This is a genomic window from Haladaptatus rarus, assembly GCF_054177585.1.
The window spans coordinates 169,172-226,842 of the sequence record NZ_JBPEHG010000006.1 but is presented as its reverse complement, the minus strand read 5'-3'; the positions used below and the strand labels follow the sequence as shown (position 1 = coordinate 226,842).

Annotated in this window: 46 protein-coding genes and 5 pseudogenes (1 of these 51 cut by a window edge); 36 read left to right on the top strand and 15 right to left on the bottom strand. The window is 58.6% G+C overall.

The window, feature by feature from the left end:
- Positions 1–112: the 5' portion of a hypothetical protein gene (locus ACR3FE_RS15570; RefSeq protein WP_458208150.1), read on the bottom strand. Its footprint begins 38 nt before the window's first position; 112 of the gene's 150 nt are visible here — the first part of the coding sequence; its start codon is at positions 110–112; the stop codon falls past the left edge of the window.
- A 146-nt stretch (positions 113–258) separates the two neighbouring features.
- On the opposite strand from ACR3FE_RS15570, the gene ACR3FE_RS15565 reads away from it, so the two are divergent.
- From ACR3FE_RS15565 to ACR3FE_RS15555, 3 genes are all read left to right on the top strand, one after another.
- A complete protein-coding gene (locus ACR3FE_RS15565) occupies positions 259–627 on the top strand; it encodes a hypothetical protein (RefSeq protein ID WP_458208148.1) in 369 nt (122 codons plus the stop codon).
- Between the two features lie 81 nt (positions 628–708).
- On the top strand, positions 709–1,683 hold the full coding sequence (locus tag ACR3FE_RS15560) for an ABC transporter ATP-binding protein (protein ID WP_458208146.1): 975 nt from the start codon (positions 709–711) through the stop codon (positions 1,681–1,683).
- A gap of 1 nt (position 1,684) precedes the next feature.
- The gene (locus ACR3FE_RS15555) at positions 1,685–2,479 is read left to right on the top strand and encodes an ABC transporter permease subunit (RefSeq protein ID WP_458208144.1); all 795 of its coding nucleotides are present in this window, start codon (positions 1,685–1,687) and stop codon (positions 2,477–2,479) included.
- Here the strand turns inward: ACR3FE_RS15555 and ACR3FE_RS15550 are convergent, their stop codons facing one another.
- Positions 2,480–4,063 (bottom strand): COG1361 S-layer family protein, encoded by a 1,584-nt coding sequence (locus tag ACR3FE_RS15550; RefSeq protein ID WP_458208142.1) that lies wholly within the window; start codon positions 4,061–4,063, stop codon positions 2,480–2,482.
- 645 nt (positions 4,064–4,708) lie between these two features.
- Between ACR3FE_RS15550 and ACR3FE_RS15545 the strand changes: the two genes are divergently transcribed.
- The 6 genes from ACR3FE_RS15545 to ACR3FE_RS15520 are packed head-to-tail and all read left to right on the top strand — an operon-like array spanning position 4,709 to position 12,221.
- A complete protein-coding gene (locus tag ACR3FE_RS15545) occupies positions 4,709–7,876 on the top strand; it encodes a molybdopterin-dependent oxidoreductase (RefSeq protein WP_458208140.1) in 3,168 nt (1,055 codons plus the stop codon).
- Positions 7,876–9,060, top strand: a complete 1,185-nt coding sequence (locus ACR3FE_RS15540) for a 4Fe-4S dicluster domain-containing protein (protein ID WP_458208138.1) — start codon at positions 7,876–7,878, stop codon at positions 9,058–9,060. The genes ACR3FE_RS15545 and ACR3FE_RS15540 overlap by 1 nt, the downstream gene beginning before the upstream one ends.
- Positions 9,061–9,069: 9 nt before the next feature.
- Positions 9,070–9,786 carry a TorD/DmsD family molecular chaperone gene (locus tag ACR3FE_RS15535; protein ID WP_458208136.1) on the top strand — a complete coding sequence of 239 codons (717 nt, stop codon included), beginning with the start codon at positions 9,070–9,072 and terminating at the stop codon, positions 9,784–9,786.
- The gene (locus ACR3FE_RS15530; RefSeq protein WP_458208134.1) at positions 9,779–10,765 is read left to right on the top strand and encodes an ethylbenzene dehydrogenase-related protein; all 987 of its coding nucleotides are present in this window, start codon (positions 9,779–9,781) and stop codon (positions 10,763–10,765) included. Before ACR3FE_RS15535 ends, ACR3FE_RS15530 begins: the two co-directional genes overlap by 8 nt.
- Positions 10,762–11,640, top strand: a complete 879-nt coding sequence (locus tag ACR3FE_RS15525; protein ID WP_458208132.1) for a HEAT repeat domain-containing protein — start codon at positions 10,762–10,764, stop codon at positions 11,638–11,640. Before ACR3FE_RS15530 ends, ACR3FE_RS15525 begins: the two co-directional genes overlap by 4 nt.
- Positions 11,641–11,645: 5 nt before the next feature.
- Entirely contained in the window at positions 11,646–12,221 is a 576-nt protein-coding gene (locus ACR3FE_RS15520) for a hypothetical protein (protein WP_458208130.1), read from the top strand.
- A gap of 216 nt (positions 12,222–12,437) precedes the next feature.
- On the opposite strand, the gene ACR3FE_RS15515 is transcribed toward ACR3FE_RS15520, so the two are convergent.
- From ACR3FE_RS15515 to ACR3FE_RS15505, 3 genes are all read right to left on the bottom strand, one after another.
- Positions 12,438–13,823, bottom strand: coding sequence for a phenylacetate--CoA ligase family protein (locus ACR3FE_RS15515; RefSeq protein WP_458208128.1), 1,386 nt, complete (start codon positions 13,821–13,823; stop codon positions 12,438–12,440).
- Positions 13,824–13,926: 103 nt separating this feature from the next.
- A complete protein-coding gene (locus ACR3FE_RS15510) occupies positions 13,927–14,649 on the bottom strand; it encodes an MBL fold metallo-hydrolase (protein ID WP_458208126.1) in 723 nt (240 codons plus the stop codon).
- 109 nt (positions 14,650–14,758) lie between these two features.
- Entirely contained in the window at positions 14,759–15,889 is a 1,131-nt protein-coding gene (locus tag ACR3FE_RS15505; protein ID WP_458208124.1) for a VIT1/CCC1 transporter family protein, read from the bottom strand.
- Positions 15,890–16,387: 498 nt separating this feature from the next.
- Between ACR3FE_RS15505 and ACR3FE_RS15500 the strand changes: the two genes are divergently transcribed.
- From ACR3FE_RS15500 to ACR3FE_RS15440, 13 genes and pseudogenes are all read left to right on the top strand, one after another.
- Positions 16,388–16,903: a hypothetical protein gene (locus ACR3FE_RS15500; protein ID WP_458208122.1), complete on the top strand. Its 516-nt coding sequence runs from the start codon at positions 16,388–16,390 to the stop codon at positions 16,901–16,903.
- Between the two features lie 171 nt (positions 16,904–17,074).
- On the top strand, positions 17,075–17,908 hold the full coding sequence (locus ACR3FE_RS15495; protein ID WP_458208120.1) for a helix-turn-helix transcriptional regulator: 834 nt from the start codon (positions 17,075–17,077) through the stop codon (positions 17,906–17,908).
- 155 nt (positions 17,909–18,063) lie between these two features.
- Positions 18,064–18,591, top strand: coding sequence for a DUF4188 domain-containing protein (locus ACR3FE_RS15490; RefSeq protein ID WP_458208118.1), 528 nt, complete (start codon positions 18,064–18,066; stop codon positions 18,589–18,591).
- A 255-nt stretch (positions 18,592–18,846) separates the two neighbouring features.
- Positions 18,847–19,647: a helix-turn-helix transcriptional regulator gene (locus ACR3FE_RS15485; protein WP_458208116.1), complete on the top strand. Its 801-nt coding sequence runs from the start codon at positions 18,847–18,849 to the stop codon at positions 19,645–19,647.
- A 213-nt stretch (positions 19,648–19,860) separates the two neighbouring features.
- Positions 19,861–20,748, top strand: coding sequence for an alpha/beta fold hydrolase (locus ACR3FE_RS15480; protein WP_458208114.1), 888 nt, complete (start codon positions 19,861–19,863; stop codon positions 20,746–20,748).
- 194 nt (positions 20,749–20,942) lie between these two features.
- A complete protein-coding gene (locus tag ACR3FE_RS15475; protein ID WP_458208112.1) occupies positions 20,943–21,173 on the top strand; it encodes a hypothetical protein in 231 nt (76 codons plus the stop codon).
- 146 nt (positions 21,174–21,319) lie between these two features.
- Complete coding sequence (locus tag ACR3FE_RS15470; RefSeq protein ID WP_458208110.1) at positions 21,320–22,129, top strand: helix-turn-helix transcriptional regulator; 810 nt, start codon at positions 21,320–21,322, stop codon at positions 22,127–22,129.
- A gap of 38 nt (positions 22,130–22,167) precedes the next feature.
- Entirely contained in the window at positions 22,168–22,977 is an 810-nt protein-coding gene (locus tag ACR3FE_RS15465) for a helix-turn-helix transcriptional regulator (protein ID WP_458208108.1), read from the top strand.
- A 238-nt stretch (positions 22,978–23,215) separates the two neighbouring features.
- The gene (locus tag ACR3FE_RS15460) at positions 23,216–24,079 is read left to right on the top strand and encodes a hypothetical protein (RefSeq protein WP_458208106.1); all 864 of its coding nucleotides are present in this window, start codon (positions 23,216–23,218) and stop codon (positions 24,077–24,079) included.
- Between the two features lie 88 nt (positions 24,080–24,167).
- On the top strand, positions 24,168–25,157 hold the full coding sequence (locus tag ACR3FE_RS15455) for a methyltransferase (RefSeq protein WP_458208104.1): 990 nt from the start codon (positions 24,168–24,170) through the stop codon (positions 25,155–25,157).
- A 3-nt stretch (positions 25,158–25,160) separates the two neighbouring features.
- The gene (locus ACR3FE_RS15450; RefSeq protein ID WP_458208102.1) at positions 25,161–26,399 is read left to right on the top strand and encodes a serine hydrolase domain-containing protein; all 1,239 of its coding nucleotides are present in this window, start codon (positions 25,161–25,163) and stop codon (positions 26,397–26,399) included.
- Positions 26,400–26,462: 63 nt separating this feature from the next.
- Complete coding sequence (locus ACR3FE_RS15445) at positions 26,463–27,359, top strand: glycosyltransferase family 2 protein (RefSeq protein WP_458208100.1); 897 nt, start codon at positions 26,463–26,465, stop codon at positions 27,357–27,359.
- A gap of 305 nt (positions 27,360–27,664) precedes the next feature.
- A pseudogene (locus ACR3FE_RS15440) lies at positions 27,665–28,955 on the top strand (transposase).
- A gap of 693 nt (positions 28,956–29,648) precedes the next feature.
- Here the strand turns inward: ACR3FE_RS15440 and ACR3FE_RS15435 are convergent.
- The 3 genes from ACR3FE_RS15435 to ACR3FE_RS15425 all read right to left on the bottom strand — a co-directional run bounded on the left by ACR3FE_RS15435 (position 29,649) and on the right by ACR3FE_RS15425 (position 32,841).
- Complete coding sequence (locus ACR3FE_RS15435) at positions 29,649–30,302, bottom strand: ribonuclease HI family protein (RefSeq protein WP_458208098.1); 654 nt, start codon at positions 30,300–30,302, stop codon at positions 29,649–29,651.
- Between the two features lie 289 nt (positions 30,303–30,591).
- On the bottom strand, positions 30,592–31,434 hold the full coding sequence (locus ACR3FE_RS15430) for a hypothetical protein (RefSeq protein ID WP_458208096.1): 843 nt from the start codon (positions 31,432–31,434) through the stop codon (positions 30,592–30,594).
- A 342-nt stretch (positions 31,435–31,776) separates the two neighbouring features.
- Positions 31,777–32,841 carry a hypothetical protein gene (locus ACR3FE_RS15425; protein ID WP_458208095.1) on the bottom strand — a complete coding sequence of 355 codons (1,065 nt, stop codon included), beginning with the start codon at positions 32,839–32,841 and terminating at the stop codon, positions 31,777–31,779.
- Between the two features lie 492 nt (positions 32,842–33,333).
- Here ACR3FE_RS15425 and ACR3FE_RS15420 point away from each other — a divergent pair, with 492 nt between their 5' ends.
- From ACR3FE_RS15420 to ACR3FE_RS15405, 4 genes and pseudogenes are all read left to right on the top strand, one after another.
- Positions 33,334–34,476 carry an aminotransferase class V-fold PLP-dependent enzyme gene (locus ACR3FE_RS15420; RefSeq protein WP_458208093.1) on the top strand — a complete coding sequence of 381 codons (1,143 nt, stop codon included), beginning with the start codon at positions 33,334–33,336 and terminating at the stop codon, positions 34,474–34,476.
- A 51-nt stretch (positions 34,477–34,527) separates the two neighbouring features.
- Positions 34,528–35,904 (top strand): outer membrane protein assembly factor BamB family protein, encoded by a 1,377-nt coding sequence (locus ACR3FE_RS15415; RefSeq protein WP_458208091.1) that lies wholly within the window; start codon positions 34,528–34,530, stop codon positions 35,902–35,904.
- Between the two features lies 1 nt (position 35,905).
- Positions 35,906–36,058 (top strand): annotated as a pseudogene (locus ACR3FE_RS15410) (alpha/beta hydrolase); the annotation flags it as partial.
- Between the two features lie 309 nt (positions 36,059–36,367).
- Positions 36,368–37,261 carry a hypothetical protein gene (locus ACR3FE_RS15405; protein WP_458208089.1) on the top strand — a complete coding sequence of 298 codons (894 nt, stop codon included), beginning with the start codon at positions 36,368–36,370 and terminating at the stop codon, positions 37,259–37,261.
- 834 nt (positions 37,262–38,095) lie between these two features.
- Here ACR3FE_RS15405 and ACR3FE_RS15400 read toward each other — a convergent pair.
- Positions 38,096–38,362: a HalOD1 output domain-containing protein gene (locus tag ACR3FE_RS15400; protein WP_458208087.1), complete on the bottom strand. Its 267-nt coding sequence runs from the start codon at positions 38,360–38,362 to the stop codon at positions 38,096–38,098.
- Positions 38,363–38,849: 487 nt separating this feature from the next.
- On the opposite strand from ACR3FE_RS15400, the gene ACR3FE_RS15395 reads away from it, so the two are divergent.
- Together ACR3FE_RS15395 and ACR3FE_RS15390 are read left to right on the top strand one after the other, a co-directional pair.
- On the top strand, positions 38,850–42,533 hold the full coding sequence (locus ACR3FE_RS15395; protein WP_458208085.1) for a bacterio-opsin activator domain-containing protein: 3,684 nt from the start codon (positions 38,850–38,852) through the stop codon (positions 42,531–42,533).
- A gap of 56 nt (positions 42,534–42,589) precedes the next feature.
- Positions 42,590–42,889: pseudogene (locus ACR3FE_RS15390) on the top strand (zinc ribbon domain-containing protein); the annotation flags it as partial.
- A gap of 42 nt (positions 42,890–42,931) precedes the next feature.
- On the opposite strand, the gene ACR3FE_RS15385 reads toward ACR3FE_RS15390, so the two are convergent.
- The gene (locus ACR3FE_RS15385) at positions 42,932–43,354 is read right to left on the bottom strand and encodes a CBS domain-containing protein (RefSeq protein ID WP_458208083.1); all 423 of its coding nucleotides are present in this window, start codon (positions 43,352–43,354) and stop codon (positions 42,932–42,934) included.
- A gap of 618 nt (positions 43,355–43,972) precedes the next feature.
- Here ACR3FE_RS15385 and ACR3FE_RS15380 point away from each other — a divergent pair.
- Complete coding sequence (locus ACR3FE_RS15380; protein ID WP_458208081.1) at positions 43,973–45,547, top strand: MFS transporter; 1,575 nt, start codon at positions 43,973–43,975, stop codon at positions 45,545–45,547.
- Positions 45,548–45,586: 39 nt separating this feature from the next.
- On the opposite strand, the gene ACR3FE_RS15375 is transcribed toward ACR3FE_RS15380, so the two are convergent.
- The 5 genes and pseudogenes from ACR3FE_RS15375 to ACR3FE_RS15355 form a co-directional block, all read right to left on the bottom strand.
- Entirely contained in the window at positions 45,587–47,359 is a 1,773-nt protein-coding gene (locus ACR3FE_RS15375; RefSeq protein WP_458208079.1) for a SulP family inorganic anion transporter, read from the bottom strand.
- Positions 47,360–47,968: 609 nt separating this feature from the next.
- Positions 47,969–49,203 (bottom strand): annotated as a pseudogene (locus ACR3FE_RS15370) (RNA-guided endonuclease InsQ/TnpB family protein).
- A gap of 267 nt (positions 49,204–49,470) precedes the next feature.
- The gene (locus ACR3FE_RS15365) at positions 49,471–50,541 is read right to left on the bottom strand and encodes a helix-turn-helix transcriptional regulator (RefSeq protein WP_458208077.1); all 1,071 of its coding nucleotides are present in this window, start codon (positions 50,539–50,541) and stop codon (positions 49,471–49,473) included.
- A 365-nt stretch (positions 50,542–50,906) separates the two neighbouring features.
- Complete coding sequence (locus tag ACR3FE_RS15360; protein ID WP_458208076.1) at positions 50,907–51,593, bottom strand: helix-turn-helix domain-containing protein; 687 nt, start codon at positions 51,591–51,593, stop codon at positions 50,907–50,909.
- Between the two features lie 126 nt (positions 51,594–51,719).
- Positions 51,720–51,995, bottom strand: a complete 276-nt coding sequence (locus ACR3FE_RS15355) for a HalOD1 output domain-containing protein (protein ID WP_458208074.1) — start codon at positions 51,993–51,995, stop codon at positions 51,720–51,722.
- 332 nt (positions 51,996–52,327) lie between these two features.
- Between ACR3FE_RS15355 and ACR3FE_RS15350 the strand changes: the two genes are divergently transcribed.
- The 7 genes and pseudogenes from ACR3FE_RS15350 to ACR3FE_RS15320 all read left to right on the top strand — a co-directional run bounded on the left by ACR3FE_RS15350 (position 52,328) and on the right by ACR3FE_RS15320 (position 57,434).
- On the top strand, positions 52,328–52,585 hold the full coding sequence (locus tag ACR3FE_RS15350; RefSeq protein ID WP_458208073.1) for a hypothetical protein: 258 nt from the start codon (positions 52,328–52,330) through the stop codon (positions 52,583–52,585).
- A gap of 294 nt (positions 52,586–52,879) precedes the next feature.
- On the top strand, positions 52,880–53,359 hold the full coding sequence (locus ACR3FE_RS15345; RefSeq protein WP_458208071.1) for a DUF7344 domain-containing protein: 480 nt from the start codon (positions 52,880–52,882) through the stop codon (positions 53,357–53,359).
- Between the two features lie 74 nt (positions 53,360–53,433).
- Positions 53,434–53,805, top strand: a complete 372-nt coding sequence (locus tag ACR3FE_RS15340) for a HalOD1 output domain-containing protein (protein WP_458208070.1) — start codon at positions 53,434–53,436, stop codon at positions 53,803–53,805.
- Positions 53,806–53,885: 80 nt separating this feature from the next.
- Positions 53,886–54,542, top strand: a pseudogene (locus ACR3FE_RS15335) (alpha/beta hydrolase fold domain-containing protein); the annotation flags it as partial.
- A 151-nt stretch (positions 54,543–54,693) separates the two neighbouring features.
- Positions 54,694–55,533, top strand: coding sequence for an SDR family oxidoreductase (locus tag ACR3FE_RS15330; RefSeq protein WP_458208069.1), 840 nt, complete (start codon positions 54,694–54,696; stop codon positions 55,531–55,533).
- Positions 55,534–55,764: 231 nt separating this feature from the next.
- Positions 55,765–56,535 carry an enoyl-CoA hydratase/isomerase family protein gene (locus ACR3FE_RS15325; protein WP_458208067.1) on the top strand — a complete coding sequence of 257 codons (771 nt, stop codon included), beginning with the start codon at positions 55,765–55,767 and terminating at the stop codon, positions 56,533–56,535.
- 179 nt (positions 56,536–56,714) lie between these two features.
- On the top strand, positions 56,715–57,434 hold the full coding sequence (locus ACR3FE_RS15320) for a thermonuclease family protein (protein WP_458208065.1): 720 nt from the start codon (positions 56,715–56,717) through the stop codon (positions 57,432–57,434).
- Positions 57,435–57,671 lie beyond the last annotated feature (237 nt).

Genomic DNA, 57,671 nt, shown 5'->3' with positions numbered 1-57,671 from the left:
TGTAGCGACACCCCTCACAGAGAACTAGCTCTAGAACCTCGCCCGTGGAAAGATGGACGTGGTACCGTTGAACCGGGAGATCCTCCTCACAGTTGTAACACGTTACGGGCATATCCCGTTCCAGGTATGTATATTACAGAAAAGACGAATATAGCTATTTCCCCGATTTTCTGTCATCGGACTGTTTCAGATTATTTGCGGGCTGGGTTTCACTCTGGTTGGCGGAGATTTAGGTTACCGACCGTCGTCTGTTCGCCAATGATGCAAGGGACGCCGTTGTTCGACAAGCTGTTCACCGAACTCATGACCGTGCTCGACCGCCATCGCACCGTCGATAGCGTTCGCATCGTGACGACACTTCTCGAACACGAGACGGGGACGCAGCTGATCGGACTTCTCGAAGGTGGGGAGGCAGTGCTCAGTTACGACAGTACGACGGGGACGGTGACACGGACACCAATTCTCACGGACAGTCTCGACGGAGCGAATAGCGAGGTCGTAGATCGACCCAGAACTGAAGAACAGCTGTGGCGCACTATTAGCGGATTTGGCGAGGATGCGTTCGTCTGGGTTCATCCACGATTTCGCTGGCTCTTCGATGCACCGTATGCCGAGTTGCTTTCCTGAGCAGTTCGCGTAAAAAGGTCGAACCTCCCCTGCATCCCGCCGAGGAACCGTTAAGTTCGTCCAGACCATCTCATACCCAGTGTGACGACGGATTCGAAAACCGTCGAGAACGCGATCGCCGTCGAGGGTCTGACGAAGTATTACGGCGACGTTCGGGGGGTGGAAGACCTGACGTTCGCGGTCGAGACGGGAGAGATATTCGGGTTCCTCGGGCCGAACGGCGCGGGGAAGTCGACGGCTATCCGGGTGTTGCTCGGACTCTTGAAGCCGACACGTGGAACCGCGAGGATACTGGGAAGTGACGTGACCGACCGTGATGCTGCCATCGCGGCACGGACGAACGTCGGGTACGTCCCCGGCGATGCAGCGTTCTACGGTGACGCGACTGGCGAACGACTGCTCGATTACTTCGGGTCGCTGGCGGGTGACGAACGCCGCGAGGAACTCCTCGAAAGGTTTCCAATCCCCCGCAACCGAAAGGTGAAAGCCTACTCTCGCGGGAACAGACAGAAGCTCGCGCTGGTGCAGGCGTTCATGCACGATCCCGACCTCGTCGTGATGGACGAACCCACTGCCGGACTCGATCCGCTGGCACAGAACGCGGTCTATGAATTCCTCGAAGCAGAACAGCAACGAGGCGTTACCGTCTTCTTTTCGACACACATCCTGAGCGAGGTTCGGAAGCTCTGTGACAGGGTCTGTATCATCCGTAACGGTCGACTCGTCGCACTGGAGCAGATCGACGCCCTGTTAGAGAAGAGCGGGAAGGTCGTCCGCCTCGATCTGGCCGAGTCCCCTGCGCCCGACGACCTCCGCTTCGAGGGCGTCGCGAGTGTGAGCCACGACGAAGACGACTACCGGCTGGTCGTGACCGGCGACGATTTCGAGGGGTTCGCAGACGTTCTCGACCGGTACACGATAGAAGATATGGAGATACGGGAGACGTCACTTGAGGACGTCTTCATCGAGTTCTACGCCGATGACGTAGAAATCGAGACGGAACCGGTCGAACCGTCGCCGGAGGCGGACGTCGTAGCGAAGGGAGAGAGAGAGTGATATGTTCGAGATAACGCGGTTCGAGATCGGCAAGCGCGTCCGTGGGACGATGGTGCTGACAGCTGCGTTGGTCGTGCTCATCGCACTCCACATCGCCTTATTCCCCTCGATACAGGACGCTGGTATCGACCTGGACGCCTACGTCGAGAGTCTCCCCGAGGAGACTCAGCGCGCCTTCGTCGGGAACGTGACGACCATCACCACCATCGACGGCTTTCTCGCCTCGCAGTTCTACCAGTTGGCGTGGCTGCTCGTCCTCGGCGTCTACTACGCCTACGCTGCGGCGTCGAGCGTCGCGAGAGAGGTGGAAAACGGTACGCTGGAACTGGTGCTCGCCCACCCAGTCAGTCGGTCGCAGCTCGTCGTCGGGAAGTTCTTCGCGCTCGTTCCGAGCATGCTCGCCGTCAACGCGCTCAGTTATCTCGCTGTCTACGTCGGTGTCCGCTACATCGACGAATCGCTCGATCTCCTGGATCTGTTCACACTCCACGCCTACTCTATCGGGTATCTCCTCGCCTGCGCGGCCGTCGGGATGGTCGCCTCGGTCGTCTTCGACTCGGCACGGCGCGCCCAGACGGTCGCTATCGGGGGTATCTTCGGCATGTTCCTCGTCGATTCGCTCACCTTCGATACCGACTACGAGTGGGTCGGCGACTTCGCCTTCACTCGTTACTACGACGTCGGCGAGATTCTGACGGAGGGGACGGTCGCGTGGAGCGACCTCGCCCTGTTGGTCGTCGTCGCAACCTTCCTGCTCATCGTCAGTGCGGAGCTGTTCGAGCGCAAGGATGTCTGATCATCCCCCACGAAACCGCCACCAGCCAGCCGCCACGAGCAACGCGGCGACGACGGCGACCGTCGCGATGAGCGGGAACCCTGGCCCTTGTTGTCGTTCGACTCGCACTGCTACCTGGTAGGGACCGGCGACGCGGCGCTCGCCATTGGGTGTTTCGTAGGTTATCGTCACGGTCGCCGGGTGTCGCCCAGGTATGGCCTCGTCTTCGACCGTCAATTCGAACGCGGCGGTTCTGGATTCGTTGGGTGGAAGTTCACCGACGAACGAATTCTGGTCGTCGCTGGTCAACGGCTCATCTACCTGCAGTCTCGCCGTCACGTTCGACAGCATCTGGCTGGCGTCGTTCGTCACTTGAACACGTAATACTCCACTTTCGTCGGTCCCGAACGACGCCGTGATAGGGTCGACGTCGAACGGTTCGCGTTTGTCCCCAACTCGTACCGTCGCCTGGAGTGGATCACTGGTCGTTCGCCTTCCTTCTCTATTCTGGTAGACGACCCGAAACGTGAACTCGCGCGGCCCCGCGTTCGTGACGTTGAGCGCGTCCAAGTCGAATCGGAACGACCGCTGTTCACCCGCCGGAATCGTCCCAAGCGGGTAGCTCCGCTCCTCGGGGCGCAGCGTACCCGTACGCCTTTCGAGGACGAGTGTCGCATCCTTGGCATTCCTCGGCCCAGCGTTGAAGATCGTCCCTGTGACCGTTCCCTTGTCGCCGACACGCACTGTACTCGTCACGTTCTGGAGTGCGAACGTCTGCTTGGGGGCTGGAATCACCCCGAACGTTTCCAGTCTCGTCCGGTTGCGCGTCCCGTTCGCCCGATAGGAAATCGTGACGGTGAAGGGGTAACTCGTGACGACTGTGTCGTTGGTCGCCGTCGCTTCGAACTCGAACGTAACGTCCTCGTTCGTGGCCCATTCGCCGACGAACTGGGTGTCTTTTTGTGTTCGTCCGAGACGAAGGTTGCTGCTCTGCGACCGCAGGGTGACGATAGCGTCGCTGACATCCGGCCCCGTATTCTCGATCGTGACCGCGATCGTCCCTGTGCCCTCCACCTGAACGTTCGAGGAGATCGATGTGACCTCGAACCGATCTAGAACGATACGCTCTGAGGGTTGCACGCTGAAGAAGAACGGATTCGTGCGGACACGCGAACCGTTCGCTGCGGTGTAGGTGATGACCGCTCGGAACGGGTAGCTGCGTATCTCGGCGAACTCTTCGGCGACGATGTCGAACGTCACCGTTCGCCGCTCGCCGCTGGTCCACGGGCCGACCGACCGAGTGGCGTTCTGGTTCGGGCCGAATCGAACGCTCTCGTTCGGCGAGATGACGAGGACACTCGCGTTATTGACGGCGTCGCCAGTGTTGACGAATGTCAGTGCTAGCGTCCCTGTACCATCGACCGGGACGTTCGACGTGGTCGAGACCAGCCTGAACTGTCCATCCGACCCTGTTGTCGTCGGTGTCCCGGTCTCCTGAGCCGCGACGGATGCAGTCGATCCAGGAACCACTGCGACGGACGTACCCCCCGATACGAGCACGATTACGAGGAGCACCGAAATCCGACCGATCGTCATCTTCGACATTCGCCCTGGCTATCGTCGCCCGATCTCGTGGCTAATCTTCCTCGCGAGCGTCGTTGACCCGTCTTCCAACGTCCACCGCCAGATTCGACTACGTCACGTGTTGAGAGCCGTCCTCCCCCCTCGATAGGTGACATCTGTTTCTCCCCCGTCACGCCACACGACGACGAAGCCTATAGGTCTGCCTCTCGACTGTTCGGACGACGACAGTTGTGACTCCCGCTCCGATGCTAAGACGATGAGTGTCGACTGCGACGACGCCGATTTTCTCCCAGTCCGACCGTAATGGTTGATGGTGCGCCCGCAGTTGAGTTTCGTGGTGCACTTCCTCGTGCGCGGGGCGAGGGCATCGGTCTTCGGAATCTTTCCGAACATATCCGGTGGATGTCAAACGCGCACCACCTGGCACGGAGTTCGGAGAAAGAGAGAACATTCGTCGCTTTATAGTCGGGATTGGTAATCCTCTCGAAAAAATCAATCCAATAACCCGATCGTTGGTATCGGACATAACTGAGTGGACGAACCTGTTCGGGTGGCTTCCTATTCGTTGGGAATCTCCTTTGCTATTGATTAGCAAAGGTTCGTGATTCGTGCACGCATGAGACGAGTAACGATTTCAGAATTATCAGTTGAAGGGGGTGTATCGGCGTGAGCCTCACGCGGCGCGACTTCATCCACGGTGCTGGAACAGGCGCGGTCGGTGCACTGCTCACCAGTGGATGGGCGGCAACGCAAGGCGTCGATCCCGTCACTGACGTTCCCAACCCGCTCAAATCTTACCCGAATCGTGACTGGGAGGAGGTCTACAGGAACATCTACGCATACGATGAAGTAGATTGGTCGGTCTGTCACCCCAACTGCACGCAATCGTGTTCACTGAACTTCTACATGAAGAACGGAGTGCCGATTCGAGCCGAACAGATCTATCACAACGAAAAGCCGAGTGTCGGCCCTTCCGGCTACGAGGACGCAAACGTCAGCCAGAACTGGAACCCCCGTGGTTGCATGAAGGGGTTGACACTCCACCGTCGTACTTTCGAGCCCAGTCGGATCAAGTACCCGATGGTTCGGAAGGGATGGTCACCCGACGATCCCAATCCCAAAGGCCGGGGAGAAGACGAGTTCAAGCGGGTATCGTGGGACGAAGCCGTAGACCTCATCGCTGAAAAGATGGCAAGTCTCGACGATCGGAAGCGGTTCCACGTTTTCAACGCCATCAAAGCCGACGGACTCATCACTCGTCACGGTGCTGGGCGACGACTCGCATCCATCTTCGGTGGATGCGAGTGGACCGAGTACGACTGGTACGCCGACCTGCCGCCGGGCCACGTGATGACCACTGGCTATCAGACCAGCGATTCGGACGCCAACGCGTGGCGGAAGGGCGATTACACCATAATCCAGGGCAAGAACCTCATCCACAACAAGCTCGCAGACAATCACTGGCTGCAAGAGGCCCGCGAGCGCGGCGGCAAGATGGTCGGTATCTATCCGGATTACTCGCCGACGGTGCAGAAATGTGACCGCTGGCTCCCAGTTCGTCCCGGCTCCGATCCGGCGATTCCACTCGGGTTCGCCTACGTCATCATCAAAGAGGAGCTGTACGACGCCGACTTCATGCGGAAGTTCACCAGTCTCCCACTGCTGGTGCGCGATGACGATGGAAAGTATCTCCGCGCGCACGAGGTCTTCTCCGATCACGAACCCCCGAGCGAGGGCGACGAGCACGACTGGGGTGACTTCGTGATCCTGAATCAGAACGGTACCCCGGTGCCTGTCACGCGGGAGGATGTCGGCGACAAGATGCCCGCGACCCCGAGGTTAGAGGCCGATACCAAACTTTCCTTGGCCAACGGTGGGACGGTTCAGGCACGTACCGACTTCACCAGACAGAAGCAGAACGTCATGGAGAACTACTCGCCCAAAACGGTCTCGGACATCACCACCATCCCGGCCAAAGCGATCCGCCAGACTGCGCGGGAATTTGCGGCAGCCGAGAATGGGCAGTGGTTCACTGGCGAAGGGATCAACCACTGGTTCCACGCCAACAGCGAACTCCAGCGGTCGATCTTCTTCGTCCAGTCGATGCTCGGCAACATCGGTGATGCCGGGAAGGGTTACTACAACTACTCGGGACAGTACAAGATCGAGCTGTTGGATGGCTATCCTCACTACGTCAATCCCGATGGAATGTCGGCTACTGGGATGTATCCGGGGTACGCGTTAGCATTCTTCGGCGGCAAGCAGCTGGATCCCCACAGGATTCGCGGTGACTTCGACCGGGAACTCGATCTGGTACCGCAGGGTGACGCCAACGAACCCGTGATGCCGAAGGGAGCAAAGTCGTACACGCTGTCGAAGCCGACCATCCTGTGGACGATGAACTGCAACCTCCTGAATCAGACCAAACATCAGGAGCACGTCATCAACAACTTCACGAAACACCCCGACACGAGCAACGAGCTGTTCATCGTCTCGGACATCCACATGACCTACTCCGCCCGGTACGCCGATATCGTGCTCCCCGTACCGTCGTGGCTGGAGTGTGACTATCCCGACATCACAGTAGGGCCGGAGAACCCATTCATCACGATGGATCACGGTGTGATGGATTCTATCTACGACACCATGCAGGATGGGGAGATCATCGCTCGCGTCGCAGAGAAACTCGACGAGAAGATCCCTGAAAGCGAACGAGACATCTCGTACCGGTCGTACTTCTCGGAGTTCCTCGACAAGGACGGCGACGTCCGCAAGTACATTCAGGAGACCCTCGATGCAGGAATGACCACGCAGGATATCGATGTTAAAGACCTCGAAAAGGGCCCACAACGCCTGAACCTCAAGACGTACCCGCGGATTCCCTTCTACTCCCAGATCCACGACGACCGACCGTTCTACACCAAGACCGGTCGAATGGAGTTCCACAAGGAAGAAGACCGGCTCATCGAACTTGGTCGCGACGACTTAGACCACATCGAGAGTGTCGAGGGAACGCCGTACGGCGTCAATAAGAAATGGGACAAGGCCAAGAAAGAAAAGAACCCGCTCTACCACGACGAAGGGTACCAGTTCTACTACAACACGCCTCACAGCAAGTATCGGACACACTCCTCGTGGGGTATGACCGATTGGAATCTTATCTGGTCGGCGAGGGACTTCGGTTCGACCAGTGCAAACCCCGAGGGTACCGAACGACTGGTGGACGACTTCTCGTTCCCCGAGGGTGATGGCGAGACCAGCGAGGCTCCGCCGCTCGGCGAGGCCTTCGTGGAGATCCACCCAAGCGACGCTAAGGCCATCGACATCAAGAACGGTGATTACGTCCGAATCAAAGGTAAGCGAGGGGATACCGTGGTTCGAGCGATGCTGAGCGAGCGCCAGCGTCCCGGCAAGGCGGGCGACATGGGCCAACTTACCATCTGGCACGGCTGGTGGCCACAGCACTTCCCCGACGACGAAGACGCAGCGGGCGACGACAACGTCAAGGGATTCAACGTGACGACCAATATTTGGCTCGACCCCGGCCAGGAGATCGACGAACTCGTCCACAAGGGGGTGTTCGGGGATCCAAACGTCTCTGATGTCGTTCCAAAGAACATCGCGTGGCACGGCGCGGAGCTCGAACACGGCTACGAGGAGACCGTGTGGGCACCGACCGGGGTGAACCGCGACGACCTCGTAACAGTCGAAAAATACCGCGAGGCCGACTGGTGGCCCGGTGATGCCCGGCGCGACGATCTGATTCAAGACTACATCGGGGGGTCGCTCCAGTCGAAGGGTAACTCCACGACGACCACTGGAGGTGGGAAGTGATGCCAGAAGTTTACAATCCACAACTCGGACGCAAGCAGCAATATCCATACGAGCATCGCAAGCAGGAACGTGATTGGCACTGGGGGATGATCATCAACACCAATCGATGTATCAATTGCAACACCTGCTCGTTCGCTTGCAAGTCCACGTGGACCAGCGGGAGAGGCGAGGAGTACATGTGGTGGATGAACGTCGAGACCGAACCGTACGGCGGCTACCCGATGGGCTGGGACATGCGCCTGTTGAACGACCTGAAGGAAGGCCAGACCATCTTCGAAGCCGCGGAAAAGGGTGAGAAGGTCAAAGGGTACGTTGCCCAGAAGGAGGCGTGGGAGTACCCGGCCCTCGGCGACGACCAGGTTCACGGCGAGTATCCCGATCGGGATGAGGTAGTCGAGAGCAACCCCGACGCAGGCAAATATCACGACATCTGGCAGTTCTACCTGCCCCGCCTGTGCAACCACTGCAAGAATCCAGCCTGTCTCGCGGCGTGTCCGCGGAAGGCCATCTACAAGCGCAAAGAGGACGGCATCGTCCTGCTCGATCAGGAGCGGTGTCGGGGGTACCGCAAGTGCGTGAATGCCTGTCCGTACCACAAGCCGATGTACAACCCCGAGACCGGCGTTTCGGAGAAGCCCGTCGGCTGTTTCCCCCGCATCGAAGAGGGTCACGTCCCTCGGTGCGTGAGCAGTTGTATCGGGAAGACTCGACTCCACGGAAACATCAACCGGGGGCCTAAGGCTGGCCATCCAAACGGGAAGAAGTCGGCAGCGAAGGGCCGAAGCCCCGTCAACTATCTCGCACACTCCGACGAGAAGGTCGGGCTTCCGCTCTACCCGCAGTTCGGTACCCGACCGCAGGTGTTCTACATGCCTCCCTATCACGTGCCGCCGGAGTTCCTGACCCAGATGTTCACGCCGAACACGAAGCAAAAGCACAACGACTGGCCCGGTAGCACTTACGAGGAGTCGGTCAAGATCATCCAGAAGCGAGTCCGGAACCCGAGTCATCACCTCCTCGGCGTTCTCCAACTGTTCGGAGCAACGACCCGACTCATCGAGACCTACACTGTCAAGGAAAACCGCGTGAAGGGCTGGGATCGGAAAGGAAAGAAAGTCGTCGATATGCCCATCGAAGAGGACATCGAGGTGCGCGAGGGTGAACAGTGGACCAACCAACCGTGAGGTGACAGAATGGACGAAACAACTTCGAAAGACGATCTAACACCGACGGAACGCCACTCCGCTCGCGCCGCACTGTACAGTGCGGCGGCGGCAGGGTTCTGCTACCCAGACGAGACGGCTGTTGCCGAACTGACGCACGAAGACACTGCTGAGGGACTCCGGTCGGCAGCCGCGAAACTCGGCTTCGAGTCAGCGGTGGAGGAACTGCTCAGCGCCCTCGAATCGACCACCTACGACGACCTCGAGTCGACGTACAACCGGCTTTTCGGACTCCCCGGTGAGGAGGGAACCTATCCGGTGATCCCCTACGAGGCCGAGTACACTGTTGGCGACGAGGTGGGCCGCCAACAGCGCCGGATAGCGACCGTGGTCGGCCTGCTGGAGACTTTCGGCGTCGAACCATCTGCGGAGTTCAACGAGCGACAGGATCACGTGGTCGTGGAACTCGAACTGATGCAGGTACTCGCGGCCCGTCGAGCGGTCGCTCACTACGAAGGTGACGAAGAAACTGCCGAAAACGTCGCACGCGCCGAGTCGATCGTCCTCGGTGAACACCTCTCTGGGTTCGTTCCGGCGTTCGCCCACGACCTCCGCCGGATCGAAGATGAAGGGGTTTACCGCGCCGTGGCCGACCTTGCGGCGACGCTCGTCAGCTCCGACGAGGCCAATCATCCCGACCCGGACGTGGATTTCGAGACATCCACGGAGGTGAGAACCCGTGCTTAACCGAGACGCAGCGCGACGGGCCACCATCGTAACCGTGGTCGTCGTCGTCGCGATGGTCGCCGCTCAGGCCGCGGTCACTGCCGCAGTCACGAACGGAGATCAACCGGCAATGGCGGTCGAGACGGTGCCCGACGACCCCGATTCTGCACAGTGGAACGACGCTCCGACCCGAACAGTCAATCTATCGAAACAACAGATGGCTCTTCCCTTCGGTGGCGGGAGCGTTGACAAACTGAAAGTTCAAACTGTCCACAACGGTAGCCACACCGCCTTCAAGTTGACGTGGAAAGACCCTACCCGGGACGCCAACATTCGTGCACCACGCAACTACAGCGACGCCGCCGCGGTGATGCTTCGAACCGGCAACAAGCCACCCATCACGATGGGTGCGGTCGGAAAACCGGTGGACATCTGGTACTGGCGAGCGAGCTGGCAGTTCGAGAACCAGCCGTCGTTCGGTCAAATGTACGTTTACCCCCACCCGAACGAGGAGACCATGCCCGGTATGGCAGCTGGAAATCCGATCTCGAAGGATCAGTTCGACCGGTTCTCCCAGAACTACTATGCCAAGGGCTTCGGATCGCTGACCCACGCGCCCAAACAGAACGTTCGAGCGAATGCCAAGCGAACCGATAACGGCTGGTCGGTCGTGTTCACTCGGAAGCACTCGACCGAAGGCAAGTACGACGCCGACCTCGCCGGGTCGAAGAACGTCTACCTCGCGTTCGCAGTCTGGAATGGGAGCGCGAACGAGGCGAACGGTCAGAAATCTATCACGCTCCAGTTCACCAAACTCGACACTGATAAGTGGGCGATGACCGATGCGAGTAGCCAGACCGGTTCCGGTAGCGGGAGCAATAAGTCACCCGCCGGGCCGAAGGGCTTCTGGCTGACGCGTTCGGTCGGAAACTTCATCTTGAGTCTCGTGGCGATTACCCTGGTCACGTGGTCTGTCGTCTACTGGAGGGCCAGCCAGTGACGAACGACTACTCCAATCGAAGTGCTCGTGCTCGCTCGCCCGCCGACGACGAGGCGGAGCTTCGAAGCCTGCTCGAATCTCCTTTCGCAGGCGAACGCCGCGACGCCGCACTCGCCTTGGTAGATCGCGCCGAAGATGGTCTGGATGACGGCACCGTGGCCGCACTGACCGATCACGTCCAAGACGAGGATGTGGACGTCCGCCAGTTCTCGATCGAGGCACTTGGTGTTGTACGGGAGGGCAAAAACATGATTCGAACCGCGCTTTCGGGCGACGACGACGAATGGGTTCGGGCAGAGGCCGTGGTCGCGCTGTCGCGGATCGACCCCGACGACGACACCCTCTCCGAGGCGCTTTCGGACGAGAGCGGGTGGGTTCGGCGCAACGCGATCATCGCGCTGGGCAAGACCGCGCGAGTCGACCAGGAAACATTGGCCGACCGAATAAAGGACGATCCTCATCCCGCAGTTCGGGAGTACGCCGCGCTCTATCTCGGTGACCTCGCCGACGATGTACCAGAAGCGGTTCGCCTACTCGCGGCGGTGTTGGCCCGTGACCCCGAAGCATTCGTCCGGGCCAAAGCCGCCGAATCACTTGGAGAGTTGGCGACCGACCGCGCGGAGCAGGCTCTCGAAATCCACGGTATCACCGACCGAAGTGACGACGTAAAGCGAACCGCGAAGCGGGCACTGGCGTCTGCCCGGGGCGTCGATCCCGACCAACTCGACGTGGAGATTGACGACGGGCCGCCGGGTGGCGGCCCCCAGTCGTGGGACGAACTTCCAGACGGACCGGTTCCGGAATCGAGTCCGGAGTCGAACTCCGCGCTCGACGGGACGTCGACGTATAACCCCCGAAATCCGCCCGAGAGGTGACACACATGGTAGATTCAGAATCACACGATCGACCGGCATCGAACGACTCACTCGGAATATCGATTCCCGACGAATACGTCGGGGCGTTCGTCGCGGAGGTGTTCGAAGACGTGGAACGAAACACGACGTGGGAGGAAGTCGTCGCTGCGTTGGTCGCCGAGGAGGCCCGTGGAGCGTGGGATGCACTCGACCCCGAAGCGCAGGTCGCCGAAGTCCTCTCGGCGACCGCCGACTTTGACGAGCGAGCGGTTTCCCACCTCGCGGAGATTTCCACCGACCACGACTCGCCGACGCCTGAGATTCGTCATCAGTTCGAGGAGGCGAAACGATGTCGGCGTAACGCAGACCAGTTTCGGGACGGTGTGGCTGACGCCTTCGCCGAGGGACACGTGGATGACGACGAACTCGTCTCGGCGGTCGCACGCGCCGACTTCGATACGACAATCATCGCCGAGCGCGAGGACGAGATGGAACGAGTCACCAACGTCTACGACTTCGACTTCCGGCCCTATGGCGGCACGCTGATGCACGACGAAGACGACGAAAGTGAGAGTCAATTGGACGACTTCGAGGCGTGGTAAGGCGAATTAGCTCCCGGTTGCTCTCTCACCCCGATCAAACCGTGGATGGAGCCGAGGTCACGACTCCATCTGTACTGCTGTGACACCATGGGACAAAAGTTGAGACTGGGATTCTCAATGCATACGGTCCTCGAATCTCTTCGTGGTTGAGCATGATTTCCTCGTTGACTCACTCAGCAACATCGAATGCCCAAGACGGCGACTGAACGGAGTGAGTTACTGCTCTAATTCTGACCACACGTGCCGGAACTTCCCACTTCGTTCCTCTCGTCGTGGGGGTTCGGATACTGCTTCGATGGTTATGTGGTTAATCCCGTGATTACGAAGGAACGACTGGAGTTCACGCTCGATATGTTTCCAGACCTCCTCCTCGGTTGCATCAGGGGTGACATCAAAGCGGACCTGAAGTTTTGTGGGGGCTGTGCGGATAATCTGGGTTCGATGGATACCCGGAACTTCTTCGACAACGCTTGAGAGTGCGAGTGGGAAAATCGGGACCTCCTCTCCCTCGTCGGTTTCGAACTGGAGGACGTCTCCTTGCCGTCCGCCGACCTCCATGATGGGGAATGCGCTCCCGCATGGACACCGTTCTTCGTACATCGTGATGCTATCCCCGAGGTCGTACCGAATGATCGGTTGCACCCGATTCGAGAGGCTCGTAATGAGAACGGTTTCTGACGGCGTCCTTGGTTCGACCGGCTGATAGTCCTCGTCGACCGGTTCGACCACGACCCAGTCTGTATTGGCGTGGAGATTTCTGTGTTCGCACTCGACGGCAATCGGGACGAATTCTGTCGCCCCATAGAGTTCTCGGACGACACAATCGAAGGCCCGTTTGAGGACTCGCTTTTGGGCCTCTGAGATGGGTTCTGCCGTCGGGGCCACGAGTGCCGGGCTGATGTCGAGACGACCGTCCTGCTGGGCTCGCGCCAGTTCGACGAGGACAGTCGAGTAGCCCCAGAGGATAGCGGGCTGATACTGGTTCAAGTCCGAAACCAGGTCGCCGATCGGCCGTTTCGGAGAGAAAAGCTGGCGACGCCGTGCTCCGAGAGCGGATTCTCTGCGCATCATTTCGATGCCCGCCGCACCGGCGAAGTGTCCGCCAGAAACGGCAACGAGTGCGGCACGGAGATTCTGCGTGAAGAGTCTGGAGAGTGGTGAAACGCTGGCCATTGCGGGCATAATCCACCGATCACCCAGCACGTCTGCAATGGTCCATGCGGTCTCGTCCTGGACGAACACCCCCGGTTCACCTGTCGTCCCAGATGTCGTCCAAACCGGATATGTGCCGAGGAAGCGCTCGCCGATCTTCGTCTCGTCGGCGACGAACGCGTCTATCTCGGCTTTGGTAATCGCCGTGTCCGTGACGAGATCGTCGAAGTGCTCCATGAGCATCGACTTCGTCACCGGCGGGTACTGTGTGAGGTCGGTACTGCCCTCGGGCACGTCGGCGTAGTGTCGCTTGTAGAATCGTGACTGTCGCTGGGCAAACGAGAGCATCTCAGTGACCCGTCGTCGCTGCCGAGCCTCTATCTCTGCACGGGTCGCTCCTCTGGCCCGCCACACGTCGAGTGTGATCTTTCCTCTCTCGATTGGATTCATCGGACTGGTGTTGGAGCACGGGGGAATTCTTCCGAGCCCCCTCTCGTGTTCCCACTAGACTTCGCGGCGAACGGACTTTGTTATTGGCCCGCCGAGCCAGCTGTTACCCGACGGTCCTCATGTGGCCTTCCCAGGGCTTACCATGTCCGGACAACAGTACGACCTCGCCACAGGAATCTAATTTCCGTATTGACGACCGCGCCTTCTCGGTGTCGTAGTGTATCGGTGGCAACAGCGCTGGTTCGGTGTGCCGGCCGGTTCGAACATTGTACGTCATCAGGGCGTCACCGCAGAAGAGCACATCTCGATCGGGGAGATAGTACGCGGAGGATCCGGCCGTATGCCCGGGGACATGGATTACTGTTGGATGCCCAGGAACGTCGAGTTCGTCGCCGTCCTCGAAGATTTCGAACGCCGTGAGTTGCGGCACCGATCCGACCCCTGAACGGACGACTTCGACGAAGTACGAAAACACCGGGGGCTTCCAGAGTACCTTCACGAAGTCGAACGGTGGGAGCGACCGGGACACCGTGTTTGCCCGCTGCACATCGGCCGGGTGGATCCACACCGGCGCGTCAGCGGCTACTCGAAGCCACTCGGCGAAGCCGAGATGGTCGAGGTCGCCGTGGGTGATGAGAATCGCCGCAACGTCGGATATCGTGTATCCGAGTACCTCGACACCTTCGACGAGGAGGTTCCAGTGTCCGGGGAGGCCAGCGTCGACGACAGTGAGAGCATCGTCCTCCTCGACGATGTACCAGTTGATTCGGCGCGTCCCGAATCGATACACTCTGTCGGCGACCTCGACGCCACGAACGAATTCCATAGCGGACGTACGCACTCGACTGGGATATCCCTGCTAGCTGGTTTGAGCGGGTAAGCGCCTGCTTCCTGGATATCGTGCCTTCTCCGACCAGCCGCGTCGAAACCCGTCGTCAGCCGACGAGCGTCACCCCAATCAGGCTCCCGACACCGTAGGTGAGGACCGCAGCAGTGAGTCCAATCCCGACCTGCCGAAGTCCAGAATAGAGCACGGACCGTCCCGTGAGAAGCGTGATACTGGCCCCGATGACGAACAGGGCGAGCGCACTCAGTACGAGACTCACGCCGACAGCGACCAGTCCGCTCAACACGAAGTACGGGAGGACGGGGACGATGGCTCCGAGCGCGAAGAGCACGAACGATGTCGCGGCCGCTTCCCACGCCGAGCCACCCAGTTCTTCCGGGTTGATGCCTAGTTCCTCACGAGCGAGCGTGTCTAGTGCCATCTCCTCGTCGGCGATCAACTGCTCGGCAATCTCTCTGGCGCGTTCTTTCGAGAGCCCTTTCGCCTCGTAGATGAGGGCTAGTTCTTCTGCTTCTTCTTTGGGAACCTCGGCGAGTTCTTCGGCCTCAATGCCGATCTGGCGTTGATACAGTTCCCGAGAGCTTTGGACGGAGAGCCACTCGCCCATCGCCATCGACCCCGATCCAGCGAGGAGCCCGGCGAGACCCGTAATCAGAATCGCCGTCGAATCCAGTGCCGCACCGGCGACGCCCATCACAAGACTGAGATTGGACACGAGACCATCGTTTGCACCGAGAACTGCGGCACGGAGTGCGTTGCCGCTGGTCGCCCGGTGGCGACCTTCGAGCTGGGCGAGGACTTCCCCCCGTGCTCCCTGCCCGGGTGTTTCCGCGATCACCGTCAGGAGACGATCGTGCGAGCGTTCGTCGTCGGCCATCCCGGTTCCCGTGACCTCCGGTTGGGTCGCGTAGTCACTCCCCCCGATGGCCTCCCCGGCTTGCATGGAGGATAGTACCAGCCCCGGCCCGAATCGACGGGCAAGCCACGCCAGCACCGTCGCTCGCCGAGACGGCTTGGCGTCTCCTGGGTCAGAACCGGCTTCTCGAATCTTCTCAGTCCAGAAGTCTGCATGGGTTCGCTCCGTGTCGGCCAGCCGGCGGTAGACTTCTGCGACCTGTGGTTGCGATTCGGCGTCAGCCATCGCGGTATAGACCGTCGCACTGTCGATTTCGTCTTGCCGATTGCGACGGTATCGTTCGATATCCTCTGGAGCAGTCATATATGGTGTAATTGCGACGCAAGGACTTAGTGGTGGATTCAGCGCATCACACAGTCGCCTTGACTGCTGCCTGCCCCCTCATCCAATACACGGTCAGTGGGAGTCGAGACCGTCGCTCTCAATGCATACGGTCTCAACTTTCCCGGGCTCAGAATAGTTGAGACTGGTGCCCTCAATGCATGAGCCAATAGTCCATCGTATCCCTCGTCCTTTCGATCCTTCGAAAGTCAGCCTACCGATATGAATATCGACGTGCCAGTTCTCTCCCCTACACCCGCTTGCCGAAGCGAAGCGAGCGCCGGTATTCCCTACACTATGTGGTACGATAACTGCTGGCATGGAATCTCTGTATATCGATTCAGTCAACACGCGAGATGGTTACAACGGTCTGACCTGTATGCAGTATCCATGGTGAGGCCTCAACGAGTACCATTTCATTGTGTGAAACATTTGCACTAAGCATCGTTATCGTTATTCGTACCGATTGGGCGGTTGGACATGTACTCAGATAGAGAGACAGTCAGCACGTCCAGCTCCCGCCGAGAAATACTGAAGCGCGCCGCTGTGGGGTCGACCGTCGTGGCCTTCGGGCTGCCCGCCCTCACCGCGACCGCTGCGGCAGATCAACCACAGAGGGACTCGCTTGTGGGGACTGTAATTCCGAATCCATGTACCGGTGAGGACATGGTTGTCACCAAGGGACGCTCCCTGTTTGATCTAGACACCCGTCCAGATGGGAGCGGTGGCGTCCACATCACCCTCCACTTCAATACACAGGGAGCCGAAACCGAAGGGACGGAAAGTGGCCGAACGTATCTGTTGAATGGCGCTGCAGCGTTCAGCCAGAACGTGAAACCGCCGTTCCCAGTAATCGTAACCGACACTGTCAACGTTCGTGTCATCAGTCAAGGGTCTGCAGATAATCAACTCATCAAGGGTCGGATGCACTTTACGGTAAATGCCAACGGGGATGTCACGGTGGACCGAATGGAGGGTACCGCAGAGTGTGTATAAATCGGCAATTGTGATAATGACTCTAGGGATCACCAAGTAGCATACGGATGGGGGAACTCACGCTTCGGCGATACCAGCTAAGCGACGCGGCGGGAGTTTTACTCGTCCGTCGGAGTCTCAGGGACTACTGTTAAGCCTGCTGCAACCGTAGTATAATGGAACTGAACACTGATGCCACCATCCGACCCACTGGAAGACGTCGCGTTTCTCGCTCGGTCAGCCCATCGTGTCAACGTACTCGAAGCCCTCGCAGAAGGCCCCCTTTCTCGCCCCAAGCTCCACGAAGAAACCGGCATCTCCCAGCCCACGCTCGGGCGTATCCTCGGCTCCTTCGAGGACCGGAACTGGGTCGAACACCAGCGTCCCGACTACGCGCTTACCCCACTGGGCGAACTCCTTGTCTCGGAGTTTGGGGACCTGCTCGACACGGTCGAAACCATACAGAAGCTCGGTGACGTCGTCCGACAGTTGCCGACCGACGAGATGGACTTCGACATCCGAACGTTCGCCGACGCGACCGTCTGGACACCGGATCCCGGGGACACGTTGAGTCACATCCGTCGGATGGAGACGACGTGGCTCGATGCCGATCGGCGGAGACTGTTGGGCAGCACGCTCGGTCCGATCTCGTTCGACGAACGAAAGGAGCGCGCCAGACGCGACTTCGACCGGCTGCAGGAGATGGAGGTGGAAACCATCGTCTCCCGTTCCCTGCTGGAGCAGGGGATGTCCGACCCGGAAATCAGACGGATGACGCTGGAGGCCTGGGACTCGGAGCAGATGAAAGCGTACCTCTACGACGGCCACATTCCGCTGCTTCTCACTATCGCGGACGATACGGCGATGCTCGCCCCGACGGACGAAAACGGTATTCCCACTGCAGTTGTCGAAACCGAAAACGAAACCATCCGGTCCTGGGTCGAGACTCGACTCGACGAGTATCGCGAGCAGTCGGTCGAAATGACAGTAGAGGACATACTCACATCGGATTTAACCAACAACTGACTCTCTCTGTCGGGCAGATCATCCTGTGACCAGCGGATAGCCGTCTGGAGTCTCCATCAAAGGCCATCCACGACCTCTCTTCGACGGAGTTGATTGCGTCGGCTGCAACATTTTCACGAGATATCATTATTCGCCTCCCTCGCCAACAAACTGTAATGTCACAGGTACTCAGCGGGCGGATGGCCGCGGAGATCGAGGGTGATTTCGTGCTCTACATCAACGGATTTCGGCTCAATAAGCTCCGTGCGTTCCCCAAGTGGTTGCGTGCTGGGCTGAAGAGTGGGAAGATGTTCGAAGAGCTGGCCGCGGATCCCGACAGCGGGTTCCTCGGCTACCAGCCCGCCCTGCAGGGGCTCCGCGGTGGTGGCACGATCCAGTACTGGCGCTCACTGGAGGACCTTCAGCGGTTCGCCCACGATCCGAACGATATGCACGTCCCGGCCTGGAAGTGGGTCAACGAGAGCATCAACAACGGCGAAATCGGCTTCTGGGCCGAGATCTACCTGATCGAGGACGGCAACTTCGAGACGTTCTACCGGGACATGCCCCCGAAGGGGCTGGGCGGGTTGACCGAGCTCGTCCCGATGGCTGACCACACGCGCCGTCTTGGCATGACGACGGGTCGTGCGACACCGGATAGGGGGCACCAATCGGAGGAGGCGAACGATGGTGAGAGTGAATAGTCAAACTGTTTGCTTTTCTGCTGCTTGGGCTGGACTCCATCGAGTTTCCGGGTCGACAATGCGATCGAATTCGCCGCGCTATAATGGGCAGACCCGACGTGCCATCCCCTTGCAGAATCGTTCGCACCTACTGCCAGAGAACCCACAAGAGGTCGGAAGGTCAGTCACGATAATGGGCCGTCTCCAGCGGTATTCGGGTCCGCAGCAATCTATCTTTATCAACGGAGGGGCCATAGTATCGGGAACCGACCAGTCATGGCGAGTCCTACCCCACTAGACGATATTGCGTTCCTCGCTCGGTCGCCCCATCGCGTCGCGGTCCTCGACGTGCTGGCAGAGGGGCCGAGGACTCGCAGTGAGATCAGGGAGGTTACCGAGATTTCCCAGCCGACACTCACCCGGATTCTTGGTGGGTTCGAGGACCGGAGCTGGGTTCAACGACAGGGCCAGGAGTACAGCCTCACGCCGTTCGGATCACTGCTGGCCGAGGAGTTCGGGGCGCTCCACGAGACCGTCGAGACGATGCAACAGCTCGAGACGATCGGTCCCCACCTTCCGCTCGAGGAGATGGACTTCGACGTCAGGCTGTTCCGGAACGCGAGGATCACCGTGCCGCGTCCGCCGGACGTCCAGGCGACCATCCGGCGCGGGGAGGACCTCATCAGGGACGCCTCGCGGGTCCGCTGGCTAGGCGCGTATTTCACGCTCGACTCCCTGCCGAAACAACAGGAGCTCGTCCTCGAGCAGGGGCAAACCCAGGAGATAATCATCGCCAGCGACGCCTTCGAGAGCATGCTTTCCCACTCGGAGGCAGTCCCGGTCGTCCGGGAGCTACTGGCGACCGAGGGCGTGAACGTCTACCGGTACGCAGGGGAGATTCCGTTCTCGCTCGTCTTGGCGGACGATGTCGTCGGGATCGTACCGTACAACGACGAGGGCGTCCCGTGTGCGCTCGTCGACACCGAGGACGAGACGATCCGCGAGTGGGTCGTCGACACGCTCGACGACTACCGAAATCAGGCCGAGTGGATCGGCGTCGACGACCTGCCGAGCTAACGGAGCATCTTCGACGACCTGTGACGCGGACGTTCACCTGCTGAAACGATTTCACCCGGCAAAAACGTGTCAATAGTTGTGCTTATCTACGACAGGCGCCTACTACGTTCGGAAGAAGGGCCCCATCCGCGTCCGGCCGAGGGTCGACCCGTCGTCCCCGTCGGGGTATGAACGACCTGCCCCGACGTGGACCCGAACTCCGGAGATACTCAGATGCCGACAATTCAGACCAACGGAATCGAAACGTACTACGAGCGCCGTGGCGAGGGGCCGCCGATCGTCTTCGTCCACGCAGCCATGCTGGACCACACAATGTGGGGGCCACAGATCGAGCGCTTCACGGACAAGTACGAGACGATTGTCTACGACCTCCGCGGGCACGGTCGCACCGGCGGGTCGGAGGTCCCGTCCTACTCGGCCGACCTGTGGGTGAAGGACCTCCACGCGCTGATCGAGGGACTCGGGCTCGAACGGCCCGTCGTCTGCGGGCACTCGCTGGGTGGGATGGTCGTCCAGGTCTACGCCACAAAATACCCCGAGGGGCTCTCGGGGGTGGTGCTCGCCGACACGTTCGTTCCCGAGCGCCTCCACTGGAGCGAGCGGCTCAACGCCTTCGTGCTGTGGAGCACGATTCTGCCGGTCCGGCTGTTGGGCCTCGCACGTATCCAGCGGGCGATGGTCAGGGTCACCACGCTCTTCGACGACGAGGCAGAAGCCGGCGACTACGCGACGGTCGAGCGGATTCAGGCGGAGATGCCACCGATCCCGGCCGACGAGTTTGCGAAGATCGTCCGGACGATCCTCGCGTTCTACCAGAAGGGTGAGGGCGACTACCCGTCGATTCGGGTCCCGACCCTGGTCATGTACGGCGAGAACACGATGGGACTCGGCCGGCGACACTGCGAGAAGCTTGCCAGGGAGATTCCCGGCGCCTCACTTCGGGTCGTCCCCGGTGGCGGCCACGCCAGCAACCTGGACGACCCGGAGTTCTACAGCGACGCGATGGCGGAGCTGCTCAAACGGGTTGACTTCGTACGGGGTGACGCACCTGATGATTCGACTCCGGAGCAGGCCACTCCCGACGGTGGTGACGAGCACTGACTGGCTGCGATGGCTGTCGAACCGGTGAGTTTAGCTGAATTACAGGCGGGTAAGCCCCCTTCCTCAAGGAGCGACCGAAGGGAGCGAGTAGGGAGGGGATTCACCCGCCGTCTTTGGTTACTTTCACTGTACGCCATAGCCTTACTACTGCGGCGTTCGAACAGTGTAGTAAGACACTCACGCCACTGCGTCCGTTGTTCAAACGCGACAAGAAGCGTGCATCGGTCGCGGCAGTCGAGTGTCCATCCGGTAGGAGTGGGACACTCCAAACCGCCTGTCAAGGGAAGTCGCCTGCGGAGTCTGGAACCGTCCTCAGAACCATCAGTTCTGATGGGCCGCACAAGAGCGTCGCTCTTGTGGACGCTGTGGAATCGGTTTCTGCAAGTTCCGACACTGAAACAGGAACCTCCCACCTCAGCAAGTGAGGGCCGGGTAGGCCCGAACGCGGTAGGTGGGAGTAGTTCACCTCGCACATACTCTCATGCAATTTCGCAATGTGTCTCCAGCAGCGGGGAGACCCATAATAACCTCTAATACCGTCGGTACAGAATGTAAGGGGTATCGAATACCGATGGCGACCCCCGACCCACTGGAAGACGTCGCGTTTTTGGCCCGGTCAGCCCACCGCGTCCAGGTCCTCCGAACCCTTGCTGAGGACCCCACGACTCGCCCCGCTCTCCACGAGATGACCGATATCTCCCAGCCGACGCTCGGGCGTATCCTCGAACCATTTCAGAACCGGAACTGGGTCGAACGCCGCGGGCAAGAGTATGCCCTCACCCCATGGGGAGAACTACTCGTAGACGAGTTCGGTGAACTGCTGGACACGGTCGAAACCATCCAACATCTCAGTATCGTGAGTCAGGTACTTCCGGTCGATCAAATTGACTTCGACATTCGTCGGTTCGGATCTGCGACGATCACGACGTCACAGGCTGGGGATGTCCTCCGCCACGTACGGCGGGCCGAAGAATTACTGAGTGGAGCAGACCACGTCTGCATCGCAGCGGACACGATTGCGCCCCATTCCCTCGAGGAGCAGCGCGACCGCATGGTGAACGCGTCCGGGGACGGTCCCCTGATCGAATCGGTCATCACCGGTGACGCAATCGAGCAGGCACTCGCGGAGCCGCAGCTCGTCGGCTTCATACGGGACCTACTCGGGTCAGGACAGGCACCCGTCTACCGCTACGACGGGACCATTCCGATGATGATCGCCACCGCGGACGATATTGCAATACTGGCGCCCACCGACGAGCAGGGTATGCCCGGAGCCCTCATCGAAACCGGGGATGAAGTCATCCGGGCGTGGGTCGACGACCAGTTCGACGCATACAAAGAGAAGTCTACGGAACTGACGGCCGACGACCTACCACACTAATGTTCCGATAGTCCGTAGTACCGGAGCACTGAGCAACCATGTCGACGCCCGATCCATTGGACGATGTCGCATTTCTCGCCCGGTCGCCCCACCGTGTAGGGGTGCTCGAAATCCTCGCCGAGGGACGCATGACTCGCCGCGACCTTCACGACGAAACCGGCATCTCCCAGCCCACACTTGGGCGTATCCTCGAACCCTTTCGGGATCGCAACTGGGTCGAACGCCGGGGACAGGAGTACGCCCTCACCGCGTGGGGCAACCTTCTCGCGGACGATTTCGGTGACCTGCTGGAGACGGTCGAGAGCATCCAGCGGCTCAGCGACGTGGTCCAGCAGCTCCCGATCGACGAAATGGATTTCGACGTCCGGGAATTTCGCGACGCCACCCTGACGAAACCGACGGCCGGGGATGCGTTTCGTCACGTCCGTCGGCTCGAGGAATTGTTCTTCGGGGCCGACCACGCCCGACTCCTGAGTCCGACAGTCGCGACTGGGGCGCCTGAGGACTACGAGGAGATGTCTCAAGAGTTCCTCGATGGCGACCAGTACGCCGAGTCGGTCGTCCCTGGTGAGGTACTGGCCCAGGTACAGGCTGACGAGACGTACGTCGAGATGTTCAGACCAGCCTTCGAGTCGGGACGTATGCGGATGGTCGTCTACGATGGACCGATTCCGTACCTGCTCGCGATCACAGACGGAATCACGCTCTTGGCACCGACCGACAATCATGGTATCCCGATCGCGCTCGTCGAGACCGAGACCGAGGTGGTCCGTGCTTGGGCCGAGTCCACGTACGAGGAGTACCGCGAGGAAGGCACGGAACTCACTCTCGACGACATCCCCGGGTGACAGCACCGACGGACGGCAAGGTTGCGAGGGGTGAAATAGTTGCCATAAGCATCATTATCCACACAGGTAGCCAATCATCTCCTGCAATGGCAACCTACGTATCGACTCCAACCGCTGCTGGCGGACTGGCGATTCTACACAGTTCGCACGCCTCCGATCACATCTCGATTCCCGGCACCACTGTGTCGGTCCACGGGCTGTGGACGAATGTTCGCTCCAGCAGGAGAGGTGACTGACGATGGCGCTCGAGTCACTCCAGGGGAAGAGCAAGCGGTACCTCGCGCGGATGACAGGGTTCTACCTGTCGGTCGTCGCCTTCGTGTTCTTCTGGCTGCTGGCGTTCAACTTCCAGCTGGTCGCCGTGTTCACGGGGTGGTTCGACCCCGCGCTCACGGACACGATCCACTTCGTCCACAACGTCGCGGGGGCAACGTGGCTGTGGATCTGGGGACTGGCGATGCTCGCCCAGCTGTACAGGCCTGCCCGGCGCATTACTGCCATGCAGGTCGCCCTGATCCTCACCCTCATTGACGCTGGCCTCGGCCCGGTTATCCATCTTATCGACGCTGGCCCCGCTGCCGCCGTGGGTGCGGTCGATCCGGCGTCCTGGATGTTCTTCTTCGGGCCGGTGTTCGTCGCCGGTGCGTTGCACCCGGCTCGAGGCGAACTGCTCACGCTCTGGGGCTTCGACCGGGATAGCGTCGACCCCGTCCTGCTCGGTCTGGTCGCCCTCGCGGTCGTTCCGGTGGTCCTCTACGCACTCGGACAGGCGAACTACCAGCTCGTTCTCACCGACGAGCACGCGGAACTCGGCCACTACGCCACGATGACGTACGTCTCGCTGAGCATCATCGCCCTCGCCGGGCTCGCCGCCCTCCGCAACCGTGGCTGTCGACTGGCCGCGTACGGCGCCGGGACCCTGGCCGCGATGCTCGCTATCGCGTCGGTGTTCCAGCCGACGATGTCGGGCCTCGATACCACCTGGGCTGCACTGGCGGTCCTCTGGGCGCTCGCCCTCATCGGGGCATACGAATGGTCGGTCCGGCGCGAGACGATGCGTTCGACCGCAGCACCGCCGAAGCAACCGAACGTGTCGCCCTGAACTACCATCCCTCCACAAGAAGATGCCCACGAATCCCAACTTCCTCGAACGGCTACTGCTGTTTCGACTTAACAGGGGACCCGCCCCGATGCTCGATCTCTTCGGTGCCGCGAGTTTCGAGGCGCTCACGCTGGCACTCGACATGGGACTCATCGACGCGCTTGATGATGAGGCACTCTCGGCGGACGAGATCGCTATCCGATTCGATGCCGACGAGAACGGTATCCGAATTTTGCTCGACTTCCTTGCGTCACAAGGTTACGTGGTCGAGCGGGCAGGCCGCTACCGGAACACCGCAATGACGACGAAGTGGCTGACTACGGGCTCGGAGACGAACCTGGCGCCGTGGCTGTCCTTCTGGAACGAACTCGTCCTCCCCTTCTGGGAACGGCACCTCGAGCGCGCGGTCCTCGACGGAAAGCCACCGATGACCATCTACGAGTGGTTCGACGAAGAACCGACGCGGTGGGAGACCGCCCAGGACGGGTTCCGGGCGGCTGCAGCCGTCGTGGTAGACGACATCACCGAGCAGGTCGATGTCCCCGACGGTGCATCGACGTTGCTCGACGTCGGCGGCGGGCACGGTCTATACGCGATCGAACTGTGTCGGGCGCATCCTGGCCTCAGCGCCACTGTCTTCGACAATCCGGACGCGCTCGAAGCAGCCCGGCGAGAGATCACGGCCGCGGGAGTTGAGGAACGAGTGACGACGTCCGCCGGGGACTACTGGTCTGACGACCTCGGGAGCGGGTATGACATCGCGCTCGTCTTCAACGTCATCCACGCCCACGACGACGCGGAGAATCGCCGATTGCTGGGTCGCGTCGGAGAAGCCTTGCGACCAGGGGGCCGAATCGTCATTCTTGACCAGTTGGAGGGCTCCGCGAGGATGCCCGTCGGCAAATCGTTCCTCGGGTTCGAGGGGTTGACCTACCTGTCCACGTTAGGCGCCAAAACCCACCCGTACGAAGATGTCGTCGAGTGGCTTCGATCGGACGGATTCGAGAACGTCACGCGGTCCACGATAGGCTTGGGAGGGCCAGGAAGTACACTCGTTCAGGCGACGAGAGGGAGGTAGTAGATGACGATCCAAGCTGACGGGGAGTCGGTCATCGATGGGACTGTTGCCGATGGCTTCGAACCCGTACGAGTGGCGTTTGCGGAGAACTTTCGGACCCGAAACGAACTCGGAGCCGCCTGCACCGTCTATCATCGCGGCGAAACGGTCGTCGACCTCTGGGGTGGCTACCGGGACACCGACCGCGTGTGTCCGTGGGAGGCTGAGACAATGGTTCTCGTAGCGTCAGGGACGAAGGGGATGACGGCGGCGGCCATCGCCGTCGCGCTCTCACGGGGGCTGTTCATGCTTGAGGACCGCATCGCTGACCACTGGCCAGCGTTCGCTCAGCACGGAAAGGAGGAGGTCACGCTCCGGCAGTTGCTGAGTCACCAAGCGGGGCTCGCGACGCTCGACGCTCGCCTATCGCCCGAACAGATCGCCGACACGGAGTTCCTCTCTGATCTGCTCGCAGCCAAGGAACTCGACTGGGAGCCCGGCACCCGTCAGGGCTATCACGCGTACACCTTGGGCTGGTACGCGAGCGAACTGCTTCGGCAAACCGATGGGCGAACGCTGGGTGAGTTCTTCGCCGAGGAGGTGGCCGCCCCGCTCGGCCTCGAGTTCTACATCGGCCTCCCCGAGGAGATCCCGTCCGACCGCGTGGCCGACCTGGATGCGTTCGGGGTGCTGGATATGCTCCGGAACCTCCACAAGTTATCACCACGGTTCGTCTTGTCGTTTCTCAATCCGTGGTCGGTGACGAGTCGGGCGCTGAACGTACTCGCCACCAACACCCCGAGCGACCTCGACAGTCCGGACTTCCGTGCAGCCGAGATCCCCTCCTTCAGTGGCATCGGGACTGCCCGTGCGATGGCTCGGCTGTACGGCGACCTTGCGACCGGCGGCGAGGCACTGGGTCTCGACGAGGCCGTGTTCGCGGAACTGACCGCTCCACCGGTGCCGCCGTCTGGTGACCGGAAGGACGTCGTCATCGGCATCGAGACGGCGTATGCGATGGGGTACTCGAAACCGTCGCCCGACTTCCAGTTCGGAACCTCCGACGCCGCGTTCGGCACGCCGGGCGCTGGCGGATCGTTCGGGTTCGCGGACCCCGACTTGGAACTGGGCTTCGCCTACACACCGAATCAAATGGGTCTCCACCTGAAGGACGATCCCCGAGAAGTGGCACTCAGGCAAGCAGTCTATGAGTGCATCGAGGACCAGGGTTCAGAGACTGCTCAAGCTCGTACCGACCACTAACTAAATGCATCAAAATCCCATCATTATGAAAATCACATGACAATTACAGATCACCACTCCCCGATGAGTGTCCTCCTGCCGACAAGGAAGTGGACCGACAGCTGTGCGGAGCTGGCTAGTCAACTCAGAGACGAGGACGAACTATTGATTATCCACGACGATGAAAACGACCCTGTCACCGAGCGGCGAGACTACCCTGAGGGTGTCCGGCTCATCGCCGCCGGCGAGCCAGAGCGCTGTTCCGGGAAGGCTAATGCAATTGCCGTCGGGATGGAGGCTGCGTGCCACGACCGACTCGTTTGGACAGACGACGACTTCCACCACCCCCCAGACTGGCTGGCGACCCTCGGTGCGGACTATGAGGAATACGTGCCAGTGTCGGAAGTGCCGTACTTCGTCGGCCGAGATCCCCTTTCGGTGGTGCTCGAACCGCTGTACGCCTCTGCTGGCTCGCTACCCCTCTACCTCGGTAATCAAATCTGGGGTGGCGCGGTCATATTCGACCGAAGCGACTTTGACGAGGTTGCGTTTCTGGATGAGCTTCGGCGGACGATCAGCGACGATGGGCTTCTCATGGAGTACTTACAAGTAACGACGGTTGGTCGGACGCGTGCCGTCCCCATCGGGGGGACTATTCGAGAGTCGTTTGAACGCCAAGTTCGGTGGACCAAGATTCTCCGGTGGCACGAACTCGGTGGTTTCATGGGGACCTATCTTATCTCGCTGCTCTTGTTCGCAGGTGCGGTTCTGGCTCCACTCCCGATGGCGGCATTTCTGACAGTACTGCATCTCGCCGTCAACGAGTTCTTAGGCGTCCGTCGATGGACGGCTTTCTTGGCCTATCCAGCAGTGTTTGTACTTGTGCCTCTCGTTCCATACGCGTTCGCGCGCCGAACAATCGTTTGGGGTAAAAGGCGATACCGCTGGCGCGGGAAGTTCGACGTGACGGTTGTCGAGTAGCGAGCCCAGCGGCACCTGGGTGACAACATTCTATTCGATCAGCGCTCGTCACCGGTTGTCTCGGCCGGATTGCTGTCGCCGGCCATAGCTCTCGGCTCTACTCGTGAGGGTCGCAGGAACGTTGCCCAACCGGCTGTGACAACGCTTCGTGGCTGCTATGAATTGCGTCCATGAGTCCCTGGCGCTCCTGATCAGGAAGTTCAAACGCCTGACGGATTTCAACGAGGCTGTTTGTTTCAAATTCACCACATAGGAGCGGTTAGACGGATTGTTGAGCATCTCGTGGGCAATATCTCGTAGTGCCTATGGACTGTGAGTCCCAGCGTACGGTCTTCCGGCAGATTGCACGCCGATCATATACTGACTGGCCAGTATACGATTCAACGCCACTGTATGATCGCACCCCACTCGCTGGGTTAGAGTCGGACGTTCGTGTCGTCGCAGGAACGTGGTTCAAACACAACGAACACGACTCTATAGAACAGTTCGTCTGTTCCCTTCCACTGGCCTATTTTCTCTTTGATGCACACGGCTGCTACGCAGGTTCGACACGCTACGAGATGGAGACGCTCTTTCGCGTGTTCGTCCTGAAAGAGTGTTACGGGTGGGATCATGAGACAGCGCTCGTCGAGTACCTCAATAACCGCCCTGAACTCTGTGGGCAACTGGGCTTGGATACAGTTCCTGACCAATCGTCCCTCTGGCGCAGTTGGCACAAACGATTCACCTCGGATCTCCGTGAGACAGTCGAGAAAGCCGCTCGAACGATCCTCATCAAGGCACAAAACGCGGATGTCACGGTCCCGCGCGAACCAGAACGGAGCCTCCCGCTTCGGGGTAACGACGCAGACGAATCGAAACTGGACAACCGAGCCATCCTCGACAACGCTTCGCCAATCACCGAGCACGTTAGTCGCGTCGTCTTTTCTGCGTTCTCGTTAGACCGCGGAGACGGGTGTGAGATCCACGAGAACGCCTACTGGAGTTTACAGACATATCTCGGGCTTCGTGAGAACCTGGCCGCCAACGAGGGCGCCCGCAGCTTTGTACACGAGTCAACGCGGGAGCGGACACCGCTCGGGCACGCCCACCGCGACCATCTCCGTGACCTCTCGATACCGGAGATTCGAGAGATGTATCGACAGGCGATCCGGCAACTCATCGACGAGGTCGCAGAGACAGAGGAATTCTTCCGAGCAGGACCGCTACGAGACTGACCGAAAGCTCCACCTCGGCAACAACGAGTGGCACGAGACGACGCTAGTCTATCGTCGGAAAGAAGACACTGAGCACGACGACCACCGACAATACTCGGTGTTCATGACGAATCGGGGGAGCGGGCATCTCACGGAGTATGGCTACCGCTGGGAAATCGAGAGTGGCTACAGGTCTATCAAGCGGTTTATGGCCGCCACCACGTCGAAGGATTTCGGGTTACGATTCTTCTATTTCGCGTTCGCCTGCCTGCTGTACTCGATTTGGCGAGCAGTGGACCTGCTCGTGCAGGTCGAATTGAGGGGTGAATATGAACATTCATCGATCGTGACGGAGGATAATACGCTGACGCTGCTGAAGAAGGAAACCAGAATTGGGTAGAGAGGCACTGGGTCTGAGTTATCGCGGTGTCTGAGTGGCTACACTACCAGACGTCTTCGAAATTCGACAATATAGTTGGTCGTACAATAGAAAGGACGATTGAGAGCCAATCCGGAGCCGTTTTCGATTACTGATTCGGCCGGAAGCATGCATCACAGCCTGGCTAAACCCGCTGTAATCTCAACTTCCCCATGGGAAATTTGCTATAGCAATATATGGTTTAAATATTCGGATATCTGGGTTTCAGTGGCCCTATCGCTCGATTTCTACAAAATCCCGTTCGAGCCGTTCACTTCTGCTTAGTTTGATAATAGGAAGTGAATTGGGCCGGGTCGGGGCTGTCGGCGAAGCAGATTTCGTCGCCTCAACCTACGAGCGGTTTCCACGGCGCAGTTTCGGCGGTCACCTCCCGGGTTACGCGTCGAGAATACACGACAATCTATGGCTTGGGTTAGTATGATATGCCAACACCAGAGGAGCAAGAGTGACTCACATATCGAGGCTGGGGAAATCAGTGATGTGGTCGACAGCACACGGGATGGGGAAGAGGAGTGATAGCAGCCCTGTTGAAACCTCCAACAAGTGATAGAAATCACGTGCTGGAGACAGAGGGTGTAGTCGGCACGTGGTTTCTATTAGCTTCTAAGGATTCCGACAGAGCCGGGATTTTGAATTTTAAGCGGCGTAACTCTACTATCCAGGTCCGAAGGACGCGATATCGGCTCCTACTGTCGCTAGTGCGTCGGCGGGGTTTGGGTCGCTGTCGGCCAGATGCGTGTACTGGTGTTCCGGGATTTTCGATAGTGCTGCTGTGACGGCCTCGCTATATGTCTCGACACCCGGTTCCGTCGGGTCATCGCCACCCCAGACATCTCGGATGACCGTCATCGAATCGATGCGCACTTCCAGCCTGCGTGGCTCGTAACGAGCCAACAGTTCGGAGAGTCCAAGTTGGAGGGCGACGTATTCGGCGGTGTTGTTCCCCGTCCGGGAGCCGACGGGTCGGCCGAGACGAGCGAGTTCGTCCTCCGCAGCGTTCATGATGACAGCACCCGCACCTGCGGGGCCGGGGTTGCCGCGTGAACTGCCGTCGACGTAGAGGACGAATGTGTCGCTCGTCGGCTCGGGGACGGGTGGCCGGGTGAGTCTCGACGCCAGTAGGCTTTCGAGCGCGCGACGCAACTCGGACGGGGTGGTCGCGGGGTCGAAGAGACCGCCGTAGCCGGGGACAGCGTCGTCGATGGCGTCGGTGGCGGCCGCCACCTCGTAGCCGACATCCGCGAGAACTTCGTCGACGAGCGTGGCGAGCGGCGAGAGGTATTCTGCCGGGAGGCGGTCGTCGGTCACGCCACTTCCCCCATTGCGCCTCGGTTCCGGGCCCACACACCCTCGCCACCAAACGATCTCGTTAGCTGGTCGCACCACTCCATATAGGTCCTCGGTGGTCAAGCGGGATAATCTCTTCAGTGGCACCGATGGCGGGCTATTTTGAATCAGTTAGCCCCTTGGAATCCTCAGCGGGTGATACGAACGGCGTGCTGCATAGAGAAGGTGTATTCAGCACTTGAATCGTCTTCAATTCACGGCGTTCTGAGCGAATCGGCCGTTGGATCGTTCGCGCGTATCTTGCAGTAAGTTACTGAGACGTGTGCAGTCGTTTGGAGTCTGTACTTTCGTCGGAGGTGCTATTCGTGGTAACGACCGTTCGGGCTGTCTCTACCCAATCGTGGTCTGGAAATGCGGCAGGACGAACGCTGTAGGTGTAGCGAAGTTCACCCTCATCATCGTCTAGTGTGATGTCGAACGCGTAGATGATTCCGTCTTCAACTCCGACTTGGAGTGTTCCAGTGATCGCTCGTGTCCCACGAGATTTGTTTGGCTCTGGGTCGGCTAGTTGGTACGTGATGACGGAGACGCCGTGGTGAGTCGTCCTATCGGTCGCCTTCCACCTGTAATATTCAAGGATATCGGTATGCTGACCGATGTTCGTGGGGGCGACCTGCCCGTAGTGACGGTCATATCGATAGTACGCGTTGGTGGTGTTGTCGTAGACGAACGATGGGTCTGACTTGAACTGCTCGCGTTGATATTCATCGGGAATCTGTTCAGCAGATTGAACGTACGCGTATGTGTCGCCATCTCGATAGTCCTCCGCACCGTACCAGAGGTCAGAGATCACCTCTCCTGTGGAGGCGTTGATGTAGTACTCTCCTTCTACGCGCCGGTGATCGGGTGGTTCAGTGTAGACGATCGCGTATGAATTCCAGTGTATCTGAGGGATGTCCAAAGCGGTGTTGTTGTCCGAGTTGAGCGTCGAGAAGTCGATATGGTTCGGGCCTGTTCCGTTCGGATACTGTTGATCGGATTTCACCAGACCATCTGTCGTCGATCTTTCAGCACTGAATATCCTGTCGGCACAGCCCGCGAGACTCGATAGCCCGACACTGCCGAGTGCAGAGAGGAGAGCGCGGCGTTCCATGGTAAACGTCAACTGCTGGTAAATAAGTACTTTCTGACCCACCGACCGCAGAGGCGTGTACACACGCACCCTCCAGCATGATTGCTGTAACCACCACTGTCGATGGAAAGGGGCGTACTGGATACAGTCGTGGGTCATCGTTAGATACACGCTCTCCATTCAGCACGACGTTTGTGACAGGGAGTCCGCAACTCGGTGGGCCGCTGCGAGATTCAGGGCGCATAGTCAGCACGCTCTGCGACTCGTTCTCGAAGAGGCATCCTCGACATGGAAAACTGCGCCTGGATGGGCTCCCGTCACCGCAGGTGGTTCTGGTACCCTTCAGAAGGGATTGCGGTGGGACTAGTGGGAGGTGGTGACACCATCGCCAGGATCGTCTGGTGACAGGTGATCGAATTCCGTCGTCGGGATGGTGCCGTCGGTCCAGGCTAGCTGGCCCTTAGTTTCGACATCGAGCCCTTCGTACGCACCGAAGCGATCGGAGCTCGATCCGATGTAGTCCGACAGTTCGCCGCTCTCCGCCGTTTTGGTGTCGGGGTAGGTGTTTGCCCATGTCAGGTGGGTCGTCTCGCTTCCGAATCGCCACGATTTGAGCTCTCCCGTGATGACGTCCTTCCGGAAGCCACGCGATGTGGACCCGTCCATCGCTTCCGGGTAGCACCAGAGTGCGTGGGGGTCGTCGACGACCCCCATCAATGCCGCCACATACTCGTTGCCGTCGACGTACTGGCTCGTCTTCTCCTTCGATGCGTCGATGACCGCTTTCGTGTGCTCGATCGGGTCGGCCCCGCGCCATGGATCTATCTCCAGTAGGGCGTCCTCCGAGACAGCGTAGACGTACTCTGTCCCGTAGAGGTCGAACCCCTCGTAGCGTTCCTGCTTCGCCCAGTAGGGGGTCGCTGTCGTTGACTGTGTCGTCTCGGGACTCTGCGTCGCTGTCGTGGAACTCTGCATCGTCGTCGCGGTGGACGACCGGCTGTCACCGGTAAGTTTTTCGCCGAAAGCCTCCGGATCGAACGACCCGAGGACCAACTGCACATCGTCGAAGCTCAGTGCGGCATCGACGGCAGTCACATCGATGTGATCGCTCGGAATGGGGCGCAACATCTGGGTTTTGAGGCGGTCGTAGGCATTCTCGTGGATGGCATCTTGGTGGGAACGGATGCCTTTCAGGTCGAAATACAGAATCTCGTAGCCATCTCGGAGTGGGGTTTTCGTTGGATCCGGAAGCCACCGTGCAAATTCCGGTGCTGCGGTTTCACCCGACGGAGTCGATGTCGTCGATTCAACTGGACTGCTATTGTTGCCAGTGGGCGAGGAGCTGAGACACCCGGCAAATGATGCGAATGTCCCGCTACTGAGTGCGAGGCCTGTCGTCTTGAGGAGGGTTCGTCGTGAGCGGGGCATGGAGTGGACTTCTTTGAGTCGTCGAATAAGTTTTCTGCTAACTATATGGAGATTGTAATATATGCGGTATGATAGGGTTGACATCATCCCTGCGCAAAACCATGGGGAGTTCACGGTTCTGCATTTCCGTGGCCCGCGCAGCGTAACCTATGAGTGTCCACTCTACGGTGAAGCCGGCTGTACCAAAGCCCGCCTGTGCCACACTGGCGAGGAGTCCGAACACATCGTGGCGGGTCACGCCTCTCACCGACGGGTTGCTCGCGTTCTACACGCCCTGTGCGCATTGCTTCATCAGTGATGGTTCTGGCTCTGAGATCGCCGCGCTCACGGATGTTGCACACGTCATCTCGTTCCTTTTCAAGCGTCCGCTACCGTCTCTTCGAACGACGCCTCTTCGTATCTGGTGAGATTCTTTGATGATGGGAGAATCACATCCCAGGCGAAACTATATACCCTTCCTTCTCGGTATAGGTTCCCAGCAGGGGACTGGTGATGAGAGACGATTTCAAAGACGATTTTGCCCTCTCGGAGGACGTTGCGTACCTCGATGCAGCGAATATCGGGCTCGTCCCGGAACCGGTCATCGAAACGGCGACGGAGATCTTCGCGGACATTGCCCGCGGGGGCACGAGGGAACTAGACGAACAAAGGGAGGCGATGGTCTACGACAGTCTGCGAGAGGAAAGTGCAGCCCTGTTCGGCTGCACTCCTGACGACGTTGCCATTTTCAGTAGTACGACGGAGGCGCTCAACGTGATCGCGTGGAGTCTCGATTTGGGAAACGGGACGATCGTCTCGACCGACATCGAATTCCCTAGCGTCACCTATCCCTGGATGCGGATCGCCCGAACCCGGGATATAGACGTGGTGCTCGTCGAATCTGAAGACTGGATTGTTCCAGAGGAAGCGTTGCGCACCCGAATTACGGCAGACACTGAGGTCGTCGTATTGAGCCATGTGGAGTACCTCACTGGCCAGCGATTCGACCTCCAACGCATCATCGAACACGCTCATGAGATGGGGGCGATCGTAGTCGTCGATGGCATTCAGGCTGCAGGATTCCTCCCGCTAGACCTCCAGGAGATGGGTGTGGACGTGTATATAACAGGGAGTTACAAGTGGTTGCTCGCTCCCTTCGGCGCCGCGGTAGCATACATCGACGAGGGCCTTCGGACAGAACTTGACCCCGCCTTCGTGGGCTGGCGGTCGGTCGAGGAGATGTGGGATCTCGACGCCACGACCCTCGCGTATGCACCCTCAGCACGAAAGTTCGAGTACAGCACGAGTGCCTACGACGTCAAACTCGCCATGGCAGAATCGATCAAGTACTTGCGATCGATCGGGATCGAGAACATCTACGACCACAATCGAGAGTTGGTCACGATGTTGCACCAGGAGGTGCGCAACATCGACGGTACGGAAATCATCACCCCGGGAACCGAAGGGTCTCGCCTCACGTTCACTGTCGATGATATGGAAAGTGTTGAGATCGAACGGCGCCTCCAGAACCTGTCCAGGCCGATCGAGGTCAGCATCCGATCGGGGTTGATCCGGGTTTCACCCCATATTTACAACACGAAAGCCGACATCCAGTACGCGGTTGAGCAATTCTGGGAGATTCTGGAAGGTCGCTGATGGCCACCGAGCGGGACGGTTCCGCCATCGCGTATCGAGTGCTGTCGTATCATGATGGAGAAAACATTTATCAGAGTGATATTCATTGCACCCATGAACCGCCGCCGCTATCTCACCCTCCTTGCACCTGGCCTTACAGGAATCACTGGCTGTCTCTCGTCCCGTCACTCGACGGGCCAGTCGACATCGACATCGTCCACGGAGTCACGTTACATTACCCGAAGAAAGGGCCCAGCTTTCCCCGCAGCACCGGCTTCTGTCCAATCTTCATCTTGGCAGCTATATCGCCACGACAAGACGAGTACTGGCCGTGCTGGTCGTGGGCTCGCTTCAGACGCCTTCCCACTGGCGAAGGTGTGGGACACCGAAATCCTGGATGCCGAGGCTGGCTGTCGCTACCCGGCGGTCGCTGACGGCATCGTCTGTGCTATCAGCAGTGCAGAAAGCAAAATCGTCACCTTCGAGTCCACAGATGGCAGCATCCGATGGACGTTCGACGGTGGGGAGTTCGACGGCATCGGTATGCCAACCACGCCGCCAGCCATCAGTGGCGATACCGTATACGTCGGATTTACCTATCAACGAGCCTGTCCATCCACCGGCTGTGAGGACGCATCGTTCGTTGCGGGGCGCATGTTTGCGCTCGATCGCAACTCCGGAGCTGTTCGGTGGACGGTCGAGTTCCCGGCGGAGGTGCGAACAAGTCCGATAATTGCCGATGACAACCTCGTAGTCGGGGATACGAGTGGGGCCGTGACCGTACTGGATGCAGCGACCGGTGTTCCTCGCTGGCGGACTGCTGTCGGCGATGCCCACGTTGCCGATGGACTCGCGGTCGCAGACGGGACGATCTACGTCGGTGGGACGACAGCAGACGACCCGTCACGTGGATATCTGGTTGCGCTTGATGGGACGACGGGGACAGAGCAGTGGCGAGTCGCCACCGAACGTGAGGTTGGTGATGCGGTGGCCGTCGGTGATGGGATGGTCTATGCTGGAACCGGGGCCACGAAACACGACGGCTACGTCCTGGCCGTGGATGCCGCCTCCGGTGAGGAAGTCTGGCGTGGGAAGACCGGGCGAATCGTGCGGTCGGCTCCGGCTATTGGAGACGGACTGGTGTATGCGACTACGTACGACACGGCCTACGCTTTTGATGCGGCAACGGGTGAGCAACAGTGGCGGTTTCGGGCTGACGACGCGTTCGGGGGGATGAGTAGTCCGGTAGTGGATGCACACAGCGTGTACATCGATCCGCACGTGAATCTATATGCGTTAGACCGCACGACTGGCGCCGTCCGGTGGTCGGCCACAGATGAACCAGTGGATAATTTTATCGACCCGGTTATCGCTGATGGGCGAGTCTATGTTGGCTCGGCGAGTGGCCGAGTTTACGGGTTCGAATCGGCCCCTGCATCCGACTCCTAACCGAAGTGAGATTCACGAGTGGAATCCGTACGCCGATCCGATGCACGCCGGGGATCTGTATGGGTGACGCCCCGGGACGAGTCTGACTGCTGCATTCGACCCGCTGCGCGATCGTGGGAAAGCGTCTGCCGAGCTGCTCGTCAGTGAGGGGTTGCGGTTCGGTTTCGTTATCCTTGGCGGCCTTGTCGAAATAGGCACCACGTGATAGGAACTACGTGGCGAATAGAGAGGATATATTCGGCGGCCTCCTGGTGGACGATCGAGCGACTGTTAGCAATCGGGTTCTCGACACAGTGGCCGTGTTCGTCTTTCTCGTTTTCAGTATCTCTCTTCCAACCGGAAGGGTACCACCACGTCGATAGAATCCTTCGTCGTTCTGGGAGCCGGAATCATCTGTTTCGAGCAGAGTACCACCTGTCCCCATGATACATGGTCACGTGGTCCATACTTTTCGAAACACTCCATGCCCTCCAGGCGTCAGGACCTCGCGGAGGTCGGTGTGGCAACCCTCGGCGGTCTCACCGGCTGTAGCCGCCTCACTCTCGGCGGCGGGTCGAACGAGTCACCCGCCCGGCACTGGATCTACGACCCGGGCGAGTACACCACCACCGAGACACCGAACGTGTTCGCCAGCTTCGAGGCGCCAGAGCGACTCCAGTCGGTTCGTGACGCCCTCGATCCGCAGGTGCCCTCGGAAGTGTTCGCTCCACCGGGAGACCCCGGCCTCGACCTGACCACCATAGACTGGGCTCTATTCGTTGCCGAGCGAAGGTCCGAGTGCCCGGCGCTCATGGGGTACGGGGGCAGTTTCGATGCAGACGCCGCCCGTAGTGCAACGACCGCCACGCTCGACGAGGACGTCGTCGAACCGACGGCGGTCGACACCGTCGATGACTTCGAAATCCTCCGCTACGACGACCACTCGCACGGTGCCTTCCTCGAAGGACAGGCGGTGAGCATCAGACCGGCAACCACGGAGACGGCCACCGAACTGGTCGCTGACGGAACCAACGGCTCGACGTGGTTCGACGCCAGCGAAAGACGGATCGGCGATGTCGTTACGCGAGTCGGCTTCCACGATATCCCCCAACTCGAGTTCAGTTACGACGAAAATGACACGGCTGGGTGTGAAGGATACAGCTTCGCAGTGGATGGCGAGACGACGACCATCCGGTGGGTGAGCCTCGGCGATCCCAGTGCCGAGGCGATGCGGGAGTTTGGCGACGAGGTGTCCGGCCTGTCGGACGTGACCGTCGAGACCGACGGCGAGCTGTCCGCGTTCCGAGCGAGCGCCCCGACCGACCGGTTGTCGTTCACCCACCACCTGTTCATCCGCCGGGAGCTCGCCTACGACTGACCATCCCGGTACGGAGAGGGCCGAACTCGTTCGATTCTTCAGCGCGACCCGCTTGCCTCCACCGCAGATGGATGAGGACCGATTCGCGCTGTGTATTCAGCAGTAACTGAACATCCTACCGAACTGCTGTCACAAACGGCGTGCTGCATACAGAACGTGAATGTAACACCGCAGCAGGGTGTATACGCCACCACAAGGGGTATGCTGCACTATGTAAATGCTGGAACATGGCGGTACGCTCAAAATTATTCGCTGTATTCTGCTACGGCTCATTGGCAGTTGGTGCCCTCATGGGGCTTCTTGGGGTGCGGCTTCTCGCGGTGGCCCTCTTCTGGTCGTCGGCTCCGATTGGCGCGTATGTCCCCGGGTTGATCATAACCCTCGGCAGTTCGGTTCTCGCCCTCTGTATCGGGCTGATGGGTCGATACATGTTGGCCAATCCCTACACCTACAACGCTCGCGATACCATTCGCGCTAAGTGGAAACAATGGTAGAGTGGGTGCTGGCCGTTCGCAGCTGGACTGCCGGGATACGAACGAAACCATCCGCAGAAACATCAACGAGTTCGCCGTTGATATCATCGTTGTGTCTCCGCTTGGTGACTGGGCACCACGGATGCAACAGTCTGTAGGTGTGCGCACTTCTTGGATGGATCTCGGCATTATAACAATTCGGCAAATAGTGGCTCAGGGATCGATGGCCTGTGAAACGTTCGATTGAATCCAGGCATTGGGATTCTCCGGATCCGAGATCATAGCCACGGTTTCTTCTCCGATCTGAAATTCTTCGTACAGTTCGTGGATGGTGGAGGACCTCTCGGACGACGACATCAGACTAATCGCTCCCCCCCGGTTCGACGACAGTACCGTCGACCATGACAGTCATATCCGAGCGGATTTCCACGTCGTGGCCATCGTACTGGAAGGACACGGCGATCTCGTCGGTCGATGATTCGAACAAATCGACGAGCGCATCGGGGTCGAGCGCGTCATATAGCGGTATCGGGAGGTCGTCTACGTCCACATCGTACACTGTCCCGAGAGCCTTCAGGACTGCATAATCCGGCCGACTACTGTACTGTTTTTCGTTTGTTTGGTTCACACCGTCTCTAGTACCTCGGACGGCCTGGATTCATCTTCTATATCAATAGAACACCACGTGACAGGGCTCTAACTGGATAAGTACGATTGCATGGCTATCTCAAACCAGCGTTGAGTGTCGAGCATCTTATTCGGTCGCCAAGGAGTGTATCTTGTCAGACATCATCTCGCCAGCTATCCGGACGATTGCATATCTGGACTGTTCAGATGTATCGATACCTTGGGTGATGTCAGTAAATAGTCTGTTGATTCATAAAATAATCGTCATATGGCTGTATTGTCTGCTAGTCTGCGGCACAACCTGTTCTGGACGGCACACTATCATGACGGGTTCATAGACGAATGTACTAACCCAGAAGTAATGAAATCATGAGACTAAGAGTCTATACTGCTAGAAGCCTACTATTGAGGACATGGGAGAACTCACATTTCGGTGGCTCATCCCGAGGTTTATCAGGGATAGGTATGTGGTGAAATTTACGCTCTTGATGACGGTCCCGATACTCGTACTCGGCGCGATACTAGCAACACCCGCGAATGTTGCCACCCTAACACTGGGAATCGTTTTCGTGGCGCTCATTGGATACTTCATCGGGGACGACACCGCAGATGCCATTACCAATCTCATCGAAAGCGCCCGACAACTGCAAGCGGGGAATTACGATGTCGATGTCTCGACCGACCGAGTCGACGACATTGGCCGGCTGTACGAGAGCTTCGAGCATATGGCGAGCGCAGTCGAGAACCGCGAACAGTCCCTCCAGGAGGAACGCCACCAGCTAGCTGCTCTATTCGAGAACTCCTCAGACTGTATCGCGCGCGTCGAACTCGACGATCTCGTGATTCAGGATCTCAACCGTCGCTTCGAAGAGCGGTTCGGATACGACAGTGCCGCCATCGCGGGCGAGTCACTGGCCGATCTCGTGGTGGGCGGCGAGGATTTGATCGACACTGACGACCTCCGCCAACGCGTTCAGCAGGGTGACCGAATTGAACGAGAACTCTGTATCGAAACAGACGGCGGAACGCGGGAGTTCCGGTTCCGGTTCGTTCCTGTCTCAACTAATCACAAGGACAGTGCAGAGCAGATCGAAGGGTACGTCGTCTGCACTGACATCACAGAGCGAAAGCGAGCCCAACGGATGCTCGAAACCAGCAATCAGGCACTCCGAGATCTACACGAGATCATCACCGATCGACCTGGCGACTTCGAGGAGACGATCCAGGAATTGCTCGAGTTGGGCTGTGAACAGTTCGGGCTCGACGTCGGCATCCTCTCACACGTCGACAGTGAGCGCTACGAGGTTGTCCAGGCCGTCGACCCATCGGAAACGATCGTGCCCGGCGACGTCTTCGAGCTGCAGGATACTGTCTGTGATCTCACCGTCAGAAGCGATACGGCAGATGTCGTCACACTGCCAGACCTCGAGGCGGCTTTGCCTACCAAGCTGCGGACGAGTCTCCAAGACGGCGAACTCGAAGCATACATCGGAACAAGCGTCGTTGTCGACGGCGACGTCTACGGGACGGTAAGTTTCCGGAGTCGATTCGCGAGTGTCGATGGGTTCGCCAAGAGCCAGCACGAGATTATCAAAGTGATTGCTCAGTGGATCGGTGCAGAACTCGGTCGACAGCAGCGACGGGAAGAGCTAGAGCGGAATCGAGAATTGCTCCAACGGACACAGCGACTTGCGAACGTCGGTGGCTGGAAGCGTGACCTCCGAGCCGAGGAATCCGCTGAAGAGATTTACTGGACCGACGAGATCTACCGAATTGGAGAGTTGCCACTCGGTGAGGAATTAGACCTTGAGCGTGCCATCGGAATGTTCGAAGACGAGCAGCCTATCCGCGCGGCAGTTTCCGGAGCCATTGAACAGGGTACACCGTACGATATTGAGACCCGGATCACGACAGCCACTGGTAACGAACGCTGGGTGCATGTCATCGGCGAGCCGATTATGGAAGACGGTAATGTTGTCACGATTTACGGGGTAGTTCAGGACATCACCGAACGAAAACAGCGTGAACGGGAACGACAGAAGACGCTTCACCAACTCAATGCACTCATTGAAAACACCTCGGATGCAATTTACTTTAAGGATACCGATGGAAAGTACCAACTGATGAACGAGGCCGCAGCCGAATTGGTCGGGCTTGATCCACAATCAGCGGTCGGGAATCGAGACGAGGATCTATTCGAGGCCAGGGATGCAGCGGATATTCGGAGGGTGGACGAGTTCATCATTCGGACTGGAGAGCCAGTCAACAAGGAGACGGAGTTGTTGATTGACGGCGAAAAGCAGGTTTTCCTGGACAACAAGTTCCCCTATCGCGGGGCTGGCGACGATATTGTGGGTATCATGGGTATCAGCCGTAACATCACGGAGCGAAAACACTATGAATTAGCCCTCGAATCTCTCCACGATGCAACCCGTGAGTTGCTTCACACGGAATCTGAAGAGGCAGTCTGCGAGGTTGTCGTGGACATCGCTACGGAGACCATCGATGTCCCCAGCGTCGGTATCTACCTGCTCGACAGTGAGAACAGCCAATTTACACCGACAGCGCTCACACCAGCGTTCAGTGAACTCATTTCGGAGACGCCACCACTCTCGGTAGGCGTTGACACACCGGCTTGGAAGGCGTTTGTCAGCGGTGAAACAGTGATCACCGATGATACCACCACCATCACGTCGACGCTCCACGATCAGATGCTTGAGGACAGGTTCGTCACGAGAATGGAAACAGCTCGTGACAGTCCGGACGATGATATCCGGACAGGATTGTTCATTCCAGTCGGTGACCACGGAGTTGTCACGATCCTCTCGCCCAAGGAGGTGATCGACAGTCCCACCCGTCAACTCGTCGAGACGCTTGTCGCAACGATGGAAGCGGCGTTCGACCGCCTTGATAGCGAGTCGAGTCTCCGCGAACGAGACCGGCAACTCATGGAACAGAACAGACAGTTCAGACGCCAGATACAGATCACTGACATCATCCGGACTGTTGATCAGTCGCTGCTTGGGCGAACCTCCCGCGAGGATATTGAGACAGCAGTTTGTGAACGACTGGTCGAAAGCGACGTGATACAATTCGCTTGGATCGGGGACTATGACGCCACTGACGAAGCGGTTCGTCCTCGGTCGTGGGCGGGTGACGGACACCGCTATCTCGATAGTGTGTCGCTCACAAGTGACGACAACGAACCGGCATGGTTGACGGCCGAGACGGGGTCAGAAACAGTGATCGGAAGTGTCGTCGATCGCCTTCAGTCCGAAGACTGGCGGAAGGTCGCACTCGGATGCGATTTCCGATCGGTGATCAGCGTCCCAATCGTTCACGATGAGTACACCTACGGCATGGTGACCGCCTACGCCTCCGAGCTAAACGACTTCGGCGACCTAGAACGCGCCGTGTTCGTCGAACTCGGTGAGACTATCGGGAACGCCATCAATGCCGTCCAGACGAAGCAGGCTATCTATTCAGACACGGCCACCCGACTGGAACTCAGGTTCACCGGTACCGAGTCACTCCTCACGACCATTGCCGAGAACGCACCGTGTCGCGTCGAATTCGAAGGGCTTTCGACGGGCACCAGAGGAACCACAATGCTATTCATTAACGTGACTGATACCGATACGGACCGCATCGTATCGATCCTTGAACAACTCGTGTCGGTCACGGACTACAAAGTGATTAGTAAGACCGAGGACGGTGGCCACTTCGAAGTCACGGTATCCGAGCATCTGCTTCCGTCGACGCTCCTCTCGCATGGTGTCAGTCTGCGCTCGATGGTCGCCGAAAACGACCGACTCGATGTCGTCATCGACGTGCCACAGAAGATAGACGTTCGCGAATTCGTCGAGCTCCTTCAGAGCCGGTATACGTCCGTCGAACTCGTCGCGCGCCGTGATGTCGAACGCTCCATTGAGACGAAAGCAACTCTCGTCGAAGCACTCCTCGGAGCGCTCACCGATCGACAACGAGAGACACTTCTGACGGCGTACTACGGCGGCTATTTCAAGTGGCCACGAGAGACGACTGGAGAGGAGGTCGGGACCATACTTGGTGTCTCTCAACCGACCGTCAGCCACCACCTTCGGGGTGCCGAACAGACTCTACTCAACCAGCTGTTCGATACAAAATACCGTCCAATGATGGCCACTTCATAGCCCATCCGACGAGTCGCTGCTGGATGTTGCATCTAATTTCTTCCGATCCGGAGTTGTACAAGGCGTCATTTGGGGGAATCCCAACCGCGTGGATTATTCCTGAGTACACGAGTCAGCGATGTCCGATGTGCGGCCACACGAAGAGATAACCGCAACAAGAAGTGGTGCAAGTGTCGGACGTGTTCCCATCAAGACCACGCCGACCATGGTGCAAGCGTCAAATCACCGTGAAAGGCATCACGAAGCATCAAGAGTGGACTGTGCCTGCTCTCAACAACTCTCCCGTTGTGCGGACGGTGCGGCAGCAGGCATCGGAGGCCGTGGACGCCCCGACCGTGACCCACCCGATTGCATGAAGCTATCAGGCCGATGGTCGAATGGGAGTATCCGACATACTTTCAGTAAGGCGGCGACTCCCACTCGATGACACCGACGAGGTTGTCCAATTCGTCGGTGAGGAGCACCATGAGATCGTCGAGTGTTACGATTCCGGTCAGCCCGCCATCGTCATCCACGATAGGCAGCCGTCGAACCCCTTTTTCGTACATCGCCGCAGTCGCTTCGAGAATTCCCTCGTCAGTTCGCACTGTCGTCGGTGTCTTGGTCATGATATCTGCGGCAGTCACTTCTGACGGGTCACGACGCGGTTCGAGAACCTCCAACACGAGATCGCGATCCGTGACGATTCCCACCGGGCGATGGTCGTCCTCAATGATGACGCTGCCAACGTTCTCTTCTTTCATGACGGTGGCGATATTTCCCACCGACTGGTTTTGATGGGACGTCATTACATCCGTTCGTGCAACATCCTGTATTGCCATTCTCCCTCCCCCAACGAGAGTGACGACGACCGAGTATATAATGATCGCGAGGATTGGACTCGTGAAGTACCACGGGGTTTGCCCCGTGGCTTCGCCGTTTTGACCGTACGCGCCAAAACGGCGCGTGTGGTGAGAAATACGAACCACGAACGCGACAACCAACGGGTATAGAGTGAAAAATATGCGCCCTGCATCTTGCACGGTCGCTCCTGATCTACCCAGCTCCTGTCAGAAGTGGCGTGCTGAATAGAGAGGGTGGGCCATGTTTAGACGCCGATCAGAGCGACGAGTACTAACGAATTGCCGCAAGTGCATCACGTCGAAGAGTTCCTCAAGCGATTGTTCCGTCGACGTGGACGGCCACCACATGCCTGCGTCACGCCGCGTCTAAACACGGCCGAGAGGGTGCATTCAGCACGACCGTCAGTACGAGATGAAAGACGAGTCGCAATTCGATATTGCGGTGAATTAACGCTCGGGTCTGACGAGGTTCATGTTTTTTGAGGGTTGAAAGCGTTTGATCGCTGTATGCCCCCAGATGGGTCTACTTCCAGCGGGAGTTCTCATCTCTCTACGGACTTACAGGCGGCAGTACAATACTGGGGCCCAGCAATCGCTGTGAGTCTGACGACGTTCATTGTGGTCATCAATGCATCCCTGATGAACGTGGCAATCCCCACGATGGTGGATGAGTTTGATACCACAGTCACCGTGATTCAAGGAGCGGTTGCACTCTACTCGCTGGTGATAGCTGCGCTGGTTCTCCCAGCCGGTACGCTGCCGTCTCGGCATAGTAGTCGACGTGTAATGGCAGTCGCACTAATCGTCTATGCCAGTGGGACGTTGGTGGCGGCGATTAGCTGGAATACAACGATCCTCTATATCGGCTGGTCATTCATCGAGGGTTCCGCGGCCGCTGTGATATTTCCCCTGACACACACTGTATTGAGAGTCAGTTACGAAGACGACGATCGAGCGAAGGCATTCGGACTGTTGGCTGGCGTTAGCGGGGTTGGATCGACTCTTGGACCGATTATCGGTGGAGCACTAACCACATTCGCAAGTTGGCGGTGGGGATTTGCACTCCAACTCATCGGTGTGGGGGTTATTCTCTTCTTCGTTCAGTATGTGAGTCCGACCCCACTGTCAGAAACACGCAGTTCGCTGGATAAAGGTGGGACAGTTCTGTCCATCGTCGGTGCGACATCGCTCGTCATTGGATTCCTTCTCAGTGGGAAGTATGGGTGGTTAGTTGAACGGCGGCCGTTCTTCGTCGGTGAGATGCAGTTCAATCCGTTTGGAACATCGCCGACGATCTGGTTTCTCGGAGGTGGCCTCCTCACGTTCGCGATGTTCGTTCAGTACGAACGCCGAATGGAACGTGCTGGGAGGTCGCCGCTCGTTCCGCTGAATGTACTGACGAACCGCTCTTTTTTATCCGGTGTTATCACATACAATATTCGCTCGATAATCTCGGCTGGCTTCTTTTTTATCTTCCCGGTCTATCTCCAGGCCGTACTCGGATACACCGCCTTTGAAACTGGGCTAGCGTTGTTACCGTATTCTCTTGCGTCGATCCTTTTTGCGTCGTTTACGACCAGTTGGCGTAAGTACATCCCGCCAAAGACGCTTATCCAGGTCGGAATCGTGTGTCTGGGCGCTGGACTGGTGCTGTTGTACGAGCAGACAGGCCCCGGTCAGACGATCAGCAGGATGGCTATCCCAATGGCGATTTATGGAGCCGGTGTCGGACTCATATTGGCACAAATCACCAATATGACGATGTCGGCTGTCCCTACCGCGGACTCTGCCGAGGCATCCGGAGTCCTGAACGTAAGCAGTTCGATAGGATTTTCCCTGGGGACAGCAGTCGTTGGCTCGTATTTTCTCGGGCAGTTCTATGGTAGTGTCGTCGATAGAGTCCTACGAGCAGAACAGGTGACAGTTTCAATGGAGCAACGAAATGATCTGGTGATAGCGCTCGAAGATGCGGTAGAGACAGCGACCGAAGCCACCCAGCAGCAGTTCCTGAACCAACTTACTCCTGCACAACGACAATTGCTCGAGAGTGTCTTCGAGGCCGCGATGTTCGACGCGCAGCAGGCGGCACTCCTCCTCCTCGTACTGTTTGTGTTGATCCTGCTTATCGCATCTACGTTCTTGCCACGGCAGATATCGGAAGCCGAAGAGTGAGCTACCACGCCCTCAAGGGCGTAGAATCTGGAATCCCGATCAGGCCGCTGGCTCCGCTCTCCAGCGGTCGATGACGTCATCGACCGATTCCTCGATCTTCACGCCACCAACGTTCGCTGCGAGTCCCGTCGATTCGAACATCCGGACAACGTCGGACTCCGCTCCCGCAAAACGGAGGTCGATGCCACGCGATTCGAGGTTCCGTTGGAGTTTCTCTAGCATCTGTGCGGCCCCGAAGTCCACTGTCGGGGACGAGGTGAGGTCGAAGACGACCAGTTCGACGTCGGAGTCGCGTTTCTTAAGACGGTCAAGGAGATCGATCCGAACCGTATCCGCGTTCGCATAGAACAGTTCGGCTTCGACACGATAGACGAACACGTCTGTGCTGGTCGTCGCCGCCGGGTACACGTCGAGAGCGATGAATTGATCTGTCCCGTCTATCTGACCGAGTTCGTGTGTTGCTGGATGACTGACCCGAGAGACTGCGACCAACAACGAAAGGACGACACCGACGTAGATGCCCCAGAGCATCCCGACCGTGAGAACCCCAAGCAAGGACGCCATCGCGATGGCGAACTCGCTCTTGCTTACCTGGTACAGCTGCTGGATCGCCGGTATGTCAATGAGGCCCTTGACGGCAACGATGACGATCGATGCGAGGATCGTTTCCGGGAGACTCGTGAACACGCCAGTGAGAAAGAGGAGGACGACGACGAGAACGATAGCGACGACGGCGTTCGTGAGTTGTGTCTTGCCACCGACGGAGTCGTTGAGCGCCGACCGCGAAAGACTGCCACCGACGGCGAATCCGCCACCGAGGCCAGCAGCGAGGTTGGCGCCGCCATCGGCCAGTAGTTCCTGATTCGCATCGGTGTCGTAGTCGTGGCGTCGGGCGAACGTCTCGACTGCACCGATGCCCTGGACGTACGAGAGGAGGAACAACGCGGCGGCGATGGGGACGAGGGTACCCAGCGTCGAGACATCGGGTATCGCTGGAACCGTCAGCGAGGGCAGACCGCTCGGAATCGGCCCGACGATGTCGACGCCGCGGGCCTGCAGATTGGTCACCGACATGAGCACGATCGCGATGATGACGACGACGAGTGCGGTCGGAAAACGCGGTACGAACCGCTCACCGAGGACGAGCACCACGATGCCCGCGACGCCGACGGCTAGCGTTTCGGGGTTTGTCATACCGAGATGAGTAACGGTGTAGCATATTCGCCCGAAGAAGGTTTGCCCGAAGAAACCGCCTGCCGTGCTGCTCTCGATGCCGAATAGTTTGGTGAGTTGGGTGGACATAATGTACAACGCCGCTCCGGCGGAAAACCCAGTGAGCACCGACCCCGAAATGAAGTGGACGAGAAAGCCTAACCGGAACGCCCACGCAACAACTGCGATGACACCCACGAGAAGCGTCGCCACGATGACGAGCGATGCATACGAGGCGGTGTTCTCGGTAGCAGCATACCCGACGCCACTCGCGAGCAAGATCGCCAGTGCCGAGGTGGGTCCCACGATGACTTGCCGAGAGGTGCCGAGAAAGAGGTAGGCGATGACGGCCATCAACCCGGCATACAAACCTGTCTCCGGTGGCAAGTTCGCCAGCGACGCGTACGCCAATCCTTCGGGAATGACCGACGCCGCAACGGTAATTCCTGCAACGACATCCAGACGAAGCCACGACGTATCATACTGCGGAAGCCACTTGAACACCGGGAGGATCGACGAGAATCGGTGGCTGATTCGTTTTCGTAGACGTTCTGTTCCCGACTCTGAGTCAGCCGTCGTGTCGTTTGGTTCGCTACCCATGGTTGGTGCTTGTTTTTTGCGTGGTGCCGACAGCACTGCACCCACCCAGCTCGCACTCTTGTACGACAATTCCCTATAAAGAGATGATGGCTATAAAACATAAGTTACTGATATAATGGCGGTGGGAACTGTTGAACGACTGATTCAGCCGTTCCGAAAGCGGTTCTCTCGGCACTGAGCAAACCGACCCTCTTCTGTTCGAGATCGCGAGCCTGATTCATTCGCGCCCTATATTCATCGTGACTCCTGAAACCTATCACCGACTGAGGGTTTCAACGAGGCCATCTTTCCACCATCCCCAGCCAGCGGAAGTGACGTGCGATGTGATCGCGGTCATCGGTGCGGTCATTTGCAGAGATTACAGGGCCACGGATTACTGAGTTTTCTTCCGGACCGTTACGCCAACGGTCACGAGGAGTCCGCCAACGACCAGTCCGAGTGCAATAAGGAGTGGAAGCAGTGGGGAACCATGCCAGTTACAGCCGTCGTACCACGATAGCGACATCGTTTGAAAATCAACACCGAGTAACCGGGCACGACTGAGATCGATACCCAACAAATCGGACTCGACATCTCGACAAAGCCGCAACGTCGTGAACCGCCTCGGGGTCAAGCCCCGAGGCTTCCTGTTTCTACGACGCGCTTTGCAGACACGGACTCAAGCTGAGTCGTGTCCGTAGGGAGCGCAGTCTCCACAGGCGTGTCTTCGGGCCATCCCAGCCCTAGTTCAGCAAAGCCGCGTTGCAGAACGTTCATCGCCGCGTTCGCGTCCCGATCACACTCGAACCCGCACGACGGGCAGGAATGTTCTCGCACCCAGATGGGTTTCGCCGTTTCCACGCCACAGGACGCACACTCTTTCGTCGTCCCTTCGGGTTCGACTTGCTTGACGTGCGTCCCGTGCAGGTTGCCTTTGTATTCGAGGAGTGTGATGAACTGTCGCCACGCGGCATCTTGCTTGTTGCGGGCATTGGGTGACTGTTCAAGCATCCTCTTCACATCTAAGTCTTCAACGAACACGGTGTCGTACTCGCGGACGAGCCACGTCGTAATCTTATGCTGGTAGTCCAGCACCTTCCGTCGAAGGTGACGCTTGACCGTGGCGACCTTCCGGCGTTGTTTCTCGTAGTTGTTCGACCCCTTCTCCTTCCGCGAGAGTTGGCGTTGCTCGCGGCGAAGATGCTCGTACTCGTCTTCGAGGTCGAACCAATCCACGGTCTTGCCATCCGACGTGTGGATGTAGTTGAGGATGCCGAGGTCGATACCGACGCTGTTACTTGCGTCAAGCGAGTCCACGTCTGGTTTCTCGGGCAGGTCGGCGTCGTCAGTTTCGAGGCCGAAAGAGACGAACCAGTCTCCGGTCGCCTCCTTCTTAATGGTGACTTCTTTGATGGACCCCTCGTCGGGAATCGGACGGTGGTAACGGATTTTGATGTCTCCGATTTTGGAGAGCCAGAGGGTCGCTGTGCGGCCACTCGTGTTTTTGAGTTCGAAGCCAGACTGCGAATACGTCATACTCTGGAACTCCTTCGGTGACTTCCACGTGAGCATCCCGACCGTGTTCCCGTTCTCTTTCTGGGATTTGAGGGTCGAGAGATTCTGATAGAACCGTGTGACGGTTCGCTGAAGTGCTTTGGAGTGAACCTCTTTGAACACTGGAAACTCGTCTTTCCAGTCGGTGAGGCGGTCGTGATGCTTATACGCCGACAACATCGGGTCGGCGTCGAGATGGTGTATTCGTAGCGTGTGTAGTTGTACGCTTGGCGATGAACGTCGATGTGGTATTCTAGTTGCACCGCCCCCTCTTGTGTCGGGTACGCGGGGTAACGGTGACTATATTCCATCGCTGTCTATTGATTAAAGATAATTTCTCTTAATGGTTTGTGTCACGTGTTGCGGCTTCATCCACGGGGTCAAGCCCCGTGGCATTCGCCTTGGCCGCCGGTAAATCCAGCGAACAGAAACATCGGGAATAGTATCACGCCCGCGAAACTCATGAGGACGCCAATTCGGCGAGCGGTAAGTGTCGGCATGGATGTCTCTATTCTGGTGCGCCTCTAAACCTTGGTGTACACTCACAATCCGATTTTAGCGATCACCCTCGGTCGACCTCATACGTCGAACGGTGATTTCGTCGCTTTCGGTTCGGAGCCATTGAGGAACACGATGTTGCCCTGTCCGATTTGAACGCGCGTTATCTCACCGTCCGCTTCCATCTGTGCGAGTTTTCGGCTCACGGTCGATTTCGACCACGATGTCGCTGCCGTGATATCGGCCTGTTTCATTCGCCCTCCGGACTGGGTCAATAGCGACCGGATCCGCTCTTCGTCAGTGAGTAGTTCTTCGTCCACCAGATTCCCAATCGGAGTCTGCTCCTCCTCGGGTTCGTGGGGCAGCGGTGCGGTCGGGGGTTCCTCGATGGGCTCGGGTTTGGAACTGTCACCATTCGACGCGTCTCGACCGAAGAGTCTGGAAAGCGTCGTTCGCAACGATGACAGGCGGTTATCTCCCGATCGTTTCGTTGATTCGGTGGCGTTCGTAGGAGCACTCGGGGCAACAGTGTCCATGTCCGTCCGCGAGGAAACAGCAGGGATCGTCCGCCACTCACCACTCTCGGCGGATCGTTCGACGACGACGTCGAACAGCGACGTGAGGGTATTCGTGGTCTCCGGGTCGTGAATGTTGGGATCCATCTGGAAGAAGCCGAGTGCGCCAGCGGCCTGGATGCGGTGGGTGAGAATGTGGAGATAGCGAAATGCGGTATCGAAGTCGACGTATTCGAGAAGCACGGTCAGCGTCTGTACCGAGATGACCGGTTGCGTGTCGCCGTCTGCCCACGCCTCTAAGCGACGGCTCAGTGGGGGGATGATTGCCATCGGATCCGTCGGGTCGACAACGTCAGCAGTTACTCTGTCAAAAGGTACTTCCCCATCTGGGTCAGCGTGGGCTAACCCACTCGCGTGAATGATGTGGGTTTCTCGAGGGAGCGCGCCATTGGTTCGGCGCCAGTCATCCAGCCACTGCGCCGGTGGTTGTGTATACGTGACCGATGCAAGACTCGTGTCGGCTACAGGTGTCGACGCGACAAACTCCAGGTAGTCGTGATTACCGTCCGGTGTTATCGGCGCGAGCACGAGCACGGTCGATGCTCCTTCGAGCGGTTCTCTCTTGGGGTCGGTCATTTTGTCATTTCTACCAAGTTTGTCTTTGGCGGTTATCGTACCGTGAGTCTGGTAGTATATGTAAGTTGTCCGAATTTATATGCATGCCGTATTTTATGATCATCGAACGTAACTGCGTACGAGCACATTAGAGTGTCCGACTCGACACCCCATTCGAAGCGTCGCTTGTAAGGGTCAATGGCCTCCGAAAAGATGCGGGAGCAGATGAAGATCCTCATGGAGATCACTTGCTCGATTCCATCACTGTATCCAGGTTAGAACCCGATTTGAACCCGATTCCCGAACGCAAGCCATCGAGATACGAGACAGAGTGATCGTGACCGTCGATCAGGGCGACGGTCGTCGTGGGGACGATACTGAAGGCACTACTTCTCCGTTGGTGGGTCGATCTCGAACAGCGAGGCCATCGATTGTTCGATGATCTTCTCGTTCGCTCGGCGGAGCCGTTCGGAGGCAGCTTGATGAGTGATGCCGAGGAGGTCACCAAGATCCGTCTGTGAGATCCTGCGCGGTACTTCGAAATAGCCGTGCGAATACGCGACACGCATCACTTCCAATTGCTCGGGCGAGAGATCAAGACGCCGCCCTTCTGGTGGGTGGATGTCCGTTACCCTATCGATAGTACGGGCGATCTCATGGGTGGCGCAATAGTCGTCGAACTGAGAGATGTCGTCCTGCGTTGCGAATCGAAGGCGGAACGCCCATTCTCCGTGTTCACCATAGCCTTCGACGATCGTTCCGCGTGCCTGAAGAATCCCGTCCAGGAGGCTTTCGACCGTGGGCAACCAGTGGAGCCGATACAATCGTTTATCACCGATCGCGGTTAGTAACTCGTATCCTTCGATATCGGGACTCTCGGTGAACGCTTCTTCGATGAGTTCTGGCTGGGGTGCTGCTTTTGTGGCCATCACCCATACGAAGGGCAGGTACTCATCGTCGCGACCCATCGGAACGATGCGGTCGAACTCAACGCGTAAGTCAGGCGCTGTCTGAAACACCTGGCCGAAGGCGAATTCCTCCGCAGCGAGACGAATGTCAATTTCAACTGTCATACTAATTTATACGGACTTCGGTATCTTCTCCATTCCCTTCTCGCCTCCAACACGAGGCATCTTCCAATCGAAGTGACGCTCGTGATGGTCAATGGGCTCCGTGTGCCTGTCGTCGTTTCGAGCTAGCTATTCTGGGCGATGGCGAACGCGAGCCCGGATATCGTCGGCAGCCCGCCAGACGGTGACCGTTACCTCACGAATATCGAATTGAATGGAGACAGACCCTGTTGGTCTGTGGCTAAAGATGGCATCGAGGGCATCAGGTTCGATGAAGTCATAGAGTTGGAACTCTCCGGCGTCGATATCGATGCCATCGTACTCCTGGAGGGCGTCGATGACGACGACACTTGCCTGTGCATGCGCAGTGCGTGAAGGCATTGAACGCTGGTTTTCGACGGTCATTCGTTCTCAGACAGTAGTTTGTAAGGGCGGATAATAGTATTGGCCAATATCCACTATATTCTACAGAATGGTCGGATTTCGACTGACTGGGCAGAATTACACGAGTACAGGAGAAAGCCCACGACTTCAGTCGTGGGATGAATCCGACCAACGATGACAAAACCGCAATACTTAGGTTGGATGGGGTCGGATGTTAGCGTAACTCGCTCGGGAAAATTGGAGTTGGATTGGGGTCTCCGTCACCAAAAAGCAACCCTGCCCAAGTGAGACTTGGGCGCGAGTCCGAGTCGGGCCGATGGCACGGCCTGTAGGGTGTTAGCAGGGTAGTCCGTATGGGCTGGCGTCGCCACGCGCCCACCGCCCCGACGCATCACCTACAAACCGAGACCGACCACCGAGGTCGGGAAGTTGCCTCCGTTGGTGTCGGAACGCCCGACCCCAAGCGCGGGGAATCCCACGACTTCAGTCGTGCGGAGGATGTCAATGTTGCCAGTCGTTCATCCCTCGACGTAGATCGAGGGAACTCGACCACCACACCACTCCTGTCGAAGGAAGTCAGACTCATCGGGCATCGGCAGGAACGGGCATAGCGGAGCAGGTTCACCGCTATATTCCTGAAGACCAAGGCGCTTCCACACCATCTCTGATTCCGGCTCCTACCGTGTTCATGGGTGCGGTTCCACGGACACTCGGGCTCCCTCCCGGGCTGGAATTCACAGGCAGGAACTCGCGTCGTCTCTCCGTCTGATTCGGTCGTTGTTCGACGCATAGAAGTGGACGAGAACTCGCAGCCGATGCTCGGATACGGAGATGACCCGTGGGTTTACGACCGAAGGTATTTATATCCCAAATATTTATGCTCCTCTCACCCCCTCTCTGAGGAGATGGCGGGGGACAATCCACCTACCGACGAGTGGGAGACCCACTCTAGTCGCACCGCCGAAGAGCGTGCCGCCGAGCGCGAACTCGACGTGACCGTCTCGAAAACAACCCTTGAGTTACAATGGGTCTTCGAGGCGGTCGCCCATCCACGCCGACGCTACCTCGTCTACACCCTCGCCGAAGCGACCGAATGGTCACTCGACGACCTCGCGACCAAACTCGCTGCGTGGGAGACTGACACCGAAGAGGCGAACATCGCACCGCTCACGCAGACGGAGATGTATACGTCGCTCTATCACGCGCATATCCCGAAACTGGTCAGCCTGGATGTGATCGAGTTCGATGCCGATACTGAGACAATCACCCCTGGTCAACACGCCCATCAGGTGTTGATTGCGCTAGAAGGCGCAGGTGGATGTCTCGACAATCGGCAAGAAACGCATGCCCGGAGTGAGTTTGACCGCGACGGCGATCCCCAGTAATCACATAGGCAGTAGCGGCATCACTGCCTCGGGACCGACAGAACGTTAGGACACAGTCACACGGAGGCCGACAGATGACGTCAAGCAACGACCACACCGATGATGGTACCGATCTTGCACAGCATGAAACCGAGGACTTGACCTTTGTGACACAGGCGCACTACGACCGAGAGAGCCACCGCGATCTTACTACGGAAATCATGTTCGCAATCGCGGCCGCGGAGGATGTCAATCCAACCGATCTTATGGATCCGCCATTATACGCCTGTGTCGATATCGCCGCGATCGAAGATGGGTTCTTCGGCCCTGACCTCGATGGGCAGACACGAAATAGCGAGGGCAGTGTTACCTTCCACTATAACCACTATCAAGTTGAGGTTGCCAGCGATGGGTGGATAACCGTCTCCGAACCCGCTGTGCGTGGGGAACGGCCAGACCCCGAATGATTGTCCGTTGAGAGGAGCGAACGTGACCACAAGGTGGACGAAGCCAGGGATTTTATTGATCGGTGTCTGATTGGCCAGCAGTGGAAGCCGACGCCATCCATCCGCACGCCAAGACCGCCCTCAACCGCCAACAGTACATCCCGCTCCCGCATAGCAATCGAGGCCTGCGCTTGTTCCGCCTGCTTACTCGCGGTATCGCCAAACTGCAGAATCGCGATCCACTGCCAGTCGGTAGGACGGTCGATCGTACGATTCCCGGGCCTGACGAGCCTCCTAGAAACACGGTTATATCTGCCAGACGAGCCGGGGCCGTCTCCGACCGTCGAGTTCTTCCACGGCGGTGGATTCGTCTTCGGGGACATCGCGACCCACGACCAACTCTGTCGCCAGCTAACTCGGGAAAGTCGCTGTGCGGTGGTGTCGGTCGCGTACCGACTTGCTCCCGAGCATCCGTTTCCAGCCGCGGTCGAAGACGCCTATGCGGCCGTGGAGTGGGCCGCTGCGAATCCCGATGCGATTGGGCGACTGGGGAAGTGGCCGTTGCCGGTGATAGTGCGGGTGGCACGCTGGCGGCAGTGACGTCGCTCATGGCCGCTGAGCGAGACGGCCCTGAGATTGCGTATCAAGCGCTATTGTATCCTGCCGTCGGTGTTAAGCCGGAACCGGCGTCGATGGAGCAGCATACGGGTACGGTGTTGACCGAGCGTGACCTCGAGTGGTTTCGGGAGTGTTACTATGGCTATGTGTACAAATCCGACGGCTATCGCGTGATGGAGTCCAACTGGCAGTACCATGGCACCGATTCGAAGCGACTTGAGGCACGGGAGGTGGTCGATCAATTTTTGTGACCTCCATATCACTTAGGCGGAAGAGGACTGAGCACTAGACATGCCAGTCGAGCCAAACCTGACCGGACGAACTGCATTTATCACGGGAACGACGAGGGGTATCGGGAAGCAAATCGCACTTACGCTCGCAGATGCTGGCTGTAACATCGTCTCAACGGGGAAAACCGTCGAAGAGGATGGTAACCTGGAAGGGACGATTCACAAAACTGCCGAAGAGTGTGAAGAGCGCGGGGTGAGTGCCCACGCGATCCAGTTGAACCTCCGCGACGCCGAGAACGTCCAGAATGCGGCCGCGGAAGCGATTGATGTCTTCGGTGAGGTGGATATCGTCATCAACAACGCCAGTGCCATCCAGTTGGCAACCGTCGAGGATCTTCCCGCGAATCGGTTCGATCTGCTGACCGAGGTCAACATTCGTGGAACGTACCTCACCTCGCGGGCGTTTATCCCGCACATGAAGGAGATCGGCGGGGGTCACATCCTGACGAACGCCCCGCCAGTGAATATGAAGCAAGCGCCGGGAAAGGCCGCCTATGCATGGTCGAAGATGGGGATGACGTTCGTCACGCTCTCGCTCGCCGCCGAACTCGAATCCGACGGTATCGCGGCCAATGCCTTCTGGCCGGTGACCGCCATCGACACGCGTGCGACGCGGTACTTCGGGATGGGAACAGAAGACGACTGGCGCTCGCCCGAAATCGTCGCTGACGCGGTGTGCGAACTCCTCGACCGCGATCCCGCAGTATTCACGGGCAACGCCGTCTACGATGAAGAGATCCTCCGCGAGGCAGGTATCGAAGACTTCTCGGCGTACAACGTCACCGACGGCGATCCGATGCCACTGTCCGCACAGATGTTCGATCCCGAGTTCGAGCGCTAGACGTACCAAACCGAGGGTGATCCGTCGGTTCGTGCCGTTGCGTCGTTGCATTTGGGACCCCCTCCTCGTGGAAGTCACCGAGGGTATGTTCGAAGAGTAGTTCACTCCGATTCGGGGATGCCTCGTCACCACCTTTCGCCGACTCGCCTCGGAGTGGATGCTGGCATCGATTGTTGACCATCCTCGGAAAACAGGCGATAAGGTGAGGGGAGTCGAAGAGAAAACCCACATATGACACAGATAGATGTGTCCCACGAGGACGAGGTGGCGACCGTCACGATGTCGAATCCGGAGCGCAAGAACGCGCTTTCGCTCGAAGCCTGTGAGATGATGGCCGAATCGCTCCGCGAACTAGCCCACGATTCCTCAGTACGGTGTGTCGTCATCACGGGCGAGGGCGACGCATTCAGTTCGGGGCTCGATCTCGCGAGCGACATCGACGTGAGCAGTCCGGCCAAAGAACTCGAAGGCGGGCTGAACGCCATCGCAACCAGCCTGCTGCGGATGAAAAAGCCCGTCGTGGCGAAGGTAGCGGGGACGGCGGTCGGTGCGGGGGCATCCATCGCCACCGCCTGTGATTTCGTCTATGCCGCCGAATCTGCCGAATTCGCCTGGGGGTTCACCGATATCGGTCTCGTTCCCGATACTGGCGCGACCTACGTCCTTCAGCGCCTCGTCGGGCTCCGAACCGCGATGGAGCTGCTGACCACCGGCCGCCGGGTCGATGCCGACGAGGCTGTCGAGCTCGGCATCGCCACTGAAGCGACCCCCGATGGGGAACTTGACGAATTCGTCGAGGAACGGGTCGAGATGCTGCTCTCGCGGCCGACGTGCGCTGTCGGGGAAGCCAAACGGCTACTCCTCCGCAACGACCACCGCTCGCTGGAGGAGGCGTTAGCCGCCGAGGCGAACGCTCAAGAGCGCATCGTCGAGACGGACGATTTCTCCGAGGGAGTCCTCGCGTTTCTGGAGGGGCGCGACCCCAAGTTCGTCGGTCAGTAGACAGAACTGCTCAGGTTCGCAACGAAAACGGGATTTGGCCTTGTTCACTGCATCGGAAAAACGAGAGCCGGTTGTTGTATCAATCCATGATTCATCCGGAAATCCACCGTTCGCTACCGAACAGGCACCGTCAAAACATATATCTTTAAATACACATTATCCAGTTGTCACGGTTGTTCATGAAACGTGTGCTCGCAGCACTGACCGTCGCACTGCTGCTCATCACCGCTGGGTGTATGGGTGGTGAGGGGGCGACGGTCACCACGACGCCCATGGAGACGACGACCGCCGCGACTCCGACGACCGCGACGACAGTCGCCCCTGAGGAAACGACGCAGACGACCGCCAACGAGCCGACCACGGCACCGCGAGAAGCGCAGGCGTTCCAAACGGGGAACCAGTCCGCATCGATGTATGAGGCAATCGACGGGGATACGTTCGAGTTATACTACGGGGATCACGACGCGCGTGGGGTCGTCGAACTCGTCGACGTGAATGCGCCCGCGATGAACCTGTCAGACATCGACCCGGCGGACTTCCACTACCACGACGCCGCGACCGACGCGGAGATGCAGACGCATCAGAAGGAGCTGCGAATCATCGGCTACGAGGCGGCCCGGCGCGCGAACGAGAAACTATCACACCCGGGCGGAGACTACATTACCGTCGTCCACACGGGCGAGACGACGGCTGAGGGCGTGCCGCTCGTATACATCTACTTCGACTGGAACGGTCGGTGGACGCTGTACCAAGAATACCTTGCCGGAGAAGGACTCGGCGTGCTGACGAACCCCGACTCACCCCATGCGTCTTCCATCGAGAATGCGCAGGCGTGGGCGAAGGACAACGACGAGGGACTCTGGGCGTCGAACGACGAAGATGACCATCCCCACGATTAGGCGACTCGGCTCGCGGATTCGAGACAACGAGGATCGATGTTCGGAAGGGGGGTGAGTCGCAAAGTCAGATCATCAACTCCTGACCGATTTCTCTAAGCCACCACACATTATATTATTTGCAATAATCAGAATCTCCCGGGTTCGACTGGGGATATCAGTAGTTCCTTATCGAGGGACCGAGCGGCCACCTTTTCGCACGGGAGGGGTCAATCGGGCGATGGTCAGTTCGGCAACTCC

Coding starts and splice junctions, on each gene's coding strand:
- ACR3FE_RS15565 (WP_458208148.1), top strand. CDS start 259: ATGATGCAAGGGACGCCGTTGTTCGACAAGCTGTTCACCGAACTCATG.
- ACR3FE_RS15555 (WP_458208144.1), top strand. CDS start 1,685: ATGTTCGAGATAACGCGGTTCGAGATCGGCAAGCGCGTCCGTGGGACG.
- ACR3FE_RS15550 (WP_458208142.1), bottom strand. CDS start 4,063: ATGTCGAAGATGACGATCGGTCGGATTTCGGTGCTCCTCGTAATCGTG.
- ACR3FE_RS15540 (WP_458208138.1), top strand. CDS start 7,876: ATGCCAGAAGTTTACAATCCACAACTCGGACGCAAGCAGCAATATCCA.
- ACR3FE_RS15535 (WP_458208136.1), top strand. CDS start 9,070: ATGGACGAAACAACTTCGAAAGACGATCTAACACCGACGGAACGCCAC.
- ACR3FE_RS15520 (WP_458208130.1), top strand. CDS start 11,646: ATGGTAGATTCAGAATCACACGATCGACCGGCATCGAACGACTCACTC.
- ACR3FE_RS15515 (WP_458208128.1), bottom strand. CDS start 13,823: ATGAATCCAATCGAGAGAGGAAAGATCACACTCGACGTGTGGCGGGCC.
- ACR3FE_RS15510 (WP_458208126.1), bottom strand. CDS start 14,649: ATGGAATTCGTTCGTGGCGTCGAGGTCGCCGACAGAGTGTATCGATTC.
- ACR3FE_RS15505 (WP_458208124.1), bottom strand. CDS start 15,889: ATGACTGCTCCAGAGGATATCGAACGATACCGTCGCAATCGGCAAGAC.
- ACR3FE_RS15500 (WP_458208122.1), top strand. CDS start 16,388: ATGTACTCAGATAGAGAGACAGTCAGCACGTCCAGCTCCCGCCGAGAA.
- ACR3FE_RS15495 (WP_458208120.1), top strand. CDS start 17,075: ATGCCACCATCCGACCCACTGGAAGACGTCGCGTTTCTCGCTCGGTCA.
- ACR3FE_RS15490 (WP_458208118.1), top strand. CDS start 18,064: ATGTCACAGGTACTCAGCGGGCGGATGGCCGCGGAGATCGAGGGTGAT.
- ACR3FE_RS15485 (WP_458208116.1), top strand. CDS start 18,847: ATGGCGAGTCCTACCCCACTAGACGATATTGCGTTCCTCGCTCGGTCG.
- ACR3FE_RS15480 (WP_458208114.1), top strand. CDS start 19,861: ATGCCGACAATTCAGACCAACGGAATCGAAACGTACTACGAGCGCCGT.
- ACR3FE_RS15470 (WP_458208110.1), top strand. CDS start 21,320: ATGGCGACCCCCGACCCACTGGAAGACGTCGCGTTTTTGGCCCGGTCA.
- ACR3FE_RS15465 (WP_458208108.1), top strand. CDS start 22,168: ATGTCGACGCCCGATCCATTGGACGATGTCGCATTTCTCGCCCGGTCG.
- ACR3FE_RS15460 (WP_458208106.1), top strand. CDS start 23,216: ATGGCGCTCGAGTCACTCCAGGGGAAGAGCAAGCGGTACCTCGCGCGG.
- ACR3FE_RS15455 (WP_458208104.1), top strand. CDS start 24,168: ATGCTCGATCTCTTCGGTGCCGCGAGTTTCGAGGCGCTCACGCTGGCA.
- ACR3FE_RS15450 (WP_458208102.1), top strand. CDS start 25,161: ATGACGATCCAAGCTGACGGGGAGTCGGTCATCGATGGGACTGTTGCC.
- ACR3FE_RS15445 (WP_458208100.1), top strand. CDS start 26,463: ATGAGTGTCCTCCTGCCGACAAGGAAGTGGACCGACAGCTGTGCGGAG.
- ACR3FE_RS15430 (WP_458208096.1), bottom strand. CDS start 31,434: ATGGAACGCCGCGCTCTCCTCTCTGCACTCGGCAGTGTCGGGCTATCG.
- ACR3FE_RS15425 (WP_458208095.1), bottom strand. CDS start 32,841: ATGCCCCGCTCACGACGAACCCTCCTCAAGACGACAGGCCTCGCACTC.
- ACR3FE_RS15420 (WP_458208093.1), top strand. CDS start 33,334: ATGAGAGACGATTTCAAAGACGATTTTGCCCTCTCGGAGGACGTTGCG.
- ACR3FE_RS15415 (WP_458208091.1), top strand. CDS start 34,528: ATGATGGAGAAAACATTTATCAGAGTGATATTCATTGCACCCATGAAC.
- ACR3FE_RS15405 (WP_458208089.1), top strand. CDS start 36,368: ATGCCCTCCAGGCGTCAGGACCTCGCGGAGGTCGGTGTGGCAACCCTC.
- ACR3FE_RS15395 (WP_458208085.1), top strand. CDS start 38,850: ATGACGGTCCCGATACTCGTACTCGGCGCGATACTAGCAACACCCGCG.
- ACR3FE_RS15385 (WP_458208083.1), bottom strand. CDS start 43,354: ATGGCAATACAGGATGTTGCACGAACGGATGTAATGACGTCCCATCAA.
- ACR3FE_RS15375 (WP_458208079.1), bottom strand. CDS start 47,359: ATGGGTAGCGAACCAAACGACACGACGGCTGACTCAGAGTCGGGAACA.
- ACR3FE_RS15365 (WP_458208077.1), bottom strand. CDS start 50,541: ATGACCGACCCCAAGAGAGAACCGCTCGAAGGAGCATCGACCGTGCTC.
- ACR3FE_RS15360 (WP_458208076.1), bottom strand. CDS start 51,593: ATGACAGTTGAAATTGACATTCGTCTCGCTGCGGAGGAATTCGCCTTC.
- ACR3FE_RS15355 (WP_458208074.1), bottom strand. CDS start 51,995: ATGACCGTCGAAAACCAGCGTTCAATGCCTTCACGCACTGCGCATGCA.
- ACR3FE_RS15350 (WP_458208073.1), top strand. CDS start 52,328: ATGGGCTGGCGTCGCCACGCGCCCACCGCCCCGACGCATCACCTACAA.
- ACR3FE_RS15345 (WP_458208071.1), top strand. CDS start 52,880: ATGGCGGGGGACAATCCACCTACCGACGAGTGGGAGACCCACTCTAGT.
- ACR3FE_RS15340 (WP_458208070.1), top strand. CDS start 53,434: ATGACGTCAAGCAACGACCACACCGATGATGGTACCGATCTTGCACAG.
- ACR3FE_RS15330 (WP_458208069.1), top strand. CDS start 54,694: ATGCCAGTCGAGCCAAACCTGACCGGACGAACTGCATTTATCACGGGA.
- ACR3FE_RS15325 (WP_458208067.1), top strand. CDS start 55,765: ATGACACAGATAGATGTGTCCCACGAGGACGAGGTGGCGACCGTCACG.
- ACR3FE_RS15320 (WP_458208065.1), top strand. CDS start 56,715: ATGAAACGTGTGCTCGCAGCACTGACCGTCGCACTGCTGCTCATCACC.